This window comes from Sphingopyxis sp. P1IMeth2 (assembly GCF_900185685.1).
Taxonomy (GTDB): domain Bacteria; phylum Pseudomonadota; class Alphaproteobacteria; order Sphingomonadales; family Sphingomonadaceae; genus Sphingopyxis; species Sphingopyxis terrae_A.
Map to the genome: position 1 here is coordinate 170125 of NZ_FYAT01000012.1, position 56701 is coordinate 226825.

The 56701-nt window shown below is 63.5% G+C and carries 53 protein-coding genes, 2 tRNA genes and 2 pseudogenes (1 of these 57 cut by a window edge); 26 read left to right on the forward strand and 31 right to left on the reverse strand.

The features are described from left to right. Nucleotides 1–411: 411 nt before the first annotated feature. From P1IM2_RS18900 to P1IM2_RS07630, 3 genes and pseudogenes are all read right to left on the reverse strand, one after another. Complete coding sequence (locus P1IM2_RS18900; protein ID WP_260833950.1) at nt 412–1143, reverse strand: PEPxxWA-CTERM sorting domain-containing protein; 732 nt, start codon at nt 1141–1143, stop codon at nt 412–414. Nucleotides 1144–1581: 438 nt separating this feature from the next. Next, nucleotides 1582–1887: pseudogene (locus tag P1IM2_RS07625) on the reverse strand (transposase); the annotation flags it as partial. Nucleotides 1888–1892: 5 nt separating this feature from the next. Further along, nucleotides 1893–2669, reverse strand: coding sequence for a sialate O-acetylesterase (locus P1IM2_RS07630; protein ID WP_186402025.1), 777 nt, complete (start codon nt 2667–2669; stop codon nt 1893–1895). Nucleotides 2670–2696: 27 nt separating this feature from the next. Here P1IM2_RS07630 and P1IM2_RS07635 point away from each other — a divergent pair, with 27 nt between their 5' ends. The 3 genes from P1IM2_RS07635 to P1IM2_RS18905 all read left to right on the forward strand — a co-directional run bounded on the left by P1IM2_RS07635 (nt 2697) and on the right by P1IM2_RS18905 (nt 5999). After that, entirely contained in the window at nt 2697–3803 is a 1107-nt protein-coding gene (locus tag P1IM2_RS07635; RefSeq protein WP_186402026.1) for an acyltransferase family protein, read from the forward strand. Nucleotides 3804–4349: 546 nt separating this feature from the next. Continuing rightward, nucleotides 4350–5006 (forward strand): helix-turn-helix domain-containing protein, encoded by a 657-nt coding sequence (locus P1IM2_RS07640; protein ID WP_186402027.1) that lies wholly within the window; start codon nt 4350–4352, stop codon nt 5004–5006. A 279-nt stretch (nt 5007–5285) separates the two neighbouring features. Beyond that, nucleotides 5286–5999, forward strand: a complete 714-nt coding sequence (locus P1IM2_RS18905) for a PEPxxWA-CTERM sorting domain-containing protein (RefSeq protein WP_260833951.1) — start codon at nt 5286–5288, stop codon at nt 5997–5999. Between the two features lie 117 nt (nt 6000–6116). On the opposite strand, the gene P1IM2_RS07650 is transcribed toward P1IM2_RS18905, so the two are convergent. Beyond that, nucleotides 6117–6275, reverse strand: a complete 159-nt coding sequence (locus P1IM2_RS07650; RefSeq protein ID WP_186402028.1) for a hypothetical protein — start codon at nt 6273–6275, stop codon at nt 6117–6119. A 210-nt stretch (nt 6276–6485) separates the two neighbouring features. On the opposite strand from P1IM2_RS07650, the gene P1IM2_RS07655 reads away from it, so the two are divergent. Continuing rightward, a complete protein-coding gene (locus tag P1IM2_RS07655) occupies nt 6486–7046 on the forward strand; it encodes a J domain-containing protein (RefSeq protein ID WP_186402029.1) in 561 nt (186 codons plus the stop codon). 153 nt (nt 7047–7199) lie between these two features. On the opposite strand, the gene P1IM2_RS07660 is transcribed toward P1IM2_RS07655, so the two are convergent. Continuing rightward, complete coding sequence (locus P1IM2_RS07660; protein ID WP_062902567.1) at nt 7200–7574, reverse strand: glycine zipper 2TM domain-containing protein; 375 nt, start codon at nt 7572–7574, stop codon at nt 7200–7202. Nucleotides 7575–7932: 358 nt separating this feature from the next. Here P1IM2_RS07660 and P1IM2_RS07665 point away from each other — a divergent pair, with 358 nt between their 5' ends. From P1IM2_RS07665 to P1IM2_RS07670, 3 genes and pseudogenes are all read left to right on the forward strand, one after another. Then, complete coding sequence (locus P1IM2_RS07665; protein WP_186402030.1) at nt 7933–8199, forward strand: hypothetical protein; 267 nt, start codon at nt 7933–7935, stop codon at nt 8197–8199. A 21-nt stretch (nt 8200–8220) separates the two neighbouring features. Beyond that, nucleotides 8221–8304: pseudogene (locus tag P1IM2_RS18910) on the forward strand (Fic family protein); the annotation flags it as partial. A gap of 57 nt (nt 8305–8361) precedes the next feature. After that, on the forward strand, nt 8362–8748 hold the full coding sequence (locus tag P1IM2_RS07670) for a hypothetical protein (RefSeq protein WP_234178803.1): 387 nt from the start codon (nt 8362–8364) through the stop codon (nt 8746–8748). A 137-nt stretch (nt 8749–8885) separates the two neighbouring features. Here P1IM2_RS07670 and P1IM2_RS07675 read toward each other — a convergent pair whose 3' ends face one another. After that, nucleotides 8886–10115, reverse strand: coding sequence for a site-specific integrase (locus P1IM2_RS07675; protein WP_260833952.1), 1230 nt, complete (start codon nt 10113–10115; stop codon nt 8886–8888). Between the two features lie 152 nt (nt 10116–10267). Beyond that, a tRNA-Tyr gene (locus tag P1IM2_RS07680) sits at nt 10268–10354 on the reverse strand. Nucleotides 10355–10433: 79 nt separating this feature from the next. On the opposite strand from P1IM2_RS07680, the gene rlmB reads away from it, so the two are divergent. Continuing rightward, nucleotides 10434–11201, forward strand: a complete 768-nt coding sequence (gene rlmB, locus P1IM2_RS07685; protein WP_040589946.1) for a 23S rRNA (guanosine(2251)-2'-O)-methyltransferase RlmB — start codon at nt 10434–10436, stop codon at nt 11199–11201. A 96-nt stretch (nt 11202–11297) separates the two neighbouring features. Here the strand turns inward: rlmB and P1IM2_RS07690 are convergent, their stop codons facing one another. Continuing rightward, nucleotides 11298–11615 carry a 2Fe-2S iron-sulfur cluster-binding protein gene (locus P1IM2_RS07690; RefSeq protein WP_003043571.1) on the reverse strand — a complete coding sequence of 106 codons (318 nt, stop codon included), beginning with the start codon at nt 11613–11615 and terminating at the stop codon, nt 11298–11300. A 99-nt stretch (nt 11616–11714) separates the two neighbouring features. Between P1IM2_RS07690 and P1IM2_RS07695 the strand changes: the two genes are divergently transcribed. Further along, nucleotides 11715–12332: a DNA-3-methyladenine glycosylase gene (locus P1IM2_RS07695; RefSeq protein WP_186402031.1), complete on the forward strand. Its 618-nt coding sequence runs from the start codon at nt 11715–11717 to the stop codon at nt 12330–12332. A gap of 121 nt (nt 12333–12453) precedes the next feature. Here the strand turns inward: P1IM2_RS07695 and tig are convergent, their stop codons facing one another. Together tig and P1IM2_RS07705 are read right to left on the reverse strand one after the other, a co-directional pair. Then, nucleotides 12454–14040 (reverse strand): trigger factor, encoded by a 1587-nt coding sequence (gene tig / locus P1IM2_RS07700; RefSeq protein ID WP_186402511.1) that lies wholly within the window; start codon nt 14038–14040, stop codon nt 12454–12456. Between the two features lie 88 nt (nt 14041–14128). Next, nucleotides 14129–14213: transfer RNA gene (locus P1IM2_RS07705), tRNA-Leu, on the reverse strand. A 169-nt stretch (nt 14214–14382) separates the two neighbouring features. On the opposite strand from P1IM2_RS07705, the gene P1IM2_RS07710 reads away from it, so the two are divergent. Next, nucleotides 14383–14592, forward strand: coding sequence for a hypothetical protein (locus P1IM2_RS07710; RefSeq protein ID WP_186402032.1), 210 nt, complete (start codon nt 14383–14385; stop codon nt 14590–14592). A gap of 61 nt (nt 14593–14653) precedes the next feature. Next, on the forward strand, nt 14654–16348 hold the full coding sequence (locus tag P1IM2_RS07715) for an amidohydrolase (RefSeq protein WP_186402033.1): 1695 nt from the start codon (nt 14654–14656) through the stop codon (nt 16346–16348). A 36-nt stretch (nt 16349–16384) separates the two neighbouring features. Here P1IM2_RS07715 and gatB read toward each other — a convergent pair whose 3' ends face one another. The 4 genes from gatB to P1IM2_RS07735 all read right to left on the reverse strand — a co-directional run bounded on the left by gatB (nt 16385) and on the right by P1IM2_RS07735 (nt 21740). Further along, nucleotides 16385–17851 carry an Asp-tRNA(Asn)/Glu-tRNA(Gln) amidotransferase subunit GatB gene (gene gatB / locus P1IM2_RS07720; RefSeq protein WP_062902571.1) on the reverse strand — a complete coding sequence of 489 codons (1467 nt, stop codon included), beginning with the start codon at nt 17849–17851 and terminating at the stop codon, nt 16385–16387. Nucleotides 17852–17948: 97 nt separating this feature from the next. After that, nucleotides 17949–19430: an Asp-tRNA(Asn)/Glu-tRNA(Gln) amidotransferase subunit GatA gene (gene gatA, locus P1IM2_RS07725; protein WP_186402034.1), complete on the reverse strand. Its 1482-nt coding sequence runs from the start codon at nt 19428–19430 to the stop codon at nt 17949–17951. Between the two features lie 127 nt (nt 19431–19557). Beyond that, nucleotides 19558–19860 carry an Asp-tRNA(Asn)/Glu-tRNA(Gln) amidotransferase subunit GatC gene (gene gatC, locus P1IM2_RS07730; RefSeq protein ID WP_058811578.1) on the reverse strand — a complete coding sequence of 101 codons (303 nt, stop codon included), beginning with the start codon at nt 19858–19860 and terminating at the stop codon, nt 19558–19560. 101 nt (nt 19861–19961) lie between these two features. Next, nucleotides 19962–21740 (reverse strand): DUF4153 domain-containing protein, encoded by a 1779-nt coding sequence (locus tag P1IM2_RS07735; protein ID WP_186402035.1) that lies wholly within the window; start codon nt 21738–21740, stop codon nt 19962–19964. Nucleotides 21741–21819: 79 nt separating this feature from the next. Between P1IM2_RS07735 and P1IM2_RS07740 the strand changes: the two genes are divergently transcribed. The 7 genes from P1IM2_RS07740 (at nt 21820) to P1IM2_RS07770 (ending at nt 29227) form a co-directional block, all read left to right on the forward strand. After that, entirely contained in the window at nt 21820–23109 is a 1290-nt protein-coding gene (locus P1IM2_RS07740; protein ID WP_186402036.1) for a DUF3089 domain-containing protein, read from the forward strand. Between the two features lie 58 nt (nt 23110–23167). After that, on the forward strand, nt 23168–23626 hold the full coding sequence (gene ruvX / locus P1IM2_RS07745; protein ID WP_186402037.1) for a Holliday junction resolvase RuvX: 459 nt from the start codon (nt 23168–23170) through the stop codon (nt 23624–23626). Nucleotides 23627–23667: 41 nt separating this feature from the next. Then, entirely contained in the window at nt 23668–24018 is a 351-nt protein-coding gene (locus tag P1IM2_RS07750; protein ID WP_186402038.1) for a DUF1294 domain-containing protein, read from the forward strand. Nucleotides 24019–24031: 13 nt separating this feature from the next. Beyond that, nucleotides 24032–25027, forward strand: a complete 996-nt coding sequence (locus P1IM2_RS07755) for an aspartate carbamoyltransferase catalytic subunit (RefSeq protein WP_186402039.1) — start codon at nt 24032–24034, stop codon at nt 25025–25027. Then, nucleotides 25018–26232 carry a dihydroorotase family protein gene (locus P1IM2_RS07760; RefSeq protein ID WP_186402040.1) on the forward strand — a complete coding sequence of 405 codons (1215 nt, stop codon included), beginning with the start codon at nt 25018–25020 and terminating at the stop codon, nt 26230–26232. The genes P1IM2_RS07755 and P1IM2_RS07760 overlap by 10 nt, the downstream gene beginning before the upstream one ends. 108 nt (nt 26233–26340) lie before the next feature. Continuing rightward, nucleotides 26341–27732: a peptide MFS transporter gene (locus P1IM2_RS07765; RefSeq protein WP_186402041.1), complete on the forward strand. Its 1392-nt coding sequence runs from the start codon at nt 26341–26343 to the stop codon at nt 27730–27732. A gap of 31 nt (nt 27733–27763) precedes the next feature. Beyond that, nucleotides 27764–29227, forward strand: coding sequence for a sulfotransferase (locus P1IM2_RS07770; RefSeq protein WP_186402042.1), 1464 nt, complete (start codon nt 27764–27766; stop codon nt 29225–29227). 20 nt (nt 29228–29247) lie between these two features. Here P1IM2_RS07770 and P1IM2_RS07775 read toward each other — a convergent pair whose 3' ends face one another. The 9 genes from P1IM2_RS07775 to P1IM2_RS07815 all read right to left on the reverse strand — a co-directional run bounded on the left by P1IM2_RS07775 (nt 29248) and on the right by P1IM2_RS07815 (nt 38836). Next, entirely contained in the window at nt 29248–29619 is a 372-nt protein-coding gene (locus P1IM2_RS07775; RefSeq protein WP_186402043.1) for a tRNA-binding protein, read from the reverse strand. A gap of 91 nt (nt 29620–29710) precedes the next feature. Further along, nucleotides 29711–31732: an acetyl/propionyl/methylcrotonyl-CoA carboxylase subunit alpha gene (locus tag P1IM2_RS07780; RefSeq protein WP_186402044.1), complete on the reverse strand. Its 2022-nt coding sequence runs from the start codon at nt 31730–31732 to the stop codon at nt 29711–29713. Next, nucleotides 31732–32124 (reverse strand): lysozyme inhibitor LprI family protein, encoded by a 393-nt coding sequence (locus P1IM2_RS07785; protein ID WP_186402045.1) that lies wholly within the window; start codon nt 32122–32124, stop codon nt 31732–31734. Before P1IM2_RS07785 ends, P1IM2_RS07780 begins: the two co-directional genes overlap by 1 nt. Next, complete coding sequence (gene bioB / locus P1IM2_RS07790) at nt 32121–33131, reverse strand: biotin synthase BioB (protein WP_186402046.1); 1011 nt, start codon at nt 33129–33131, stop codon at nt 32121–32123. Before bioB ends, P1IM2_RS07785 begins: the two co-directional genes overlap by 4 nt. After that, a complete protein-coding gene (locus P1IM2_RS07795) occupies nt 33128–34408 on the reverse strand; it encodes an O-acetylhomoserine aminocarboxypropyltransferase (RefSeq protein WP_062902582.1) in 1281 nt (426 codons plus the stop codon). Before P1IM2_RS07795 ends, bioB begins: the two co-directional genes overlap by 4 nt. After that, nucleotides 34405–36552 (reverse strand): methylmalonyl-CoA mutase, encoded by a 2148-nt coding sequence (gene scpA / locus P1IM2_RS07800; RefSeq protein WP_186402047.1) that lies wholly within the window; start codon nt 36550–36552, stop codon nt 34405–34407. Before scpA ends, P1IM2_RS07795 begins: the two co-directional genes overlap by 4 nt. 111 nt (nt 36553–36663) lie before the next feature. Next, nucleotides 36664–37104, reverse strand: a complete 441-nt coding sequence (gene mce / locus P1IM2_RS07805; protein WP_186402048.1) for a methylmalonyl-CoA epimerase — start codon at nt 37102–37104, stop codon at nt 36664–36666. Continuing rightward, entirely contained in the window at nt 37101–37292 is a 192-nt protein-coding gene (locus P1IM2_RS07810; protein ID WP_186402049.1) for a hypothetical protein, read from the reverse strand. The genes mce and P1IM2_RS07810 overlap by 4 nt, the downstream gene beginning before the upstream one ends. Before the next feature lie 11 nt (nt 37293–37303). Further along, the gene (locus P1IM2_RS07815) at nt 37304–38836 is read right to left on the reverse strand and encodes an acyl-CoA carboxylase subunit beta (protein ID WP_062902586.1); all 1533 of its coding nucleotides are present in this window, start codon (nt 38834–38836) and stop codon (nt 37304–37306) included. A gap of 210 nt (nt 38837–39046) precedes the next feature. Here P1IM2_RS07815 and P1IM2_RS07820 point away from each other — a divergent pair, with 210 nt between their 5' ends. Then, nucleotides 39047–40456 (forward strand): short-chain fatty acyl-CoA regulator family protein, encoded by a 1410-nt coding sequence (locus tag P1IM2_RS07820; protein ID WP_186402050.1) that lies wholly within the window; start codon nt 39047–39049, stop codon nt 40454–40456. Nucleotides 40457–40498: 42 nt separating this feature from the next. On the opposite strand, the gene P1IM2_RS07825 is transcribed toward P1IM2_RS07820, so the two are convergent. The 3 genes from P1IM2_RS07825 to pgi all read right to left on the reverse strand — a co-directional run bounded on the left by P1IM2_RS07825 (nt 40499) and on the right by pgi (nt 44523). Further along, nucleotides 40499–41515: an aldehyde reductase gene (locus tag P1IM2_RS07825; RefSeq protein WP_186402051.1), complete on the reverse strand. Its 1017-nt coding sequence runs from the start codon at nt 41513–41515 to the stop codon at nt 40499–40501. Between the two features lie 57 nt (nt 41516–41572). Continuing rightward, on the reverse strand, nt 41573–42919 hold the full coding sequence (gene gor, locus P1IM2_RS07830) for a glutathione-disulfide reductase (RefSeq protein ID WP_186402052.1): 1347 nt from the start codon (nt 42917–42919) through the stop codon (nt 41573–41575). A gap of 98 nt (nt 42920–43017) precedes the next feature. Further along, nucleotides 43018–44523: a glucose-6-phosphate isomerase gene (gene pgi, locus P1IM2_RS07835; protein WP_186402053.1), complete on the reverse strand. Its 1506-nt coding sequence runs from the start codon at nt 44521–44523 to the stop codon at nt 43018–43020. A 205-nt stretch (nt 44524–44728) separates the two neighbouring features. Between pgi and lepB the strand changes: the two genes are divergently transcribed. Genes lepB through P1IM2_RS07855 form a run of 4 tightly spaced genes read left to right on the forward strand, consistent with a single transcriptional unit; the run spans nt 44729 to nt 47527 of the window. After that, nucleotides 44729–45607 (forward strand): signal peptidase I, encoded by an 879-nt coding sequence (gene lepB / locus P1IM2_RS07840; RefSeq protein WP_186402054.1) that lies wholly within the window; start codon nt 44729–44731, stop codon nt 45605–45607. Next, a complete protein-coding gene (gene rnc, locus P1IM2_RS07845) occupies nt 45604–46287 on the forward strand; it encodes a ribonuclease III (RefSeq protein ID WP_186402055.1) in 684 nt (227 codons plus the stop codon). The genes lepB and rnc overlap by 4 nt, the downstream gene beginning before the upstream one ends. Further along, nucleotides 46284–47177, forward strand: a complete 894-nt coding sequence (gene era, locus P1IM2_RS07850) for a GTPase Era (RefSeq protein ID WP_062902591.1) — start codon at nt 46284–46286, stop codon at nt 47175–47177. The genes rnc and era overlap by 4 nt, the downstream gene beginning before the upstream one ends. Nucleotides 47178–47185: 8 nt before the next feature. Beyond that, nucleotides 47186–47527 carry a hypothetical protein gene (locus tag P1IM2_RS07855; RefSeq protein WP_186402056.1) on the forward strand — a complete coding sequence of 114 codons (342 nt, stop codon included), beginning with the start codon at nt 47186–47188 and terminating at the stop codon, nt 47525–47527. Nucleotides 47528–47560: 33 nt separating this feature from the next. On the opposite strand, the gene topA is transcribed toward P1IM2_RS07855, so the two are convergent. The 5 genes from topA to plsY all read right to left on the reverse strand — a co-directional run bounded on the left by topA (nt 47561) and on the right by plsY (nt 53800). After that, nucleotides 47561–50119: a type I DNA topoisomerase gene (gene topA, locus P1IM2_RS07860; protein WP_186402057.1), complete on the reverse strand. Its 2559-nt coding sequence runs from the start codon at nt 50117–50119 to the stop codon at nt 47561–47563. 102 nt (nt 50120–50221) lie between these two features. Beyond that, nucleotides 50222–51103: a hypothetical protein gene (locus P1IM2_RS07865; RefSeq protein ID WP_260833953.1), complete on the reverse strand. Its 882-nt coding sequence runs from the start codon at nt 51101–51103 to the stop codon at nt 50222–50224. Nucleotides 51104–51337: 234 nt separating this feature from the next. Further along, nucleotides 51338–52906 (reverse strand): VWA domain-containing protein, encoded by a 1569-nt coding sequence (locus P1IM2_RS07870; protein ID WP_186402059.1) that lies wholly within the window; start codon nt 52904–52906, stop codon nt 51338–51340. 88 nt (nt 52907–52994) lie between these two features. Next, a complete protein-coding gene (locus tag P1IM2_RS07875; protein ID WP_234178773.1) occupies nt 52995–53201 on the reverse strand; it encodes a hypothetical protein in 207 nt (68 codons plus the stop codon). Then, nucleotides 53198–53800, reverse strand: a complete 603-nt coding sequence (plsY, locus tag P1IM2_RS07880; protein ID WP_186402061.1) for a glycerol-3-phosphate 1-O-acyltransferase PlsY — start codon at nt 53798–53800, stop codon at nt 53198–53200. The genes P1IM2_RS07875 and plsY overlap by 4 nt, the downstream gene beginning before the upstream one ends. A 126-nt stretch (nt 53801–53926) precedes the next feature. Here plsY and murI point away from each other — a divergent pair, with 126 nt between their 5' ends. From murI to P1IM2_RS07895, 3 genes are all read left to right on the forward strand, one after another. Continuing rightward, nucleotides 53927–54733 (forward strand): glutamate racemase, encoded by an 807-nt coding sequence (gene murI, locus P1IM2_RS07885; RefSeq protein WP_062902598.1) that lies wholly within the window; start codon nt 53927–53929, stop codon nt 54731–54733. A 107-nt stretch (nt 54734–54840) separates the two neighbouring features. Next, on the forward strand, nt 54841–56061 hold the full coding sequence (hemA, locus tag P1IM2_RS07890; protein WP_186402512.1) for a 5-aminolevulinate synthase: 1221 nt from the start codon (nt 54841–54843) through the stop codon (nt 56059–56061). Beyond that, nucleotides 56058–56701, forward strand: the 5' portion of a protein-coding gene (locus P1IM2_RS07895; protein WP_186402062.1) for a nitroreductase family protein. Its footprint extends 46 nt past the window's final position; only the first 644 of its 690 coding nucleotides appear in the window; the start codon lies at nt 56058–56060; its stop codon lies beyond the right edge, outside the window. Before hemA ends, P1IM2_RS07895 begins: the two co-directional genes overlap by 4 nt.

Here is a 56701-nt window from a genome sequence, read left to right on the forward strand (position 1 = left end):
CGCCTGCAAGTCTATAAGTTAATCAGTTACTGCGATAGCGGCGGACCCGCCCAAATCGGTGGCAGTTCAACTGACCTTGCGCGATGCGCCGAGACGAAACCCCGGCCCCTCGCGACCCAGCCTGGCCGAGAATTGCGGCGCACTGCCCAACTGCCTCCGGAATGGCTCTGCAGCGCTGCGGTGACCAGGAGAATTGACCCTGCCCTGGTCCAGCGCCGCGAAGGCTTGACACGTACCGGGGTAGTGGCAAGCGCCGGGCCCTGCAGCGTTTATCGAACTGGCGAATATGCGCCCGACCTGCGTCCCCACGGGAGCGATCAGATCGTGCGCTGCGAAACCGGGACGACAATGCAGCAAAAGGGCCGCCGATCAACGAGATCGACGGCCCTGCTCAATTTCAGGTAAGCTGGATCAGCCGAACGAGACGCGCACATTCGCGTCCTTGCGACGCGACCGCATCGCTCCGCCAATCAGGCCGAAGCCGAGCAGCATGAGCGCCCAGGTCGCCGGCTCGGGAACCGCGGCGGCGAGCTGGCCGACACCGCCGAGACGCACCTGACGCATGTCATGGATGCCCGTCGTCGACGGATTGGCAACAAAGCCGGCGCTGGTGAAGACTTCGCCCGCATCACCGTAAATGCCGAACCAGTTGTTGCCATTGGTGGCAACCGACTTGGTGATCGAGGCCGTCGTGCCGTCGGAGAGAAGGTAGGTGAGAAACACGCTCGTCGCTTCGTTCAGCGCGTTGCCAGGGACGGGCGAGAGATTGAAGATTGCCGATTCGAAGCCATAGCCGCTCTGAATGGTGAAAGTCAGGGCGTTAAGAAGACCGTCAGCCGATTCAACGCGCGCCTGGCCATTGGCACCACCGACCAACGTCGAGTCGGTGCTGCTGGTAAAGGTCAGGCCGACACCGCCCACGCTGCCAGTGACCGTCGAACCGCTGCCGCTGTTCACAAGCACATTGCCGTCGGTGCTGACGCAGTTTGCGCTGGTACAGATGAGGATGGCAGCGTTAGCCGGCGTTGCCGAAAAGGCGAGCGCGCCGAGGAGGGCCGGAGCCACAAGTGATTTGAGTGCGAACTTCATGACAAACGTCCCTTGAGAATTGAGATGCGCGACCCACGCGCCTTCGCTCGTCATCCGAGTCGATTTAGGCGCTCTTAACATTTCTTAGGCGCTGCAACATGATTTTTCCGGGCGCTTCGGCGCGCTGCCTGTCTCAAATTAACACATAATAAGAATCGGCTGAGCCATGCTCATCAGTTTTGCCGTCGGCGGGGGCCGCCGGAGCAGAAGCTGCCGTCCGTCATCTGCTCGAACTGGCGGCTTTGGCGCGGCGCTCGTTGGCGGAACGCGCCGCCGCACGTTCAGACTTGGGAAAAGTCCATTGGGCTTTCCGACGCTGGACCGAGCACGAAAGCGCGAAAGCGCAGCGTCTTGGCTCAGACCGCTACGGCGAGACAATTATTGAGCCGCGGCCACGTCGCCTAACGCTACTTTGGCAGAAGTTTGATTGTCGGGGCGGCGATGCGATATCCGCATTGCGGACAACAAGCGGGTGGGGGCCTGGACAGGTGGTCAAGGATGGCCTGGCGGACTGCCGGTAGGCTGGGTTGCGGTGGCGGGCCTGCGATTCTTTTTTTCCAGTCCCGCCTGAGCGAGGCGGCGGGATTGCAGGAAGGCATATGCGATCATCGTCATGAGGGCATGGCGATGGAGACCGGTCCAGGATCGCCCTTCAAAATGGTCGAGGCCAAGCTCTTCCTTCAGTTGCTGATGGGCTTGTTCGCAAATCCAGCGCGCCTTGATGGCGGCGGTGATATCCTTGACCGGCGTGTCTGCGGGCAGGTTCGAGAGATAATATTTGCGCTCGCCGCTGGAGCGATCAGCTATCGGATTACGCTAAACGCGGTGCGGCCGAGATCTGCGATCGCGGAAGCCCGAAAATGATATTGATCACGGTAGGGTAAGCGATCAGTGTCGATGAGATGGATCAACGGGTGCGTAGCGGCAACCGCTGCTTGAGCCTCCCTGACTCGTTTCAAAAAAGGATAGGATTTCCAGCTATTGGGAAGCCGCGAAATCAGGATATGTGCTGTCGGCCCGAGAGCCGCGCGCAGGTCGGCGCACAGCAAGGTCAATCGAGCATAGCACGCATCCGCGAGGGTTTCGCTTACGCCCTCGCTCTCCCCGTTCACCATAAACGCGACGACATCATCCCATGGCCCTCGGGCAAGGCCCTCTCGGGCATAAGACTGAAGCCAGGCTCGTTGTGCTGACTGCGCTATCCATTGTCCCAGGTTCGAAGCATCCTGTTGGCGCTTCATAATCAGGAGACGGCTTTCGGCATGCGGGTTCGCGCTCGCCCAGGATGCCGCAAATCCTCCCTCCGGGCCCCATGCAGACGGCCCGTCGGGAAGGTTCGAGTGAGAAGGATGATAGGGCACCTGATGGAAAGCGCGGCCGTCCGAATATCCCAGCTGAACCTTGTCGCCTGGAATCGTAAGAATATCTGGCGGGATATCTGCCCGATCAGCTGTCAACGCCGCAGTCGTACAACCATAGGCGATCGCGTTCGACTGGCCAAACAACAATAAAAATGTGCGCCGCGGCGCAGGATTCGTCTCGAATTGTGACATCAATGGTCCAAATAAAGCTTTTGCCATGCAGCACCACGGTCTAGCTGAAGCGCTATGGGGAACTCAACCGGGCAACGCATCCAGACGCTGGACGGGTTTCGTGCTCTCGCGATCCTGCTTGTAACCGCTTTCCACTTTACGATCACTTTCACAGCCCCGCGCGATCCGTTGAGTCATATCCCTGTCACGTCGCCTTTCTCCGGCTTTCTGCCCTTCGAATATGGATGGATCGGCGTCGAACTCTTTTTCGTGATTTCGGGGTTCGTTATCCTGATGACCCTTCGGAAGAGCGCGGGGATTTTGGACTTCGCCCGCCGCCGTATTGCGCGCATCTGGCCTCCGTTAATCGTCGCCGCGACGCTGACTGCGATAATCGTTCGGATAATTGGCCCCCAAGACTGGCACACGATGCCACAGGACTATGTGGCTAGCCTCCTTCTTCTAGACCCGAAGTTCATGGCGATTGCAGCTCCGGATCTGCCCGTTAAATGGGTGGACCCCGTGTATTGGAGCCTCGCGGTAGAAATACGATTCTATGCGGTGGCGGCGGCAATCTACGCGGTCTCGCGCGAGGCGTTTATCCGAAATTGGCTGATCTGGCAGGCAGCGGTTGCTTTCGCGGCCCTGATTATTGGCACTGAGGGCATGGGCGGACTGATTATAACGGTAGTGGGCATGCCCAAATACCTGCCGTATTTCACGTTCGGCATCTGCTGTTATGAAATCTGGTCACAAGGCAGCGAGCGTCGATGGGCCTTGGCTGGCGCGACCCTCCCGGCGCTGCTCGTGCTTGAAGCGTCGTTGTTTCACGCCGACACCCGATCGCCCCTCGTGCTCGTCGTGGCCAATACGGCGATTTTCTCGCTCTTCGTCCTCTTCCTTCGGGGAAGCTCGACGCTTGCGATCTTCTCATCGCGACCGATGCTCCTGATCGGACAGACGTCCTATTCATTTTACCTGATCCACGACTTCATAGGCGTGTCGCTTATCCGGCTGTTTGTTATTGCCGGAGCCCCATTGCTCGTAGCGGTTCCAATCGTTTACGGGATTTGCCTCGCTGCGGCGGTCGCTATGTTCCGATCGATCGAAATGCGTGGGAAGGATCTCGTGATGCGCTGGACCGACCGCTTAACAAGGCCTCAGCTCGTCCGAAACTTGTAATCATTACGCGCGCAGTACGCCGCCCGTCGGGCTGATCATGAGCGAGCGTGAGGCAAGCAACGTCTGATGTTCCCCACCTCAGCTTGAACGTGATGTCGTCAGCGACGACGCTATCGACGCTATCAAATTCATTCTGAAGGACCAGATTCTTCGCTGATGGCTCAGAAATGTTGCTCGCGATCTTCGCAGAATTGTGGTTGCCGACCCGATTTCCGCCCAGATTTACCGGCAGCAATTCCGAATTCAGGAAGCTCGCTCTGGATTGGGCAGGAAAAACCCTGCGCGGTGCCCATGCCTTGGCGGAGCAGTGTTTGGCGATGGGGCGCGATGCCCTTCCCCCTCGCTCGACGGTACACTGCAGCATCCCAGCCACCGCCTGTCGCATTGGCGGCTTCGCACCTTGTCCTATCTGAGGGAGCCTAGATCGCCGCGTGCACCGCCCGTCGGCGCGGTCGCCAATTCTCGCGGCCTCGTCGCCCAACACATCTCCTGCTGAGAGTGGCCGCTAAGGAAGTCTTAACCCAATTTCTCCACTCTATGATCCCAATGGCCGACCATCTTTCCCCCGATCCGAATTTCGCGAGCGAGCGCCGAAGCGCTCGCCGCAATCTCCCGCTCCTTATTGAAGGCCGCCTGAGTGACGGCGAACGGCTCGCGGTTCAGATATACAATATTTCCGAAACCGGCCTGCTTATGGAATGCGACGCCGACCCCAAAGCCGGTGACCGGATCGAGGTGGATTTACCGCATGCCGGGCTGGTTTCAGCCAAGATCGTGTGGACGAGCGGCCTCCTCTTCGGCTGTCAGTTCCGGAAGCCGCTTTCGGCTGCGGCGTTGAGCGCCGTTCAGCTGCGCAGTGCAGCTACGCCGCATCTCGACGCGCTACCCGAAGAACGCCGCACGATTGCCCATTTCGGCGCGCGCTTGCAAAGGCTGCGTGTCCGCAAGGGCCTAAGCCAGGCCGATATCGCGGCGCATCTCGGCGTTAGCGCGCCTTCGATCTCGGGTTGGGAAAAGGGCCGCGCCCGCCCCAAGAATGCGCGCCTCGATGCACTTGCCGAACTGCTCGGCGTATCGCTCGATGAGCTGATCGACGAACCCGAACCGGAGTCCATCCAGACCGTGATCGATCGCAGCCGCGAGGAGATCGCGCGTGCCGTCGGGACAAGTCCGGAAAAGGTGAAGATTAGCGTCGAGCTTTAACCAGGCGCTCGGCTTCCGCGCCTTCCGAAAATCTGTTCGTTGCGTGGTCTGCCGCGTCGGCAGGTACCTAATCCTGCGCGCCTAATCCGCGCGCGCCATTCATCGCGCTACTCTGTTGCCGCTGTGGTCGATCTCTGCGTTCCCATCACCAATCAAGCGCGATGCCCAATAGCGCCCCCCAATGCCCCGTTTTGGCACAGCTGCGCAGCGTGGCGAACTGATTGACTCCCCGCGCAATATTTCTTACTTTTTGTTAATCATCATCAGGGGAAGTTAACGATGCGCATCAAGACTCTGCTTTGCAGCGCGGCCCTCGCCGCAAGCTCCGTGCTTCTTGCCGCGCCCGCCTCGGCCGCAACCTCGCTCGATACGACGCAGCCATTTACCGGTGCGTGGAGCCCGTTCGGCGACCCTGATACCTCGGCCTATGGCCAGACCTTCACCGTCGGCGCTGACAATGTCCTCGACAGCTTCTCGCTGTATCTCACCGGAGGGGTCACAAACCCGGTCGATTTCCGCGCCTATATCTACGGCTGGGACGGATCGAAGGCGACCGGCGCGCAACTGTTCGCCAGCAGCCTGCAATCCTTTACCGGATCGCTCTACGACAATCCGACCGAGTTTCTTTTCTCGACCGGAGGCCTTGGCCTGACGACCGGCGCCCAGTATGTCGCCTTTCTCTTCGCGGATTTCTCCGGCGCTGAGAGCACCGCATCGATGCCCTATTCGGGTAGCTTCGGCAGCGAACAGATGCCGGGGGGCGGCTTTGTCTACTATAATGCCGGCGACAATTTTGGCGCGCTGACCAGCTCGACTTGGAACAAGGCCTCAGGAGACGACGACGTCTGGTTCAAGGCGAGTTTCTCGCAAGGCGACGTGGGCGCTGTTCCCGAGCCGGCAACCTGGGCGCTTTTCCTGTTCGGCTTCTTTGCCGTCGGGGGCTTGATGCGTTCGGCGAAGCGCGAGCAGAAAGTTCGCGTAACCTACGGCTGAAGCCCTAAGGCCGCTAGCGCTGTCGGGTTCCCTGCTGACCTTCGGCAGGGAATATCGGGAAATCATATTGCCGGAAAATCCGGCCGATCTTGATGTGGGGCTATGGCGAGATGGCGCCTAATGCCCCGCATTTTCGATCGCCACATCATGCAGCGTCATCCGCGCCCCCTTGCTTGGGGCCAGCGCTAAATCGGCGGGCGCGATTGCTGGCCGCCAGGTATCCAGATCTGCAAAAATCTCTTCGGTAATCCCGTGCCCGAGTTGGCCGCGCTTCAAAGAAGCGCAAATGCGGTCGCAAGCTTGAACTCTGCAAGCAAAGCATGGGGGTCGTTCGCGCGAGGGGTCGTTGCGCAACGCCTGGCTATCGCCTAGCCAACGCAAGGGCGCGATAGAAAGGCGTAATCCGCCGAACTGTCCGGGCAGAAATCCGGACTATCGATCGCGGTAATGCAGCGATGCATCAGGACGCAGACTTCACCGACTATTATGAAGATATTGCGTGTCGATTGGCGCCGCGACGCCAAGGCACTTGAGACGGCCTATCGCTCACTCGCCAAAATTTATCATCCCGATCATCACGAGACGGCTGATGTCGTCAAATTCAACCAGGTGATCGAAGCCTATCGCAAGCCGCGTGATGCTGAATTGCGTGCAGAATATGATCTACTCCACAAGGCCCATCGTCCCTGGGCTGACGGCGTACAATCGGCGAGCGCCGGCCTTGATATCGACACCCAGGCAGCACTGGACGATGCGGATGCCCAAAGCCGTATCCTGCGCGAGCTGTACAAGCGTCGCCGACAAAATGCGCAGGACGCCGGCGTCGCGCCCTTCTTCCTTCAGGAAATGCTCGGGTGCAGCGACGAGCATTTCGATTTTCATCGATGGTATCTGAAATCCAAGGGACTGATCGAGACAAACGAGCGCGGAACGCTGGCGATTACCATCGATGGGGTCGATCATGTGATCACCACGTCGCGCACGACGGCCGCAGAACAATTACTGATTGCCCAAACGCGCGAGCGCAAGGGTGAACCAAGGCCATAATTGCCGACGTCAGTCCAGCGTCCCCTCCGCATTTCCGAAGCTGCCGACGACGCGACCGCCAGCGAGGCGGGCAGCAACTCTCGATGACTTGCGAACGAGCTTCAGGCCGACCCGTCGGTGTGGCCGGCCGTCCGCTCTGCTTCGCCTATCGGTTCAGCGACACTTCAGCTCCCCGCGGTCAATGGCACGGCCCAGCAGCCCGCCGCCTGCAGCGCCGATGATCGTTCCTACGGTCCGGTCGCGCCCGCTGGCGAGCTCACGTCCCAACAATGCGCCGACCGCAGCGCCGATAATGAGACCGGTTGTTCCGTTGTCCCGTCGGCAATAATAGCGCCCATCCCGGCCGCGCCACACACGATCGCCGCGCGACAGTCTGCGCGGCTCATAATATCGTCCGTTGCTGTCGTAGAGACTGCGCTCCTTGGCACGTTTGCCATGGGCCGGCGCCCAGGGCGGAGGTTCGGCAAGAGAAGGTGTTGCCGGCGCTACCAGGCTACCGAGCAGAACTGCTGCAATAATCTTCTTCATACTTCAGCTCCCAATCGAGCAAGGCGGGTATCTGCCCCGGACGAGCCGGGCTGTGCTTCGTTGAAGCTAGTACCCGACAAACGTAAGACCGAACGCGCACGCCCGACCATTTTGCGATGGTCCTGCAACGGCCAATCCGCCGATAGGTTGCCAGCAGCCGAATGCCTTGTCCCAAGCGGCAGATGGGCACGGCGATACAAGCTGAGGCCGCGTGTTACGGTCTATCGAAAGCAGCCAGGGCCGGTCAGACGTCCCTTGAGGCTTCGCTCTGACATCGATCGTCGATGCTTTGAATGCGCCGGTGGGACGACAATCCTGACGATTTCTGGTAATTTCCTCGCCACGATATCAGCATTGAATGACCATTAGGGTGGGGGCGAAGCGGATGACGGAAAATTTTGGAGCGCTAGTAGGCTGGGCCCATCATGATGCGGGCGACAAGATCATGCTCCGGCTCGAGAGCGTCAAATCGTCAGAAGCCGCAAGAAAGCACGATCCTGATCTTAGCCGTTTTGTGATGACGAAGCAGCAAGCTGCCATTCTTGGCAATTACCTCATTCAGATTTCCGGACTGTCGCCGCATCATCATGGAAGGCGCGGATGGGCCCGGCGCCTTTTCGGCTGATGGCCCCTCGGTCTTAGCGCACTGGCTCGGTCGGGTATTGCTCACCTGTGGTTTGAATCCATTCACCCTTTCAAAGACGGCAACGGACGTCTCGGTCGCGCCATTGCCGAAAAGGCGCTAGCTCAAGGCCTCGACGCGCCGGCGATTACCGCTCTTGCGGAGATGATCCAGCGGCATCGCAAAGATTATTACACGCAACTTCAGCGAGCGAGCGTGCCGAACCGTATAGACGAGTGGCTCGACTGGTTTTTCGATATTGCCCTTGCGGCTCAACAACGCATGCTCGAGCGGGTTCACTTCCTGATTGCAAAAACCAAGCTGCTTGATCGTCTTCGCGGTCGAATCAACGTGCGACAAGAAAAGGCTCTTTTGCGAATGTTCGCGGAAGGGCCGGATGGCTTCAGAGGAGGTCTGAGCGCCGCAAATTATCGTACATTAACAGGTGCGGCCACTGCCACAGCCACGCGAGACCTTGCTGAACTGGTGCTGCTAGGCGCGCTTCGAAAAGATGGGGAATTTAAGCACACGCGATATCGCCTGCGCACTTAAGGCGAGCAGGCGGACAAAGCCGACGCTCCGCCGCGAAGTAGAGCATAATGGCCTACAAAGGCTGCAGTTTGCGCGACCGCCGGCTGCGGTGTGATGCCGCCGACGCGCGCCTAATCGAGGCTGCTTCCATTTGGGACCTACAGCATCGCCTCGGCAGGGCCTCCGGCACAATAGCTTCCCCACGCGTCCATCAGCCTGACGCGCGCGCCGGGCCGGCCCGGCGTACCAAGATAGGTTGTGCGCCGATAAGCCGCCTCCACGGCATCGGGTGTCTTGTGAGCCAGCGCCGCGTCTACCACCGCATCGGCGAAATCATCGTTCGCCGCCCAGTCGGTAAAGGTGGAACGGAAGCCATGGACATGGAAGGGCACCTCCATGTCGCGTAACACCTTTAGCAGGGTCATGTCGGACATCGGCTTTCCGGCCGCGCCCGGGAAAACGACATTTGTATCGGGAAGGCGAAAGGCATTCGCTTTGGCCAGCACCGCGAGAGCCGCGTCGGACAGCGGAACCATATGTGCCTTGCCCCGCTTCATGTGGTCGGCTGGTATTGTCCAGAAGCGCTCCTCAAGATCGAACTCCGCCCACGTCGCGAGCCGAACTTCCTGGCTGCGCACGCCGGTAAGGATGAGCAGTTCGAGCGCCAACCGGCCGAAAGTAGGCTTTCGCCGCAGGGTTGTGATGAAGTCGGGCAACGCGCTGTAAGGCATGGCCTTGCGATTCTCTCGCGATTTCACCTGACGGGGCAACCCTCGCCCGGCTTTCAGGCTTCCACTGCCCGACGGAGCTTCGGTAGGGCGCCAGCCTTTCGCATTCGCATAATCGAGAACAACGCAGATACGGTTGCGGATCTGACGCGCCGTATCGGGAATCTCCTGCCAGATCGGCGACAACACCTCGATAATATCGGCGGCAGTGATTTGCCCGGTCGGAAGATCGCCCAATTTAGGAAAAGCGTAGCTCTCCAGAGCCGCGAACCACTGGCGCGCATAGATGGCGCTTTTCCAGCTGGCGGCATTCTCGCTATGATATTTGCGCGCCGCTTCGCGGAACGTCACCTTGGCGGCGGCTTCGGCCTTCCTCTCCGCCAGCACATCGCGTCCGTCGATCTTGACTGCCTTGCGAATTTCATGGGCTTTCAGCCGTGCCTCTATAAGCGGAAGCAGCTTGGCGCTGCCCAGGCCGATATCATGGCGTTTGCCGTCGCGTTGCAGCCGGAGAAGCCACGAGGCGCCTCCCCGTTTATCGACCTTCAGAAACAGCCCGTCACCGTCCTGATAGGTCCCAGGATTTCCCAATGCTGCCTTGACCGCCAAAGCTGTTAGCTTTTTCATAGGTTTAATCCAATTTTTTCCCCCACACTTCATTTAGGGGTCGAAAAACCTTCCCCCACATTTTCCCCCAACTTTTTTTCGCGCTGCAGTGATATGGCATGGGATGCAGAGGACCGACAAAGGGATAATACCCCAGGTTTTCTGCGGCTTCCAGCGATTTCAGGAGATGCCCTCGGACCGGAGGGTGGTGGACAGGGCTGGATTCGAACCAGCGTACGGGAAACCCGGGCAGATTTACAGTCTGCTGCCTTTAACCACTCGGCCACCTGTCCATGGGGTCCGCGTTGGGAAGCGGTCCAATGGCGAAAGGAGTCTTGCCTGTCAATGGCAGTCATGGGAAAGGCCGCCGCTATGAGACAATTTTCCCGTCATCGCCGCCCACAGGGGCAGACTCCGCGTGGTCAGGGCGTCCGTTTCTGGGGACGCCACGCCGTTCTGGCCGCGCTCGCGAACCCCGAGCGTCGCGTCAAGCGAATCTGGGGGACGCGCGAAGCGCTCGGCCAGCTCGATTTGCCGCCGGTTGTTCCCATCAGTTTTGCCGACGTTGCCGACTTGGCGCGGCTCGTCGCGCGCGATGCCCCGCATCAGGGGCTGGTGATCGAGGTCGATCCGCTCGACGAGATCTATCTCGGCGATCTGTTGCAGGACGAAGTCGATGCGGAGAGCAAGCGGCCGATCGTCGTCCTCGACCAGGTCACCGATCCGCACAATATCGGCGCGGTGCTGCGCTCCGCCGCGGCTTTCGACGCCGCCGCTATCGTCACGCAGGACCGCCACAGCCCGCCCGAAAGCGGCGTGATCGCACGCTCGGCATCGGGCGCGCTCGAAACCGTGCCGTGGGTTCGCGTCGTCAATCTGTCGCGGGCGCTCGAGGAAATCGCCGAAGCGCAATATTGGCGAATCGGCCTGACGGGCGACACCGAAACGACGCTGGGCGACACGCTGGATGGCAGCAAGGTCGCGCTGGTGCTCGGGTCCGAAGGCGACGGCATGCGGCACAATGTCATGGAACATTGCGACGTGCTGGCAAAGCTCCCCATCTCGCCGCGGATGGAGAGCCTCAACATCTCGAATGCTGCGGCGATCGCGCTCTACGCGGTCGCGACGGCTGGAGCCTGAGCCCATGAGCAGTCACCCCGGCGAAGGCCGGGGTCTCAACTTCGCGTTATAGCTGAACCGTGGACGTCCCGGCCTTTGCCGGGATGACGAATGGAATCAATCCTCGGCGGCGATCCGCACCTTCAGCCCGTCGAGCGCGTCGCTGAACGGAATCTGGCACGACAGGCGCGAGGTGTCGTCGCGGTCGCTGGTCGAATCGAGCAGATCATTCTCGTCCTCGCTCATCGCAGGAAGCGCCGCGGCGTCGCCCGCCTCGACATGGACGTGGCAGGTCGCGCACGAACAGCAGCCGCCGCACAGCGCGAGCAGTTCGTCGAAACCGGCGTCGCGGATATTTTCCATCACGGTCAGGCTGGTATCGCCCTCGATTTCATGTTCGGTTCCGTCGCGCGTCACGACAATCAGCTTGGCCATGCTCGTCCCCATAGTTTCGATTCGGCAGGGCTATGTCGTGCGTTGCGTGGCAAATCAAGCGTTGCTAATGACGGCAGCCGGAACAAAAGGAGAATATCAATGGGGCTGTCGCAGGAGCAATTGAACGCCGGGATCGATGCGCTTGCGGCGCGCGAGCCCAATTTCGCGCGCGCGCTGGGCAATGCCGGCTATCCCGAACCGCGCATCCGCGAGCCCGGCTATACGACGTTGCTGCGTACCATCGTCGGCCAGCAGGTCAGCGTCGCAGCGGCAACCTCGATCTGGAACAAGCTGGAAGCGGGCTTCGGGGCGGGTTGCCCCGCCGAGGTGATGGCGGCCGCGGAGTTCGACGCCCTTCGCGCCTGCGGCCTCTCGGCGCAAAAGCAGGACTATGCCAAAAGTCTCGCGCAACTCGTGCTCGATGGCGAGCTCGATTTCGCCGCCCTCCCTGCCGATGATGAAGAGGCGATCGCGCTGCTGACAAAGGTCAAGGGCATCGGACGCTGGTCGGCCGAAATCTATCTGCTCTTTGCCGAGGGGCGTCCCGACATCTGGCCCGCCGGCGACCTGGCGGTCCAGGAGGCCGTGGGCCGCATCCTCCGCCTCGACGCACGCCCGAGCGAGAAGCGCGTCCGCGAAATCGGCGAGGCATGGCGTCCCCACCGCGGCGCCGCCGCAATCTTCAGCTGGCATTGCTACAATATGGATGTGATTTAGCCACGCGGTCGGTCCCCCACCCTCGTCATTCCCGCGAAAGCGGGAACCGGGTAGCCGCGCCAAACAAAAAGGCCGGGCGGAGCATCCTCCACCCGGCCTTCATTGTTTCATCGCCGCAGGATCAATCCTTGGCGGCAGCCTTTTTGGCCGGAGCCTTTTTGGCAGGCCCCTTCTTGGCGGCTGCCGGCTTTTCCTCGGCATCGGCCTTGGCCGCAGCCTTCTTCGCCGGCGCCTTCTTGGCCGGAGCTTCGGCCTTTTCGGCCTTGGCTTCGTCCTTCACCGCGTCCTTCTTGGCAGCGGGCTTTTTCGCGGCCGCCTTTTTGGCGGGCTTGGCGTCATGATCATGGTCGTGGCCACAGCCCGGACCATGGACGTGATCGTCATCGGCTTCGATCGCGGCTTCCAGCTCTTCGCGGGTCACTTCGCGATCGCTGATTTCCGCCTTTTCAAACAGGAAGTCGACGACCTTGTCCTCGTACAGCGGAGCGCGAAGCTGCGCCGCCGCGAGCGCGTCCTGCTGGACATATTCGACGAAGCGCTGGCGGTCTTCGGGGCGATATTGCTGCGCCGCCTGCATGACCAGACGCTGCATCTCCTGCGCGCTGACCTGCACGCCATGCGCCTGGCCGATCTCCGAGAGGAGCAGGCCAAGGCGGACGCGGCGCACCGCGATGCTGCGATATTCGTCGCGATCCTTTTCGAGTTCGGCCTTCGCCGCTTCGGGATCGGCTTCGTGGCTCGCTTCATGTTCGAGCTGCTGCCAGATCTGTCCGAATTCGGCTTCGACCATCGTCGGCGGCACATCGAAATCGTGGCTCGCGGCGAGCTGGTCGAGCAGCTTGCGCTTCATATAGGTGCGCGTCAGGCCATTATGTTCCTGTTCGACCTGGCCCTGCATAAGCTCCTTGAGCTTTTCCAGGCTCTCGAGGCCGAGCGACTTGGCGAACTCGTCGTCGATCGCGGTCTTGGCGGGAACCTTCACTTCCTTCACCTTCACGGCGAATTCGGCGGGCTTGCCCTTCAGATTTTCGACCGGATATTCGTCGGGGAAGCTGACCTTCACGGTCTTTTCGTCACCGACCTTCACGCCGACGAGCTGATCCTCGAAACCGGGGATGAGCTGGCCCGAACCGATTTCGACCGCCATGTCTTCGCCCGTGCCGCCATCGAAGGCGACGCCATCGACGCTGCCGGCGAAGTCGATGATGACCTGATCGCCGGTCGCGGCTTTCTTGATCTTGGGCGCCTCTTCGAAGCGCTTCATCTGCGCGGCGAATTCCTCGATCTTGGCCATCACGGCCGCATCGTCGGCCGCGACGGTCAGGCGCTCGAGCTTCAGCCCGTCGATCGACGGCGCCTCGATTTCGGGCAGCACTTCGAGCGCGACCGTCAACTCGGCGTCCTTGCCGCGTTCATAGCCGTCGTCCAGGCTGACGGCAGGCTGCAGCGCCGGACGAAGCTTTTCCTTCGTCATCAGATCGCGCACGCCGGCATCGATCGCCTTGTTCAGCGCGTCGGCCGACAGCGCTTCGCCGTGCATCTTGCGGATCAGGTTCGGCGGCACCTTGCCGGGGCGGAAGCCGGGCATGCGCACGGTCGGCGCGATCGCCTTGACTTCGTCATCGACGCGCGCGTCGATGTCCTTCGCGGTGATGGTCAGGCGATATTCGCGCTTCAGGCCTTCGTTCAGCGTTTCGACGGTCTTCATTGCCTTGGTCTTATCCTTGCTCAAAATCTCGTATCGCAAACCCGGCCCGAAAGCTGGGTTCTTCTATCCGACCTCGCTCTTACGGAAGTGGTGCGGGCGAAGGGACTCGAACCCCCACATCTTGCGATACTGGTACCTAAAACCAGCGCGTCTACCAATTCCGCCACGCCCGCATGAGCTGTCGGCCGGGTGCACGAATCCATGCGCTGTGCCGCGCACGCCCGTGCGGGCCGGGCGGGGCTATAGCAGACGCGTGGCCGAGGGCAAGGGCGGAAAGCCGCGATATTCCGTGAGCGGAACGATGAACGCGGCTATAGGTTGTTGGAGTCCAAGGAGACGATCATGACCAGCGGCACCAACAGCCTGCCTGACCCCCTTCCCAAGCCCAAGCCCGATATCATCGAGCCGCAGTCGCCGCCCGAAAGACCGGCGCAACCCACGCCACACGAAGACCCCGCGGGGCAGCCGCAGGAAATACCCGGAAGCCCCGGCGGCAGCGATATCGACGAGCCCGGCCGCGGCCCCGATGAAGCGCCGCCGCAGCACATTTAGTTTGCTAAGCGCTTGACCGTTCCCCTTCCCCGCCGCCAAGAAGGCCGCGGGAGAGAGGGCTATGAAAAAGACCATTGGGGCGTTCGCCCTTTTCGCCGCGCTGAACGTGCAGTCAGCGGGCGCGCAGGATCGTCCGACCATCTATCGCGGCGGACCGATTGTCACGATGGACGGCGACACGCCGCATCTGGCCAAGGCCGTCGTCGCCAGCGACGGCAAGATAATTTTCGTCGGCGATGAAAAGGGCGCGCGCCGCGCCGCCGGCAAGGACGCCGTGATCCACGATCTCGCCGGTGCGACGATGCTGCCTGGCTTCGTCGACGCCCATTCGCATTTCGCCGTCGCGCTCCAGATGTCGGGCGGGCTCGACCTGTGGGACAAGTCGCTGCCGCCCGTCACCGACATCGCCAGCCTGCAAGGCGTGGTCCGCGATTTCATAGCGCGGCGCGCCATTCCAAAGGGCGGCTGGGTGGTCGTGTGGCAATATAATGACGAAGCGCTGAAAGAGCGGCGTCATATCACCCGCGCCGAGCTCGACGCGGTATCGCCCGATCACAAGATCGTCGTGCTGCACATCTCGCTCCACGGGCTCGTCGCGAACAGCGCAGCACTCGCCGCGGCGGGGCTGTCGGACGCGAGCCAGCCGCCGCCGGGCGGGCTGATGTTGCGCGACGACGCCGGACGGCTGAACGGCGTGCTGCTCGAAAAGGCGATGTACCAGATGCTGCCCGCGATGCCGCAGCCGACGGCGGAACAGAAGCTCGCGATGCTCGATGCGGCGCAGGCGCGCTATTTCGCCGAAGGCTACACCCATGCGCAGGACGGCGCGACCTCGCCCGCCGACCTGGGCTTTTTCACCAGCGATGCGGCCCGCGCGCGGCTCAAGATCGATCTGGCGCTGCTGCCCATCTATACCGGACTCGACGCGTTGCTCGCGAACCCTGACATCCGCTTCCGCACCTACCAAGGCCATGTGAAGATCGAGGGGGTCAAGTTCATCCTTGACGGCAGCCCGCAGGCACGCACCGCCTATTTCACGCGCGATTACGAACGCGGCAGCCCGAGCGGCGACCACCCGTGGCACGGGCAGCCGATCGTCAGCCAGGAAGAGTTCGACACGCTGGCCCGCAAGGTCTACGACCGCGGCTGGCAGATATTCGTCCACGCCAATGGCGACGCCGCGATCGACATGGCGATCAAGGGCTTCGATGCACTGGGGATCAAGGCCGCCGACGATCGCCGCCCGATTGTCATTCACTCGCAGTTCCAGCGCCCTGACCAATTGCCCGCCTATGCCCGCATCGGTGTCGGCCCGGCCTATTTCTCAAACCACACCTGGTATTGGGGTGACGTCCACCGCAGCAATTTCCCGAAGGAGGTGGTCGATTTCATCAGCCCCTTCCGTGCCGCGCGCGAAGCCGGCCTGATCGCGTCGAACCACAGCGATTTCAGCGTTACGCCGCTCGACACGCGCTTCATGCTCTGGACGTCGATGGCGCGCGTCTCCCCCACCGGCGTCGTCGCCGGCGCCGACCAGCGGCTTGACGCCTATGAAGGATTGCAGGCGCTCACGACCGCTCCCGCGTGGCAGGTTTTCGAGGAGAATCGCAAGGGTCGCATCAAGGCCGGGCTGCTCGCCGACTTCGTGATCCTCGACAAAAATCCGCTGGCGTCGCCGGTCGATGCCATCAAGGACATCAAGGTGCTGGAAACGGTGAAGGAAGGCCGGACGGTGTGGAAGGCGTCCGCCAACTAAGGGTGGCCGCCCTCCCCTCCAACATTGCCAGCGCCTTCAGGAAAGCGCCTTTTTCAGCAGCTCGTTCACGACCTGCGGGTTCGCCTTGCCCTGCATCGCCTTCATCGTCTGACCGACGAAGAAGCCGAACAGCGCTTCCTTGCCCCCCTTATACTGCTCGACCTTGTCGGCATTGGCGGCAAGAACCTTGGCGATTTCGGCCTCGATCGCGCCCGTGTCGCTCGTCTGCTTGAGGCCCTCGCGATCGACGATCGCGGCTGCGCCGTCGCCGGTTTCGAGCATCTTTTCGAAGACCTGTTTCGCAATCGTGCCCGAAATCGTGCCGTCGGCAACCAGGCCGAGCAGTTCGCCCGCCTGCGCCGGGGTCACCGGGCAATCGCCGATGTCCTTGCCGAGACGGTTTAGTGCGCCGAACAGCTCGCTGGTCACCCAGTTCGCCGCCGCCTTGGGCTCGGCGCCGGTTTCGAGCAGTGCGTCGAACCAGCGCGCGTTTTCGACCTCGGCGGTCAACACGTCGGCATTATAGGCCGAAATGCCCAGCCCCAGGTAGCGCGCGCGCTTGGCGTCGGGCAGTTCGGGCAAGCTGGCGCGGCACTCGGCGAGGAAGTCATCGTCGAGTTCGAGCGGCAACAGATCGGGATCGGGGAAATAGCGATAGTCGTGCGCGTCTTCCTTCGACCGCATCGTGCGCGTCGTTCCCGTGTCGGGGTTGAAGAGGCGCGTTTCCTGGTCGACCGTGCCGCCGGCCTCCAGCACCTCGACCTGGCGCTTTGCTTCATATTCGATCGTCTGCATGACGAAGCGCACCGAGTTCACATTCTTCGTCTCGGTGCGCGTGCCGAATTCGTCGCCGGGCTTGCGGACGCTGACGTTGACGTCGGCGCGCATCGAGCCTTCTTCCATATTGCCGTCGCACGATCCGACATAGCGCAGGATCGCACGCAGCTTGCGGACATAGGCCCCGGCCTCGGCGGGCGAGCGCATGTCGGGCTTCGACACGATTTCCATCAGCGCGACGCCCGAACGGTTCAAATCGACGAACGACATCGTCGGATGCTGGTCGTGCATCAGCTTGCCGGCATCCTGCTCGACATGGATGCGTTCGATGCCGATCACCTTGTCGGCGGCGATTCCGGCCTTCTCATCGGCCTCGATATGCAGCGAGCCTTCGCCGACAAGCGGATGATAGAGCTGGGAAATCTGGTATCCCTGCGGCAGATCGGCGTAGAAATAATTCTTGCGGTCGAAGCGCGACCATTTGTTGATCTGCGCATCGATCGCCATGCCGGTGCGCACCGCCTGGCGGATGCACTCGCGGTTCGGCACCGGCAGCATGCCCGGCATCGCGGCGTCGACGAGGCTCACCTGCGTATTGGGTTCGGCCCCGAACGCCGTCGCGGCGCCCGAGAACAGCTTGGCGTTGGAGGTGACCTGCGCATGGACCTCGAGGCCGATCACGACCTCCCACTCGCCGGTTTCGCCCTTGATGCGATAGTCAGACATCTTCGTTCCTTCTTGTATCCCCGCGAAGGCGGGGATCCAGTGCGGGGCAGCGCTAGGCCGCTCTGGGCTCCCGCCTTCGCGGGAGCACACCGCTAAATCACCACCACTTCTCCGCCCGCGCGGTGAAACCCGCGCGTTCCTCGATCGCCAGCCCGGCGTTGAGTACGCCCTGCTCGTCGAACGCCTTGCCGATGATCTGCAAGCCGAGCGGCAGCCCTTCGCGGTTCAGCGCCGCGGGGACCGACATCGCGGGGAGGCCGGCGAGGCTCGCGGGCACCGCGAATACGTCGTTCAAATACATCGACAGCGGATCGGCGGTTTTTTCGCCCAAACCGAACGCCGCCGACGGCGCGGTCGGCGCGAGGATCACGTCGCACGTCTCGAACGCCGCGGTAAAGTCGCGCGAGATCAGCGCCCGCACCTTTTGCGCCTGCGTGTAATAGGCGTCGTAGAAGCCCGCCGAGAGCACATAGGTGCCGATCATGATGCGGCGCTTGACCTCGGGACCGAAACCGTCGGCACGCGTCGCGGCGTACATGTCCTGCAAGCCCGCACCCTGCGGCAGATCGCGCAAACCATAGCGCACGCCGTCATAGCGCGCGAGGTTCGACGAGGCCTCGGCCGGCGCGATGATATAATAGGTCGGCAGCGCATATTTGGTGTGCGGCAGGCTGATCTCGACGACCTCGGCCCCCGCATCCTTCAACATCGCGATGCCGGCGTCCCACATTGCGTCGATCTCGGGATCGATGCCCTCAAGGCGATATTCTTTGGGAATACCGACCTTTTTGCCTTTGAGATCGCTCGACAAGGCCGCTTCCCAATTCGGCACGGGCAGGTCGAGGCTGGTCGCATCCTTCGGATCGAAGCCCGCCATATTTTCGAGCATGATCGCGCAGTCGCGAACATCGCGCGCCATCGGCCCCGCCTGGTCGAGCGAGCTGGCGAAAGCGACGATGCCCCAGCGCGAGCAGCGGCCATAGGTCGGCTTGATGCCCGAAATGCCCACGAAAGCCGCAGGCTGGCGGATCGAGCCGCCGGTGTCGGTGCCGGTCGCCGCAGGGCAGAGCCGCGCCGCTATCGCTGCAGACGAACCGCCCGACGACCCGCCCGGCGCGAGCGCGGCATTACCGCCGTCGTTGCGCTTCCACGGGCTGATCACATTGCCGAAATAGCTCGTCTCGTTCGACGAGCCCATCGCGAACTGGTCGAGGTTGAGCTTGCCGAGCATCCCGCAACCCGCGTCCCACAATTTCTGGCTGACGGTCGATTCATAGCGCGGCACAAAGCCTTCGAGCATATGGCTCGCGGCGGTCGTCTGGACGCCGTTCGTCGCGAACAGATCCTTCATGCCGATCGGCACGCCCGACAGCGGCTTCAGCGTTCCGGCCGCGCGGTCGGCATCCGCCACTTTGGCGGCCTCGACCGCGCGGTCGGGCGTTTCCACGATGAAGGCATTGAGCGCCTTGGCCGCGGCGACGTTCGCGTTGAACGCCTCGGCCACTTCGACGGCCGAAAAATCACCGGCGCGGTGGCCGTCGCGAATTTCTGCAACGGTGAGATTCGTAAGATCTGTCATTTCCCAAACCCGCTCGTGCTGAGCTTGTCGAAGCACCGTTCTTCATTTTTCGAACGGTGAAGAGAAGAACCGCCCGTCTCCCGGACTTGATCCGGGGTCAGGGCAAACGGAAAAAGAGCAAGGCGTATCATTCGATCACCTTCGGCACGCCAAAGAAGCCGTGCTGCGGTTCGGGCGCATTGGCAAGAATATCGTCGCGGCGGCCCCCGCCGGTCAGCGGGTCGGCATCAACCACATCGTCGCGCAGGCGCAGCGTGTTCGGGATGACGGCGGTCATCGGCTCGACGCCGGTCACATCGACCTCGCCCAATTGCTCGACCCAGCCGAGGATACCGTTGAGTTCGCCTTCCATCGCCGCCGCTTCGTCATCGGTGATGGCGATGCGCGCGAGCGACGCAATTTTCCGGACTGTTGCTTGATCGATTGCCATGTCTGTCGCCTTATCGGGAGAAGCAGCGCCGCTAGCACCCTCGCCGCACCGCATCAACTATGATCCTGACCGCCGCGGCGCGGCTAGATCGAGTGACGCCCCTATTCGAAATTGCCGCCCACGGCCTTGCCGCCAACGAAAAGCTGCCGGCGCTGGACCGTGCGCAGCTCGACCGGCGCCTTTACCAGATCGTCGACGGTCAGCGCCGTGTCACCGCGCGATGCGCTGTCGCCCAACGCATAGTTCGGGCTCCAGCGGCCGTTGGCGTCGCGTTCGAGCATCATCACCCGCGCCTGCCCCCGTCCGATCACCGCGACGCGCTGATCCGACAGCCAGTAGAGAATGCAGGGTGCATCGCGGCACCATTGCTGCTCCTCGATCGCTTTTTCGAAATCCGGAATCAGGGTCCGCCCGGCCGGCAGGACGCGAACCTTGTCGGCGAGCGGCGTTGCGCGATAGGCGACTTCCGCCGCATCGCCGTCATCGCCGGGGCCCAAGTCCCAGCGGTTCTTCGCGCTCATGGCGATTTTCGCGCGGTTCGCGCGTGCCTTGTCCGGCGACTTGGCGAGACGCGCCAACGCCTGCCGCCCGCTCGGCCCAAAATCGAACGCCAGCGCCGCCCAGTCGAACTTGTCCGCACCGACCTTGCCGCTTTCCAGTCGTGCAAGCTGATCGCGCGTTGCGATCGCGCCGAAATCGACGATAGGAAGCGCCAGAAAACCTGCAAGCAGGACCAGCCCGATCGCCAATTTCTGTTGCAGCGGCCGCAACAGATCGTCGAAATCATGCCGTCCCCGGACGACCGACCACAGCCCCGATATGCCATAGGCGACGGCGATTACCGCCGCGATCACGCCCCACAGCCGCTCGGGCGTCCAGCCATATTGGAGCACGCGCAGGTGCATCGAATAAAAGGCAATGACCGCGAGCGGCAGAACCACCGCGACCAGCGCCGCCGCCGCGACGTGCAGCAGCAGGTTGCCCGCACGCTCTTCGCGGCCATTGCCGATCGCCGCATTCGCGAGCAACACGGCAAAGGCAGCCGCCGCCATCATCAGCGCCGCAGTCGAAAAACCCGATCGCCACAAGGGTTGCAGGCCCGTCCCGACAAGCGACAGCAAAAAGATCAGCAACGCCGCGGCGAGCACCGGGGCGAGCACCGAAAGCACGATCATCACCAGTCGCTGCAGTGTCGCGACGAGCTTGTCGCGTTCACGCAGCAGCCCCACTGCGCCGCCGAACGCCGCCCCTGCGAGCATCCATCCGAACCATTCTCCCCGCAGCAGTTCGCGGATCAGATCGATGCCGATCAGGTGGAACATTTCGCCGATCAGCACGGTGAGCAGGAAGGAAAGGCCGACGAACGCCAGCGATGCCGCCCCGATCACCGCATCGGTCCAGGCGTGGCTGTGCAGCCTGTCGTAGGGCATCTGCCACAGCTTCCAGAACCGTCCGTCGGGCGCGACGTCACGGCGCGTCTGAAAGAGCGGCGTTGCGACCAGGACCGCCAGCAGCCCCGACCAAAAGGGCCATTCAAAGGGCGAGGCATCGAAATTATAGCCTGCCCCGTTCCACACGATCAGCGCCATGATCGCGCCCCACAGGAGCGCGAAGCCCGCGGCCCAATGCACGCGGCGGATTTCCATGCCGAGCGTGAACACCAGCGTTGCGACCGCGACGAAGGTCGCGAGCGCCATCCGCCAACGGTCAAGCGGATCGCCATAGTCATGGTCAACGCAGGCGTGGAAAAGCAGGCCCGCGGTCGCGCAAAGCGCCGCCATGACCCAGGGGCGCTGAGGCCACGGCGGGTCACTGTCGTCGAGGCGAGTGGAAAGCATGGGCGAATCGGGCGCGGCGCCGCTAGCGATGCTGTCGGTCATGCCCCACATCTGGGCTTGTTTGATGGCGCCGCGCAAGCCAGATAGCACACCCATATCTCCCGCCGCATGGAGCCCCGACTTGGCCCGCAAATTCCTTTATTTCATCGCCGCGATCATTCTGATGATACTCGGTGTCGGCATTGCCTATCAGCTCAATCCCGGCTGGTTCGGCCGCGTTGCCTTCGTTCCGAACACCGAATTCAAACCGCAAGCGGCGGTGGCGGCCAACGCCTATGACGATCCCAAAATGTGGATCGCCCGCCCCGGCCTGCCCGACGACCCGTCGGCCTGGCGTCCGCCCGCCGCCGAAGCGGAGGCCGGAGGCGGCGAAGGCGAGGCAAGTGCCCCTGAACCGAGCGCGCGTCCGCTGATTGCGCCCGCAAAGGCGGCCGAAGCAGCGGGAGCGGCACCGATCGCGCCGCTCGGCGATGCCGCGGTCTTTTTCGTCCACCCGACAAGCTATTACAGCAAGGCGAGCTGGAACGCGCCGCTCGGCGATGCCGACGCCGATTACCGCGCCACGCTGTTCGTGCGCGGCATGGCAAGCGCATTCGGCGATGCGGGCGCCATATGGGCGCCGCGCTATCGCCAGGCGACGCTCGGCGCGTTTCTGGCCGAAGACCGCGTCACGGCGAGCAAGGCGATCGACGCCGCCTACCGCGACGTCGAACAGGCATTCGACGCCTTTCTCGCGGCGATCCCCAAGGACAAGCCGATCATTCTCGCGGGCCATAGCCAGGGCGCGCTGCATCTGACGACGCTGCTGAAGAACCGTATCGCGGGCACGCCGCTCGCGAAGCGTATCGTGGCCGCCTATGTCATCGGCTGGCCCATCAGCCGCGATACCGATATGGCCGCGCTTGGCCTGCCCGCTTGCGACAAGCCCGATCAAAAAGGCTGTATTCTGTCATGGGCAAGCTTTGCCGAGCCCGCCGATACGTCGATGGTCACCGGCGCCTATGACGGCACGATCGGCTTCGACGGGCGGCCGCGCGCCGGCACGCGCATGCTCTGTACCAACCCGCTCACCGGCACGCCCGATGCCGCCGCAGGACCGGAGGCGAACATCGGCACGCTCAAACCGTCCGATGGCTTCCGCAAGGGCGAGCTCATCACCGGCAAGGTTGGCGCCAAATGCGACGACGATCGCGGTTTCCTGATGATCGGGGACGCAGACGCTGCGCAGCATTTCGTCGTTGCGGGCTATGTGCTGCCCGGCAACAATTATCATGTCTATGACATCACCCTGTTCTGGGCGAACGTCCGGGCCGATGCGCTGCGGCGTCTCGCTGCGTTCGAGGGGAAGGCCTCGCCGGTGTCGCCCCCGGCAGCGCCGGTTGCGGCGACGACGCCCACCTCTAAATCCTAACATCGTCATTGCTTCGCTTCGCTCGCAATGACGCGGCTTTAGGGTTAAGGGCAGCCCGATGATTACCACCACCGCCTCCGATTTTTCTGCCGCCCTGCCCCGCGGCGGCCGCCTGATGGGCCTTGATGTCGGAACCAAGACGATCGGTGTTGCGCTGTGCGACGCGGGGTGGGGCTTCGCAACGCCCGACAAGACGATCGTCCGCAAGAAATTCACGGTCGATCTGGAGGCGCTCAAGGCGCTGGTCGCAGCACAGTCCGTGGTCGGCATCGTCGTCGGCCTGCCGCTCAATATGGACGGTAGCGACAGCCCGCGCACCCAAAGCACCCGCGCCTTCGCCCGCAACCTCGCGCCGCTTGCGCTACCTCTGTTGCTCTGGGACGAGCGCTGGTCGACCGCCGCGGTCGAGCGCGCGATGATCGCGGCCGACGTCAGCCGCGCCAAGCGCGCCGAGCGCGTCGACAGCGCGGCCGCCGCCTTCATCCTGCAGGGCGCGATCGACGCGCTGGTGCGCTGACCTTAACATTTCGCGGGTATTTCGCGGTTATACGGCCGAAAATGACCGCCTATATTCTCTATTGGCTTGTCGCCGCCAACCTGATCGCTTTTGCGCTGATGGTAATCGACAAGCAGCGCGCCGACAAAGGACTTTGGCGCATCCGCGAAGCGACGCTACTCGACTGGGCAAGGATCGGCGGCGCGATCGGGGCCGTCGCGGCGTCACGCCTCGTTCGCCACAAGACGCGCAAACAGCCTTTCGCCGACGATATGCATTTTCTGTTCGCGATGGAACTCGTGCTCCTGGCCTTGTGGGCGCTCGGCCTCTTCGATCCGCTCCTGTCCGAGGCGGCAAGCAAAGTCGGTCCCTCCCTGTCTACGGCGCTTGCCTATTTGCGCGCTGCGACCTAAAGGCTCGGCTTTAATGACAAGCGCAACTCCTCGACCCGCCAGCGACTATCCGCCCGGCGGCGATGCCTTTCGCCATCGCCACCTGACCGGCATCGCCCAGCTCACCCCGTGGGAGATTTCCTACATCCTGGATGCCGCCGAAGAGTGGGTCGAACTCAATCGCAGCGGCGCGGCGAAGCATGACGACCGGCTCAAGGGGCTGACGATCATCAACGCCTTTTTCGAAAATTCGACGCGCACGCTCCTATCGTTCGAGATCGCGGGCAAGCGCCTTGGTGCCGACGTCGTGAACATGCACGCCGCGCAGTCGAGCGTGAAGAAGGGTGAGACGCTGATCGACACGGCGATGACGCTGAATGCGATGCGCGCCGACGCGATGGTGATCCGCCATGCGTCGTCGGGCGCGGTGCAGCTGATTGCCGACAAGGTCGATTGCCCGGTGCTCAACGCGGGCGACGGGCGCCACGAACATCCGACGCAGGCGCTGCTCGATGCGCTGACCATCCGCCGCCGGCTCGGACGCGTCGAAGGGCTGACGATCGCGATCTGCGGCGACGTATTGCACAGCCGCGTCGCGCGTTCGAACATCCTGGCGCTCACTCTGCTCGGCAATGAGGTGCGCGTCGTCGCGCCGCCGACGCTGACGCCGCCCGCGATGGAACGGATGCATGTCGCGACCTTCACCGACATGGACGAGGGGCTGAAAGGCGCAGACGCCGTAATGATGCTGCGTTTGCAGAACGAACGCATGGACGGCGCCTATCTGCCGAGCGCGCGCGAATATCACGCGCTCTACGGCCTGACGCCGCAGCGGCTGGACAAGGCGAAGCCCGATGCGATCGTCATGCACCCCGGCCCGATGAACCGCGGGGTCGAGATCGACAGCAATGTCGCCGACGATCCCGCGCGCTCGACGATTACCGAACAGGTCGAAATGGGGGTAGCGGTGCGCATGGCCTGCCTCGACATATTGACGCGCCGCAAGCGGGAGGTGCCGGGATGGAACTGAAGCCCCTTCTGATCGCCAATGCGCTCCTGCTCGGCGGCGAACCGGGCAGCCTGCTGGTTGCGGGCGGCTGCATCGCGGCGCTGAACCCGTCGGAAACGCCGGAGGGCACCGAAACGATCGACGCCAAGGGCCAATGGCTCGCCCCCGGCATCATCGATTTCGGCGTCTTCGCGACCGACAAGCCGGCCTTTCACTTCGGCGGCATCACGCGCGCGGCGCTGATGCCCGACAGCGGCCCGCTCGACGGCGCGGGTCTGGTCGAACGCGCCGCGAAGGGCGGCAAGCCCGACCTATGGGTTCACCCGCTCGCCGCCGCGACCAAGGGCCTCGCCGGCGCCGAACTCGCCGAGATCGGTTTGATGCAGCAGGCGGGCGCGCGCGCGGTCGCCACCGGACGCGCACGCATCGCCGATGCCGGCGTCATGCGCCGCGTTCTGTCCTACGCCGCGTCGCTCGGCCTTACCGTTATCGCTCATTCCGAGGACGAAGGGCTGACCGCCGGCGCGGTTGCGACCGATGGCGAGATGGCGACGCGGCTCGGCCTTGCCTCTGCGCCCGCGATCGCAGAGGCGATGGCGATCGCACGCGACATCATGCTTGTCGAGGAAACCGGCGCGCCGATCCACTTCCGCCAGGTCACCACGGCGCGCGGGCTCGAAATTGTGCGCGCCGCCAAGGCGAAAGGCCTGCCCGTCACCTGCGGCATCACGCCCGCCCACCTGTTCCTGTCGGACACGGCGATCGGCGATTTCCGTACCTTTGCCCGCCTGTCGCCGCCGCTGCGCAGCGAGGATGACCGGCACGCCTGCCTATCCGCCATCGCCGACGGCACGATCGACGTGCTCGCGTCGGGCCACGATCCGCGCGGCCCCGAAGACAAGCGCCTGCCCTTCGCCGAAGCGCTCCCGGGCATGGCGGGCGCCGAGACGTTGCTCGCGATGGGGCTGCAACTGGTGCGCGACGGTCATGTCACCCCGGCGCGCCTGTTCGATCTCCTCGCCGCGACGCCGGCGAAGCTGCTCGGGCTCGACGCGGGGACGCTGACGGTGGGTAGTGATGCCGACCTGATCCTGATCAACGAGGGCGCGCCGTGGCAGGTCGATGCGAAGCGGATGGCCGCCTGGGCGGGCAACACGCCCTTCGACGGCATGCCGGTGCAGGGCCGCGTCACCGCGCTATGGAAGGGCGGCCAGCGGATTCGCTGACCGCTCCACCGCGCCGGGTCGCAGAAGAGCCCGCCGCCGTTCGTCGATTGTGTCTGGAAAGTTTCATTTGCAACATTAGGGTCGCCCGAAATTTCGGGGAGTGACCATATGACGATTGCCGAGGCGACGCCGGATTTCGAAGAGGGCATGGACCGCGCCGACCGCGCCTTTCTGGGCCATCCCAAGGGACTCGGATATCTGGCTTTCGTCGAAGGGTGCGAGCGTTTTTCCTATTATTCGATGCAGACTTTGCTCGTCCTTTACATGGTCAAATATCTGCTGCTGCCCGAACATGCGAGCGGGGTCTTCGGACTGGAATGGTTGCGCGGCTGGTACGGCGGGATCGACGGCCAGCCCTTCGCGTCGAAGATTTTCGGCGATTATACCTCGCTCGTTTATCTGACCCCGATCGCAGGCGGCTTCATTGCCGACCGCTGGCTCGGGCGGCGCGCGACGTTGATCGCCGGCGGCCTGATCATGGCGATCGGTCATTTCCTGATGGCGTTCGAGGGAGCCTTCCTCTTCGCCCTGCTCGCGCTGATCGTCGGCGTGGGACTGTTCAAGGGCAATATCGCGAGCCAGGTCGGCGAACTTTACAAGCCCGACGATCTGCGCCGCGCGATGGCGTTCCAGATCTTTTACATCGCGATCAACGTCAGCGTCATCGCGGCGCCGCTGATTTCGGGTACGCTGGGCGAAAAGGTCGGCTGGCACTGGGGGTTCGGCACCGCGGGCGTGGTGATGGTTATCGGCCTGATCCTCTATATCATGGCGGGACCATGGCTGCCCGCCGACAATCGGCCTGCGAAAGGCGCGGCTGCGAAAGCGAGCGAACCGATGTCGCGGCAGGACTGGCTGCGCGTCGTCGCGGTGCTGACGCTGGTGCCGGTGATGGCGGTCGCGCTGCTCACCAATCAGGAAATCTTCAACGCCTATCTGGTCTGGGCCGATCAGCATTTCCAGCTCACCTTCTTTGGTGAGACGCTGCCGACGAGCTGGATGATCACCATCGACGCGGCGGCGAGCTTCTCGATGCTCGCCGCGGTCGCTGCCTTCTATGTCTGGTACGGCAAGCGCCACCGCGAACCCGACGAGTTGGGCAAGATGATCATCGGCAGCGTCTTCACCATCGCCGGCGGACTCTGCCTCGTCATGGCGGCGGCGACGCAGGGTGACGGCAAGATCGGGCTGTTCTGGCCCGTGATGTTCCATCTGCTCAACAGCGTCGGCTTTGCGCATATCCTGCCCGTCAGCCTCGCGCTGTTCACCAAGCTGGCACCGAAGGCACTCAACGCGACGATCGTCGGCATTTATTACCTCGCTTTCTTCGGCGCGAACAAGATCGTCGGCGAGGTGGGCACATGGTATTCGTCGATGCCGACGACCAGTTTCTGGTTGTTCCACGTCGCAACCGCCGCGGTCGGGCTGGTCGCGTTTATCCTGTTCAAGCTGTTCCTCGCGAAGCGGCTGATGGGTGGACCCGTTAAGCATGTGAGTTGAGCCCGGCATGTCGTCGACCAACCTCACACGCATGCGGACGCTGCTCTCTCAAGGCCGTTTTGCGGAGGCGGAACTTCAGGCACGAGATATTCTGGCAACCTCGAACAATGCGTATGAAGCACACGCATTGCTCGGACAATTCGCAGCGCGTCGTGGCGAAACGGCGTTGGCCCTGTATCACCTTGACCGGGGCACGCCGCCAGGTGAAGCACCTCACCCAGATCTGCTCGCTGCGCGCGGCGCTGCACTTGCCCGCGCCGGGCAATACGAACTGGCGGCGATGCAGTTAACGGCAAGCATAGACGGGAGCAGCGACCCGCTTGGGGTATTGCTCCGCTTAGGTTGGGTATTCGAAAGGCTTGATCGATTCGACGATCTCCGTGCAATTTTGGAGAGGGCCGACAAACTCGCAGCGCAATTGGGGCAGGATATCTCAGTTAGGACTGCGATTCTGAAGATGCGCACGGACGAATGGGAAACGGCGCTCGACATACTCGACCGAGCAAGTTCGATTTCCGGATCCGACAGGTTGGCACGCGGTCGACTGCGGGATCGCGCGGGCCGTTACGACGATGCGTGGGGAGATTTTGTCGCCGGCAAAGCGGAGATCGCGGCCTCAGAGAAGTTATCATATCCTGCTGCTCGCCTGACGGCACATCACGATCGAGTCATCGATATATTTTCAGCAGACTTTATCAATGCATTGCCCCGCGCACCGAAGAATGATCGCTTGCCTCAGCCGATCTTCGTCACGGGGCCGCCGCGGTCGGGCACGACGCTTTTCGAACAGCTGATAAGCGCTGATCAAATGGTCAGTGCGCGTGGCGAACTTCCCTTCGCGTTCCATCTCGTTCAACATATTTCTACGCAGTTCGGCAGCTATCCCGATGGCTTGGCGTCGCTCGGAAATGTTACGAAAGATCGCTTGGCTGTCGCGCTTCGCGACCTCTATTCAGGACTAGCCTCCGCCGACGCAGATACGGCTCAGGCGCCACACTTCGTGGATAAAATGCCGTTCAACGAACAGTTTTTGCCTCTTCTCACGATGGCGTTTCCGGAATCGCCGTTCATAGTGATGACTCGCCATCCCCTCGACGTTGTCGTTTCAATGATGTCGCATCATCTGACGCATGGATATAATTGCGCACTCAACCCGCTCAATGCAGCACATCATCTCGCGGCTATCGATAGACTTACCGCACATTGGGAAGCTGCCGGGTGCCTGCTGTATCGTCAGTCATATGAGCAACTGGTCGCCGATCCAGTAACGGCCGGAGAGCGGCTCAGCGTTGCAACCGGCCTCAGCTTTCCCGCGGCCAATTCCGTCGAAGTTACTTCAACGCCCGCAACGCCCGCAACGCCCAGCTATGCGCGCGCGCGCGGCCCGGTTAGCAAAGATGCGGTGTTTCGCTGGCGAAACTATGGACATCATCTAAGTGCTGCGATGCCGATTATTGCGCCTCTGGTCGCCCGCCATGGATACGATCTTGATTGAACATATTGTGTTAAGCTCATTCAGAACAGCCGAGCTCCATCGGGTACCACACGATCGGGAGCAAAGAGGATCACCTCGCCCGCCGCGTCGGCGAAACCCAGCGTCAGCACTTCGGACATGAACTTGCCGATCTGGCGCGGAGGAAAGTTGACGACCGCCGCAACCTGCCGACCCGGCAAATCCTCGAGCGCGTAGCGCGCGACGATCTGCGCGCTGCTCTTCTTGACGCCGATCGCGGGGCCAAAATCGATCTTCAGCTTGAACGCCGGCTTGCGCGCTTCGGGAAAAGGCTCGGCCGCGACGATCGTGCCGACGCGGATATCGACGCGCAGGAAATCGTCGAAGGCGATGGGCTCCGCAGCGGGGGCTGCGGCGTCGTGATTCAGGTGCATTCCAACTCTCCGTCATTCCCCCCCAGGCGGGAATCCAGCTTCCTCACTGCCTTAGCTGGATTCCCGCCTGCGCGGGAATGACGAAAGTGGATTATTCCATCTCCAAAATCACCGCATCGACCGCCAGGCTATCGCCTTGCGCTGCGTTGACCGTCTTCACGACACCCGATTTTTCGGCGCGCAAGATATTCTCCATCTTCATCGCCTCGACGGTCGCCAGCGGCTGACCCGCCTCGACTTTGTCCCCTTCGCCGACATGCAGCGCGACGAGCAGGCCGGGCATCGGGCAGATGAGGAATTTCGACAGATCGGGCGGGATCTTTTCGATCATGTGGCTCGCCAGCGGCGCGACGTGCCAAGGCAGCACGCGCACGTCGTGTATTGCGCCGCGCGTCGTCATGCGCCAGCCCGTACGCGTCTTCGCGACCTTCACCGCCAGTTCGCCGTCTCCGATCTCGGCAATCACCAACCGGTCGCCTGGCGTATATTCGAGCGCGATGTCGATCTTGTCACCGTCGACCTTGATATGCTTGTGGCCGAGTTTGACCTTGTGGCTCGTGCCGTCGATCGTCACCTGCCATTTCGCGGGCGGGTCGAGCCGGTCGCCGAGCTGACCGTCGGTGCGCCGCGCGCGATCGGCCTCGGCGCTCGCCATGAAGCCCGCGATCGCCGCGAGCGCGCGGGTCACCGCTTCGTCGGTCGGCGCGCCGTGGAAGCCCTCGGGATATTCCTCGGCAATGAAGCCCGTGGTCAGCTCGCCCGAGCGGAAGCGCGGATGCTGCATGATTGCCGAGACAAAATCGATATTGTGGCCAAGCCCCTCGAGCTCGAAGCGGTCGAGCGCCGCGACCTGCAGATCGGCTGCCTCGTCGCGCGTCTCGCCCCAGGTGATCAGCTTGGCGATCATCGGGTCGTAGAAAATCGACACTTCGCCGCCATCGTAAACGCCGTCGTCGACGCGCACGCCGTCGACACCCCGGCGGCCGTTTTCCTCGCCATCGTCGGTCCAGCCAGGCACCGGCGGTTTATAGCGCGTCAGGCGCCCGGTCGAGGGCAGGAAACCGCGATAGGGATCTTCGGCATAAACCCGGTTCTCGATCGCCCAGCCGTCGATCTTGATGTCGTCCTGCGTCATTTCGAGCTTCTCGCCCGCCGCGACGCGGATCATCTGTTCGACCAGATCGATGCCGGTAATCGCTTCGGTCACGGGATGCTCGACCTGAAGCCGGGTGTTCATTTCCAGGAAGTAGAAGCTCTCGCCCGTCGGGTCGGCGCCCGACACGATCAGTTCGACCGTCCCCGCGCTGTAATAGCCCACCGCCTTCGACAGCGCGACGCACTGCTCGCCCATTGCCTTGCGCATCTTTTCGGTGACGAAGGGCGACGGCGCTTCCTCGACGACCTTCTGGTGGCGGCGCTGGATGCTGCATTCGCGCTCGTTGAGGTAGAGGATGTTGCCGTGCTGATCGCCGAGAATCTGGATTTCGATATGGCGCGGATTGAGGATGAATTTCTCGATAAACACGCGGTCGTCGCCGAAGCTGTTCAGCCCCTCACGCTTGACGCTCTCGAAGCCTTCGCGGACGTCCTTTTCGTCATAGGCGAGGCGCATGCCCTTGCCGCCGCCGCCGGCGCTGGCCTTCATCATCACCGGATAGCCGATCTCGTTACTGATCTCGACGGCATGTTCGGTGTCGCGGATTTCACCAACAAAGCCGGGGACGACGTTGACGCCCGCTTCCTTTGCAAGCTTCTTCGACTCGATCATGTCGCCCATCGCCGCGATCGCGTTCACCGGCGGGCCGATGAAGACGATATTTTCCTTGGCCAGCGCCTCGGCGAAGCTGGTGCGTTCCGACAGGAAGCCGTAGCCCGGATGCACCGCCTCGGCGCCGGTCGCCTTGCATGCGGCGATGATCTTGTCGGCGATCAGATAGGATTCGGACGCAGGCGACGGCCCGATATGCACCGCCTCGTCGGCCATCTGCACGAAGGGCGCGCGCGCGTCGGCGTCCGAATAGACGGCGACCGTCGATATGCCCATGCGCCGCGCGGTCTTGATGACGCGGCAGGCAATTTCGCCGCGATTGGCGATCAGGATTTTCTTGAACATCAATATTCCTCGACAAGTGCCTTGAGTTCGGCGGTCCGCGCCTTGGTCAATCGTTCCATGCATCCGCTGTGGAGCATCGGTGCCATGCTACCGCCGCGCGCGGCGAAGCTTTCGGAGAGGCACTGCTGATCGCGATAGGTCAGCCACGCGCGCTGCGCGGCGAGCAGCGTGTCATAATGCTTCGGTTGGCTGTCATAGCGGCGATCGATCATCTTGTCGCGCGTTCGCATCTCGGCCACGGTCAGCTTCCACTGCGCATTGAGCGTAGCATCGGCGACCTCATAGGCCTTTCCGGCACAATGGTTCATCTCGACCTGATATCGTTGATTGTCGCAATCGACGGGAGGATCCTCCGCGACTGCTACCGCCAAATAGAAAAGGGCGAGGATCACTCCGCGGCCTCCGTCAGCATCCCTTGGCGCATCGGCTCTTCGCTTTCCATCGGCCGCAGCCCCAGCTTTGCGAAGAGCGCCGCGTCGGCATTGTCGCCCGCGTTCGCGGTCGTCAGCAGCTTGTCGCCGGTGAAGATGCTGTTCGCGCCCGCCATGAAGCAGAGCGCCTGCGTCGCCTCCGACATGCTCTCGCGTCCCGCCGACAGGCGGACCATCGATTTCGGCATCGTGATACGCGCGACCGCGATCGTGCGGACGAATTCGATATCGTCAATCTTCGCGAGCGGGGTGCCCTCGAGCATGTCGCCGAGCACGGTGCCCTTCACCGGCACCAGCGCGTTGACCGGCACGCTTTCGGGATGGCGTTCGAGCGTTGCGAGCGCGTGGATGAAACCGACGCGGTCGGCGCGCGTCTCGCCCAGCCCGACAATCCCGCCCGAGCAGACGTTGATCCCGGCATTGCGGACTTCCTCCAGCGTGTCGAGCCGGTCCTGAAAGGTCCGCGTGGAGATGATATTCTCGTAATTCTCCGGGCTCGTGTCGATATTGTGGTTGTAATAGTCGAGCCCCGCGACCGCGAGCGTCTGCGCCTGTTCCTTGGTCAGCATGCCCAGGGTCATGCAGGTTTCCATGCCCATCGCGCGCACGCCCTCGACCATCTCGACGATGCTCGCCATGTCGCGGTCCTTGGGGTTGCGCCAGGCGGCGCCCATGCAGAAGCGCTTCGACCCGGCATCCTTCGCCTGCGCCGCAGCTTGCAGCACCGCGCGCACATCCATCAGCTTGGTGGCCTTGAGCCCGCTGTCGGCATGTTTTGATTGCGAGCAATAGCCGCAATCCTCGACGCAGCCGCCGGTCTTGATGCTCAAGAGCGTGCAAAGCTGCACCTCGCCGCGCGCGTGATGGCGGCGATGGACGCCCTGCGCCTCCCACATCAATTCGTCGAACGGCAGGTCGAACAGTGCGGCGATTTCCTCGCGCGTCCAGTCGGTACGGGTTTCGGTCACGCTTCGGTCTCCAATGCCTGTGCCAGGTCAGCGATGATGTCGTCGATATGTTCGATCCCCACCGACACGCGGACGACGTCGGGCCCGGCGCCCGCTTCGACCAGTTCGGCCTCCGAAAGCTGGCTGTGCGTCGTCGATGCCGGATGGATGATCAGCGAGCGGGTGTCGCCCAGATTGGCGAGATGGCTGAACAGCTTGACCGCGGAGACGAGCTTGACGCCAGCATCGTAGCCGCCCTGGAGGCCGAAGGTGAACACGGCGCCGCCGCGCCCGCCGAGATATTTGTGCGCGAGGTCGTGATAGGGGCTGCCCCGCAGCCCGGCATAGGAGACCCAGCTCACTGCCGGATGATCCTGCAACCATTTGGCGAGCGCGAGCGCGTTGCTGCAATGCCGGTCCATGCGCAGCGCGAGCGTCTCCATGCCGGTGAGCGCAAGAAAGGCGTTCATCGGCGCGAGCGCGGGGCCAAGGTCGCGCAGGCCGAGCGTCCGCGCGGCGAGGATGAAGGCGAGCGGCCCGAACGCCTCGGTGAAGGTCAGCCCGTGATAGGAGGCATTGGGTTCGCTCAGCGCGGGATATTTGCCGCCCTTTGACCAGTCGAACGTCCCGGCATCGACGATCAGGCCGCCGATCGCATTGCCATGACCGTTCAGGAATTTGGTCGCCGAGTGGACGACGATGTCGGCGCCATGCTCGATCGGGCGGCAGAGCATCGGGGTCGCCATCGTGTTGTCGACGATCAGCGGTACGCCGGCATCGTGGGCGACCTTTGCAATCGCCGCGATATCCTGCACGACCCCGCCCGGATTGGCGAGGCTTTCGATGAAGACCGCGCGCGTCCTGTCGTTGATCGCGGCCGCAACATTCGCCGGATCGTCGGCATCGACGAAATGCGTCGTCCACGCCATCTTGCGAAAGCTCTGCCCCAGCTGGTTGAGGGAGCCGCCATAGAGCTTTTTCGCCGCAACGATCTCACACCCCGGCTCCATGATCGTATGGAAGGCCAGAAACTGCGCAGCATGGCCCGACGCCACCGCGAGCGCCGCCTGCCCGCCCTCCAGCGCCGCGATCTTGCCTTCGAGCGCGCCGTTCGTCGGGTTCATGATCCGGGTGTAGATATTCCCGAATTCCTGCAGGTTGAACAATCGCGACGCATGATCGACATCGTCGAACACATAGGATGCGGTCTGGTAGATCGGCGTGATCCGCGCCTTGGTCGTCGGATCGGGCGCGGTGCCGGCGTGAACGCTCAGCGTTTCGGGTTTATGGTTGCTCATGCAGCATCCTCCAGCGGGGGCATATTGTGGCCGAGCAGGCGCAGGACGTCGGCGGCGCATTCCACCACATTGCTACCCGGGCCATAGATGCCCTGCACGCCCGCGTCGCGCAGATAGTCGTAGTCCTGCGGCGGAATGACGCCGCCCGCGATCACCTTGATATCGCCGCGCCCCGCCTCGCGCAGCCCCTTGATGAGTTCGGGGATCAGCGTCTTGTGCCCGGCGGCAAGGCTCGACGCGCCGACCGCATCGACCCCGCTTTCGAGCGCGAGCACGACCGTTTCCTCGGGCGTCTGGAACAAGGGGCCCGACACCACGTCGAAGCCCATGTCGCTGAACGCCGAGGCGATGACATTGGCGCCGCGGTCGTGTCCGTCCTGCCCCATCTTGGCGACGAGCAGCTTGGGCGCGCGGCCCAGACGGCGTTCGACCGCCTTCACCCCGTCGACGACCTGCGCCCAGCGGTTGTCGCCCTGATAGGGCGCGGCATAGACGCCTTTCACCGGCTTCGGCACCGTGCCGTAGCGCCCGAAGCTGACCTCCATCGCGTCCGAAATTTCGCCCAGCGTCGCGCGCGCGCGCGCCGCATCGACCGCGTGCGCGAGCAGATTGGTCTCGATCGACTGCGGAGCCGCCGCCGCGCGGCGCAGCGCGGTGAGCGCGGCCTGGCAAGCGACCTCGTCGCGGCTCGCCTTGACGCGGTTGATCCGTGCGACCTGCGCCTCGCGGACCTTGGTGTTGTCGACCTCGAGCGTTTCGAGCAGATCCTCGTCCTTCAGGCGATATTTGTTCACGCCGACGATGACATCGTCGCCGCGGTCCACCCTCGCCTGTCGGGCGGCGGCGGCTTCCTCGATCATCGCCTTGGGCCAGCCGGCGGCGACCGCCTTGGCCATGCCGCCTTCGCTTTCGACCCGGTCGATAATCTCCTGCGCCTTGTCGACGAGCTGCTGCGTCAGCGCCTCGATATAATAGCTGCCGCCGAGCGGATCGACGACGTTGCACATGCCCGTTTCTTCCTGGATCACGATTTGGGTGTTGCGCGCGATGCGGGCCGAAAAGTCGGTGGGCAGCGCGATCGCCTCGTCGAGCGCATTGGTGTGCAGCGACTGGGTGCCGCCCAGCATCGCCGCCATCGCCTCGATCGTCGTGCGCATGACATTGTTGTAGGGGTCTTGCTCGGTCAGGCTGACCCCCGACGTCTGGCAATGGGTGCGCAGCATCTTGCTGCGCTCGTCCTTCGCGCCCAACTTCGTCATCGCGCGGTGCCACAGCACGCGCGCGGCGCGCAGCTTGGCGATCTCCATGAAGAAATTCATGCCGATCGCGAAGAAGAAGGACAGGCGACCGGCAAACTTGTCGATGTCGAGGCCGCTCGCCACGCCATATTTAACATATTCGATGCCGTCGGCGATGGTGAAGGCCAGTTCCTGCACCTGCGTCGCCCCCGCCTCCTGCATATGATAACCGGAGATCGAGATGCTGTTGAACTTGGGCATTTCTCGCGACGTGTAGCCGAAGATGTCGCTGATGATCCGCATCGAGGGTTCGGGCGGATAGATATAGGTATTGCGGACCATGAACTCCTTGAGGATGTCGTTCTGGATGGTCCCGTCGAGCAGCTTGCGCTCGACCCCCTGCTCCTCGCCCGCGACGATGAAAAAGGCAAGGATCGGGATGACCGCGCCGTTCATCGTCATGCTGACGGACATCTGGTCGAGCGGGATGCCGTCGAAAAGGATCTTCATATCCTCGACGCTGTCGATCGCCACCCCCGCCTTGCCGACGTCACCGACGACGCGCGGATGGTCGCTGTCATAGCCTCGGTGCGTCGCAAGGTCGAAGGCGACGCTGAGACCCTTCTGCCCCGCGGCGAGGTTGCGGCGATAGAAGGCGTTCGATTCCTCGGCGGTCGAGAAGCCCGCATATTGCCGGATCGTCCACGGCCGCCCCGCATACATCGACGCCCGCACGCCGCGCGTGAAGGGCGCGAAACCGGGCAGGCCGGGATCGGTCTGGACGTCCTCGGCCGTGTAGAGCGGCTTGACATCGATCCCCTCCGGCGTGTGCCAGGTGAGGTCTTTACCCTTTACTTCCTTGTCGGCGGCGGCGGCCCATTGGTCGAGGGTCGGTTTGTCGGTCATATGCGTATCTCTACTCTCTTTTCGTCATGCCGGACTTGATCCGGCATCCGTTCCTCGCAGGGACGCAAGAATCGACCCCGGATCAAGTCCGGGGTGACGAGGAAAAATGGGTCAGTGCGCCCCCTTCGGCGTCTCCATGATCTCGGTCAGCACGCCGCCCATGTCCTTGGGGTGCAGGAAGAAGATCAACGTCCCGTGCGCGCCAATCCGCGGCTCGCCCAGCACGCGCTTGCCCATCGCCTCGAATTCGGCCTTGGCGGCGTGAATGTCGGGGACTTCGTAGCACATGTGATGCTGCCCGCCCGCCGGGTTCTTTTCGAGGAACCCCGCGATCGAGGTATTGCCCGGCAGCGGCTCGATCAGTTCGATCTGGGTCCCGTCGAGCGCCCCGCCCGCGCCGGGCGTATCGACGAAGCACACTTTGACGCCCTGATCGGGCAGGTCGAACGGCTCATGGATATTCGTCGCGCCCATCACGTCGCGATAAAAGACGATGCTGTCGGCGATCGACGGCGTCGCGACGCCGATATGGTTGAGGCGGCCGAGTTTCATCGGGAACTCCATCCAAGATAAATCAGAGCGGCGATAACGAGACCATAAACTGTCAATCCGCCGTAACGCCGAGCCGCTGCGGGCTTTCCCGAAAACAGCGCGGTCGCGAGAGAAGGTCTCTCATTGAAGTTGAGCCAGCCATCCACCAGCAGGAAGCCGACGACGAGGATCCAAAGCGCGGTGTTCATCGCAGCATTCCCTACAGCGGAATATTGTCATGCTTCTTCCACGGATTTTCGAGCTGCTTGTTTCGCAGCTTCCTTAACCCCAGCGCAATCCGCTTGCGCGTCGAGTGCGGATAGATCACCTCGTCGATATAGCCGCGCTGCGCCGCGACAAACGGATTGGCGAAGCGGTCCTCATATTCCTTCGTGCGTTCGGCGATCTTTTCGGGGTCGCCGATGTCGCTGCGGAAGATGATCTCGACCGCGCCCTTCGCGCCCATCACCGCAATCTCGGCAGTCGGCCAGGCATAGTTCAAATCGCCGCGCAGATGCTTCGACGCCATCACGTCGTACGCACCGCCATAGGCCTTGCGTGTGATGACCGTGATCTTGGGCACCGTCGCCTCGGCATAGGCGAAGAGAAGCTTCGCGCCGTGCTTGATAATGCCATTATATTCCTGCGCGGTACCGGGCAGGAAGCCCGGGACGTCGACGAAGGTAACGATCGGAATTTCGAACGCGTCGCAGAAACGGACGAAACGCGCCGCCTTCTTCGACGAATTGATGTCGAGCACGCCCGCAAGCACCAGCGGCTGGTTCGCGACGATGCCGATCGTGCGACCCTCGATGCGACCGAAGCCGCAGATGATGTTCGCGGCGTGCGCGGGCTGCACCTCGAAGAAATCGCCCTCGTCGACTGTCTTTCGGATCAGTTCGTGCATGTCGTAAGGTTGGTTCGCATTGGGCGGGATCAGCGTGTCGAGGCTCATTTCGGCGCGATCGTAGGGATCGCTCGTCGGGCGCACCGGCACGCCGCTGCGGTTGTTTTCGGGCAGATAATCGAAGAAGTCGCGCGCCGCGAGCAGCGCCTCGATGTCGTTCTCGAACGCCAGATCGGCGACCGAGCTTTTCGTCGTGTGGGTGATCGCGCCGCCGAGCTCTTCTTGCGTCACCACTTCGTTGGTCACCGTCTTCACCACATCAGGGCCGGTGACGAACATGTAGCTACTATCCTTCACCATGAAGATGAAGTCGGTCATCGCCGGGCTGTACACTGCGCCGCCCGCGCATGGTCCCATGATCAGGCTGATCTGCGGCACGACGCCCGACGCCAGCACATTTTTCTGGAACACGTCGGCATAGCCCCCGAGGCTGGCGACGCCCTCCTGGATACGCGCGCCGCCGCTGTCATTGAGGCCGATGACCGGCGCACCGACCAGCATCGCCTTTTCCATCACCTTGCAGATTTTTTCGGCGTGACGCTTGGACAGCGAGCCGCCGAAGACGGTGAAATCCTGGCTGAAGACATAGACGAGGCGGCCGTTGATCGTTCCCGATCCGGTAACAACGCCGTCGCCCGGAATCTTCTGATCCTGCATGCCGAAATCGACGCAGTCATGCTCGACATAGGTATCGAGTTCCTCGAACGAGTCTTCGTCGAGCAGTACCAGCAACCGCTCACGCGCGGTCAGCTTGCCCTTGGCATGCTGCGCATCGATGCGCTTCTGCCCACCTCCCAAAGCGGCAGCGGCGCGGCGACGTTCCATTTCGGCAATATTGGCGGACACTCGGCTTCTCCGGTTTTCTGAAGCCTGCCATCTGCGCCCGCGGCGCCCGCTATGCAAATGCGAATTTGCAAAGTTGCAAAGTGATAGTTTGCAAAGTAGAATTACCAGCTTCCGTTCGCCCTGAGCCTGTCGAAGGGCCGTCCTTGCCTTGGAGGAAGAAAAACCGGTGCTTCGACAAGCTCAGCACGAACGGAACAAGAGGGGGCGCCTATGACCCGCCAACGCATCTTTGCCGGTACGCGCCTGCGCCAGCTCCGCCTTGAGCGAGGCGTGAGCCAGGCCGATTTCGCCGAAGCGATCGGCATCTCTGCCTCTTACCTCAGCCAGATCGAGCATGACGACAGGCCGTTGACCCCTGCCCTGCTCGACCGGCTGCAAAGGCTTTTCCCGCTCGAATGGGAGGAGGTCGCCGCCGATGCCGGTGACCGCCGTGCCGGGGCGTTGCGCGAGGCGGCGGCCGATCCGCTGTTCGCCGCCGCACCGCTGGCGCCCGAGCAGCTTGAGCGCGCCGCGCTGCAGCAACCGCAGCTCGCCGACCAGTTCGTCGCGCTCCACGCCGCCTATCGCCGCGCGGGCCAGCGGCTCCAGATCATCGACGAAGCGATGACCGGCGGCACCGCCGAGGGCAGCCGTCTGCCGTGGGAGGAGGTACGCGACTGGTTCCACGACGCGGGCAATTATGTCGATAGCATCGACCGCGCCGCCGAGACGCTGGCGGGCCAGCTGCGCGGCCGCGATCCGTCGCCCGCGATCGAGACGATCGAACGACGGCTGCGCGAGGCGCTGGGCATTTCGATCGTCTATCGCCAGCACCAGGTGCTGCGCGATTTCGACGCGACGATGCGCCACCTGATCATCGATCCGTCGCAGCCCGCCGAAACGCGCCGCTTTCAACTTGCGCACCAGCTGGCGGCGCTGGCGCTCGCGCGCGAGATTGCTGCGGTGATCGAGGCGTCGCCGCTGCGCACCGCGGCGGCGCGCCAGTTGCTCCACGTCGGCCTCGCCAATTATGCCGCGGGCGCGGTTTTGATGCCCTATGCCGCCTTTCGCGCCAGCGCCCGCGCGGTGCGGCATGACATCGACCGGCTGCGGCTCGACTATGGCGTCAGCTTTGAACAGGCGTGCCATCGCCTCTCGACGCTCCAGCGCCCCGGCGCGCGGGGCATCCCGATGTTCTTCTGTCGCGTCGACATGGCGGGCAACATTACCAAGCGGCACAGCGCCACTCGCCTGCAATTCGCGCGCTTCGGCGGCGCCTGCCCGCTGTGGATCGTCCACGAGGCGGCGGCGATCCCCGACCGCATATTGTTCCAGCTCGCCGAGACAGCCGATGGGCTGCGCTATGTGTCGATGGCGAAGGGGCTCGTGAAACCGTCGGGCAGCTATGCGCGCTCGCCGCGCCGCTATGCCGTGGCGCTGGGGTGCGAGGCGCAATATGCCGCCGATTTCGTCTATGCTGACGGGGTCGATGTGACCGCGCCGCACGCCGCGACGCGTATCGGATCATCGTGCCGCATTTGCCCGCGCGACGACTGCGACCAGCGCGCCTTTCCGCCGAGCGACCGGCCGATCCTGGTCGACCCCGACCGCCGCGACGTGGTGCCCTACCGCATCGGTTAGCGAAATGTCATTGCAAGCGGAGCGAAGTAATGACGAAGACGCTCACACCTTCACGATTCCTCGCTCGATCAGGCTGTGCGCCGTCGCCAGCACCGCCTCCTCGGGCGTCCGCATCGTCCAGCCGAGCGTCTCCATCGCGTGACGGCTATCGCCGCCGCGAACATTGCCCAGCTCGGCGACGAGTTGCTTGAGTTCGGGGCGGAAGATCGCGAAGCCTTTGAGCAGCCAGTCGGGCATCCGCCGCGTCGGCACCTTGCGCGCCTGCTCGTCCAGGTTCGCGGTCAGGATGTTGGCGACGTCGATCATCTTCAGGAACGGTCCCGAACAGACATAGCGCTCGTCCCGGATGCCCGGCGCGGTGAGCGCGCGATAATGAAGGTCGGCAACGTCGCGCACGTCGATGATACCGAAGCCGACGTCGGGACACATCGGCACCTTGCCCTCGAGCAATTGTTTCACGACCTCGATCGACGTCGACAGATCGTCGGACAGCAACGGCCCGAACACCGCTGCTGGATTGACCGAGGCGAATTCCATGTCGCCGCCCTCGGCCGCCACCCAATCGCGCGCCGCGCGCTCGGCGACGGTTTTCGAGCGCGGATAGGGCATGACCGCCGGATTATCGAGGTTCGTCCAATCGGTTTCGCTGTAGATGCCGCCACCGTCGCCATGCCCATAGGCGATCGCCGCCATCGACGAGGTCAGAACGAAGCGCCGCACCCCCGCTGCCCTCGCGAAACGCAGCGCGCGCAACGCGCCTTCGCGCGCCGGAACCACCAGTTCATCGGCATGCTGGGGAACCCCCATCGGAAAGGGCGAAGCGACATGCGCGACATGGCTGCATCCGGCGATAGCCTCCGCCCAGCCGAGATCATGCTCCAGATCGGCCGCGAAGAACTGAAGCCGGTCGTTGTCGACCGCCAGCGAGCTGCGCACTTCGGCCTCGCGCTTCAGGCTGCGCACCGTCGTGTGAACCGTCCAGCCATTGTCGATCAACTGCCGGATCAGGAAGCCGGCGATATAGCCGCTGCCGCCTGTTACCAAGATCGTGCCCGTCATCTGCACCTCTCCTCGCCGCATTTGCGAAGAATAGCAGACAGGCCGCGCGGTCGCCGCTTATTTCAGCAGCACCAGTTCCTCGGCCATGCTGGGGTGCAGGGCAACCGTGGCGTCGAAGTCGGCTTTCGTCAGCCCCGCCTTCACGGCGACGGCGGCGGCCTGCAAAATTTCGGGCGCGTCGGGACCGATCATGTGAAGGCCGACGACCTGGTCGGTCGCCGCATTGACGACCATCTTGTACAGCGCCCGTTCGTTGCGGCCGGCAAGGACATTCTTCATCGCCCGGAAATCGCTGGTGTAGATGCGCACAGCGCCCAGCTTGTTGCGTGCCTCTGCCTCGGTCATCCCGACCGCGCCGATCGGCGGATGGCTGAACACCGCGCTCGGGACATTGGCATAATCGACGGTCGTCGGCTTGCCGCCGAAGACGCTGTCGGCGAACGCCTGCCCCTCGCGGATCGCCACCGGCGTCAGCTGGATGCGATTGGTCACGTCGCCGACGGCGTAGATGCTCGCCACCGACGACTGGTTATTGTCATCGACCTTGACCGCGCCAACCTTGTCGAGCTCGACACCCGCCGCTTCCAGACCCAAGCCCTTTGTGTTCGGTACCCGTCCGGTCGCGACGAGCACGGCATCGGCCGCGATCGGATCGCAATTGTCGAGATGGACCATCAGCGATCCGTCGTCCTGCTTCTCGATCGACTTGAACGGCGCATTGAAACGGAATTCGATCCCCTTGGTCATCGAAATCTGGAGCAGGCGGTCGCGGATCTGCTCGTCATAGCCGCGCAGGATCGCGTCGCCGCGGTTGACGATCGTCACCTTGCTGCCGAATTCGTTGAAGATACCCGCAAATTCGTTGGCGATATAGCCGCCGCCGGCGATCACCACACGCTTCGGCAGGCTGTCGAGATGAAACACCTCGTTCGAGGTGATCGCATGCTCGCTGCCCGGAAATTCGGGGACGAACGGCCAGCCGCCGGTCGCCACCAGGATGCGTTCGGCGGTGAGTTCGATCCCGTCGGCGAGCCGCACCTTTTGCGGACCGACGATTGTCGCGCGCGTTTTGAGCAGCGTAACCTTGTGATTGTCGAGCGTCTGACCGTAGAGACCTTCGAGACGCGTGACTTCGCTGAGCACATTGTCGCGCAGCCGCTGCCAGTCGAAATGGCAATCGGGAACGTCCCAACCGAAATGCCGCGCGTCCTTCAGATCTTCGGCAAAATGCGCGCCGTAGACGAGCAGCTTCTTGGGCACGCAGCCGCGAATGACGCAGGTGCCGCCAACGCGATACTCTTCGGCGACCGCGACCCGCGCGCCGTGCGACGCCGCGACCCGGCTCGCGCGAACGCCGCCCGACCCGGCGCCGATGACAAACAGGTCATAGTCGAAATCGCTCATGAAACACCCCTGGCAATCGTCGCTGACATTCGCGGCGAGGACCTATGTGGTTACGCCGCGCCGTCTTGCCAATCGAATATTTGGATTAGCCTGATCGCCTAGTCCCCCAGCGCGGCCTGCATCAGCGCTTCGGTGGCCGGATCGAATTGCACCGTTCCTTCGGCAAGGCCCTTCGCCATTTCCTTGCCTAGCTCGACCCCGAACTGATCGAAGGGATTGATGCCGAGCAGCACGGCGTTGGCGAAAACGCGATGTTCGTAGAAGGCGATCAGCGCACCCAGACTATGCGGCGTCACCTGTTCGAGCAGGATCGTCGTCGATGGACGGTTGCCGGGATAGGCGCGCGCGCCGTCCTCGCTCGCACGGCCGGTCATCAACGCCGCGCCCTGCGCGATGCAGTTCGCGACCAGCGTCTCGTGGTGGGCATCGTCAAGGATATGATCGGGCTCGCGCGCGACGACGAATTCAACCGGGGTCAGATGCGTGCCCTGATGCAGAAGCTGGAATACCGCGTGCTGGGCGTCGGTGCCGACGCCGCCCCAGGTGATCGGCGCGCTCTGCTGTGCGAGCGGCGCGCCGTCGAGCGTCACGCGCTTGCCGTTCGATTCCATTTCGAGCTGTTGCAGATAGGCGGGCAACAGCCGCAACCGTTCGTCATAGGCAAAAACTGCGCGGGTCTGGCAGCCCAGCCGGTTGGCGTAAATCTGGTCGGCGAAAGCGGCGAGCAGGCAGATATTGTCGGCGCCGTCGGCGAGCCGGAAATGGCGGTCCATCTCCGCCGCGCCTTCGAGCATGTCCTGAAAAGCGTCCCAGCCGAGCGCCAGCGCCGCCGGAAAGCCGATCGACGACCAGAGCGAATAGCGCCCGCCGACGGTTTCGCTGAACGGCAGGATGCGCGTTTCGTCGATACCCCATTCGACCGCGCGTTCGGGATTGGCGGTCAGCGCAATGAAACGGCCGACCGGATCATCGACGCCCGCTTCCTCCAGCCATTGAAGCGCCGAGGCCGCGTTGAGCAGCGTCTCGGTCGTCGTGAAGGTCTTCGACGCGACCGCGACAAGCGTATAGGCTGGATCGAATTTGGCGAAGACTTCGGCGAGCGCGGCCCCATCGACATTCGAGACGATGGCGACGTCGTAGCGCGAGCCATGCCGCCCCAGCGCATCTATCAACAGGTCGGGGCCAAGCGCCGAGCCGCCGATGCCGATGTGGAGCAAATGGCGGATTTCGCCGAACGCATCGGCCTCGATCGCGTCGATCAGCATCCGCATCCGCTGATGCAATGCCTGCGCGACATGGACGGACTCGGGCGCCCCTTCGCCGCGCTCGGCGCTGTGCTCTGCAGCACGGTCTTCGGTCGGGTTGGCGATGCCGCCCGCGAAAAGCGTCTTGCGGCGGCCGGCAAAATCCTGCGCTTCGGCAAGCGTCGAAAGGATCGCCAGCGCCTCGCCATCGAGATGCGTCTTTGCGAAGTCGAAGCGAATGTCAGCGACGTTGCGAACGAGCATCTGAAGCCGCGCCTCCGGATCGGCGGCGATCAGGTCGGCGATTGTTTGCGGTTGCCACGCGGAGAGCGCCTGCCACGCTTCGGAGGAGGTGGTCATCGAAAACTTCCTTCTAAGGTCCGTTCGTGTCGGGCAAAGTCGAGACACCCCAAGGCGCGAACGGCCGATGGGCATCTCGACTACGCTCGATGCGAACGGGGATGGAGATGTTCGCCCGTTTCATAAGCGCGCCACCGCTCGTACGCCAGCGTCATCCGCCGATATTTACTTGACGCGCAGACCTATTCACCGTCAATGCGCCCCCATGACCGACGCCAGCATCCCCGCCGAAAATCCCGCCCCCGCGACGCCCGAACCCGCACCCGTATCCGCCAAGGAAGAGGCGGTCGACACGATCCGTTTTCTCGCGCTGCTCGCGATCGCGGTGCTGATCTTTCGCAGCTTCTTTCTGTCGCCCTTCAACATTCCGTCGGAATCGATGCAGCCGCGCCTGCTGATCGGCGACTATCTGCTCGTGAACAAGATGGCTTACGGCTATTCGAAATACAGCCTGCCGTTCAGCGTGCCGCTGATCCCCGGCCGTATTTTCGCGCGTACGCCCGATCGCGGCGACGTTGTCGTGTTCAAGGCGCCGCCGGTCAACGACAACGACTATATCAAGCGCGTGATCGGCTTGCCCGGCGACACGATCCAGGTTAAGGACGGCATCGTCTGGCTGAACGGCAAGCCGCTGAAGCGCGAACCGATGGCCGATTTCGTCATTCCGGTGACGCAGAATATGATCGACGCCTCGCGCGCCAACGGCACCCTGCCCTGCTATTCGCCCGAGTTCGAAGAGATCGGCGCGAACGGCCAGCGTCAGTGCCGCTACAAGCGCTTCAAGGAAACGCTGCCCAGCGGCAAGAGCTACGCCATCCTCGATATCACCTCGATCCCCGAGGATAATACAGCGCCCGTTACGGTGCCCCCCGGCCATCTGTTCCTGATGGGCGATAATCGCGACCGCAGTGCCGACAGCCGCTTCCCCGCCGTCGAAGGTCAGGGCATTGGCCTGGTGCCCGAGGAAAATCTGGTCGGCCATGCGCTGGTGACGATGTTCTCGACCGACGGGTCGGCAAGCTGGCTCAACCCGATCAGCTGGTTCACCGCCGCCCGCTGGAGCCGCGCCGGGGAAGGCTTTTGAACGAAGGTGTATCCGCGGAAACGCTTGCCGCCATTACCGGCGCAACGCCCCGCGACCTTGGCCTCTACCGCGAGGCGCTGACCCACGGCAGCAGCGGTGCGGGTGATTATCAGCGGCTGGAATTTCTCGGCGACCGCGTGCTCGGCTTGGTCATTGCGTCCGAATTGTTCGCCCGCTTTCCGAAGGCTGCCGAGGGTGAGTTATCGTCGCGACTGCACGCGCTCGCGTCGGGCGAAACCTGCGCACGGATTGCGCAGGCGCTCGAACTTACCGCGCATGTCCGCTTCGGCGCGCAGGCGATCGGCGATGGCGGGCGGTATAGCGACAATATCGCCGCTGACGTGCTCGAAGCGCTGATCGGCGCGCTGTGGCTCGACCTTGGCCAGGACGCCGCGCGGGCATTCATCGTCCGCAATTGGGGCAGCATGATCGAAGGCCAGGTCGCCGCGCCCAAACATCCCAAAGCGGCGCTTCAGGAATGGGCGCTCGCGCGCAAGCGCAAGCCCCCCGAATATCGCCTCGTCCGCCGCGACGGCCCCGACCACGCCCCGCGCTTCCGCGTCGCCGTCGCGATCGGCAAGCTCGCCGAGGCCGAAGGCGACGGCCCGTCCAAGCAGGCTGCCGAGAAGGCGGCCGCCACCGCCCTGCTTGAAATCTTGACCCAGGAAGACGTGAAATGACCCAGCGCTGCGGTTTCGTGGCGGTCGTCGGCGCACCGAACGCCGGCAAATCGACCCTCGTCAACGCCCTTGTCGGCCAGAAGGTCGCCATCGTCAGCCCCAAGGCGCAGACGACGCGCACCCGCCTGATGGGCGTCGCGATGGACGGCGACACGCAGATCATCCTGATCGACACGCCGGGCATCTTCGCGCCCACCCGCCGGCTCGACCGCGCGATGGTCGCTGCGGCGTGGGGCAGCCTCGAGGAAGCCGAGGCCATCCTTGTCATGGTTGACGCCGCGGCCAAGCTGACGGGCCGCGTCGAACGCGTGCTGGAAGGAGTCGCGAACCGGCCCGAGAAGAAATATCTGGTGCTGAACAAGGTCGACCTGACCAAGAAGGACAAGCTGCTCACCATCGCGACCGAGCTCAACGCCCGGCTCGCCTTCGACGAAACCTTCTTCATCGCGGCGAGCAGCGGCGACGGCGTGCCCGAGCTCAAGGCGCATCTCGCCGCGCTGATGCCCGAGGGGCCGTGGCATTTCCCCGAGGACGAGGTCAGCGACGCGCCCGAACGGATGCTCGCGGCCGAGATCACGCGCGAGCAGCTCTATCGCCAGCTCCATGAGGAATTGCCCTATCAGTCGACGGTCGAGACCGAATTGTTCAAGACCCGCCCCGACGGCAGCGCCGAAATCCACCAGCAGATTTTTGTCGCGCGCGACAACCAGCGCGCCATCGTGCTTGGCAAGGGCGGCTCCCGAATCAAGGAAATTGGCGCAAAGGCCCGCGCCGAACTTGCCGAACTGATGGGCCGCAAGGTCCATCTTTTCCTGCACGTTAAGGTCAAGGAAAATTGGGACGAAGACCGCGGCGTCTATCGCGACATGGGCCTCGACTGGGTCGATTGAACGGCGAAATGGCGCACGATCCCTTCAACACCCCCGGCGACCGGTTCCGAGCGGTCTTCCGCTATTGGCAGGCCTATCTGCTCATCGCGGTGCTGATCGCGCTCGTCATCGAGCGCGATCGTTTCGCGAGCAGCGGCAAGGATCATCTGGTCGCCGGCGAGGTCATGCGGATTGAAACGCCGCCCGGCAAGCCGGAGGAGGCCGTCGTGCGCGTCAACAGCCTGCAGCAGGCGACCATCGCGCTTCCCGCCAACGCGCATTGCCATAGCGGATCGAAAATCCGCCTCGTTCGACACGACGACGTCGCCCAGCACGACTTCCGCGCCGCCGACCAGCCCTGCGCGGGATAGGCGATGGAGCTTGAGCCGGTCGCCCAAGCAACATCACGCGTCCTTCGCGGCCTTCTTCTTTGCCGGCGCCTTCTTTGCGGCCGGCTTTTTGGCCGCAGCCTTCTTCGCGGGCGTCTTCTTCTTGCCCTTCGCCGGTCCCTTCGCGGCGCGGGCGTCGATCAGGGCGACAGCTTCCTCGACAGTCAGCGCGTCGGGCTCGACCGTCTTGGGCAGCGTGGCGTTGGTCGTGCCGTCGGTCACATAAGGCCCGAAACGTCCGGCCATCAGCTTCATTTCGCCGCCGCTCGTCGGGTGCGGGCCGAAAGTCTTCAATGGCTCGGCCTTGGCGCGCGCGCCGCGGCCGCCGCCATTCGCCGCATCGGCGATACGCGCCACCGCCGCGTTCATGCCGATGTCGAAGATTTCGGCGGTGCCGGTCAGCTTCGCATATTTGCCGTCATGGAGCAGATAGGGACCATAGCGCCCCAGTCCCGCGACGATCGGCTTGCCACTTTCGGGATGCGTCCCGACGTCGCGCGGCAGGCTCAGGAGCCGCAGCGCATAGTCCAGATCGAAATCCTCGGCCGGAATGTCCTTCGGGATCGACGAGCGCTTCGCCTCCTTGCCATCGCCGAGCTGGATATAAGGTCCGAACCGGCCGCTGCGCTTCGTCACCTCGAGCCCGCTTTCGGGATCGGTACCCAGCGTTTCGGGGCCGCTGTCGGCGCCGTCGCTGCCGCCCGGCTGCGCGAATTTTCGCGTGAATTTGCACTCAGGATAGTTACTGCACGCGATGAACGGACCGAAGCGCCCGCCGCGCAGCGCGAGCCGCCCGGTGCCACAATTCGGGCAGACGCGCGGATCGCTGCCGTCGCCCTTGTCGGGGAAGAGATAGGGGCCGAGAAACTCGTCGAGCGCCGCGGTAATTTCCGACGGCTTCTGCTCCATCACCTCGCCGGTGCGCGGCTTGAAGTCGCGCCAGAAGCGTTCGAGTACCGCCTGCCACTGGGCGCGGCCGCCCGACACGTCGTCGAGCTCTTCTTCGAGGCCCGCGGTGAAATCATATTCGACATAGCGGCCGAAGAAGCGTTCGAGGAAAGCGGTGAGCAATCGCCCGCTCTCTTCCGGCAGGAAGCGGTTCTTTTCGACGCGCACATAGGCGCGGTCCTTGAGCACCTGAAGGATCGAGGCATAGGTCGACGGGCGCCCGATGCCGAGTTCCTCCATCTTCTTGACCAGGCTCGCTTCCGAATAGCGCGGCGGCGGCTGCGTCTCGTGGGCTTCGACCTCGACGCCGGTCTTGGCGGGTGCATCGCCCTTTGCCATCGCGGGAAGCAAGCGCGCATCCTCATCGTCGGCGCTGTCGTCGCGGCTTTCGTCATAGAGCGCCAGGAAGCCGGGGAATTTCACAACCTGACCTGTCGCGCGGAGCATTGTCTTGCCGGTGCCGTCGCTCAGATCGATGCTCGTGCGTTCGAGCCGCGCCGAGGCCATCTGGCTCGCCAGCGCACGCTTCCAGATCAGATCGTAGAGGCGCGCATGATCGCCGCCGCCGACCTTGTCCTTGCCAAAATCGGTCGGACGGATCGCCTCGTGCGCTTCCTGCGCGTTCTTCGCCTTGGTCTGATACTGGCGCGGCTGATCGGGAACATAGCCCCCGTCGTAGCGGTCAGCAATCGCCCGCCGCGCGGCGCTTATCGCGCTGCCGTCCATCTGAACGCCGTCGGTACGCATGTAGGTGATCGCGCCGTCCTCGTAGAGATCCTGCGCAACCCGCATCGTGTGGCTGGCCGAGAAACCGAGCTTGCGCGCGGCTTCCTGTTGCAGGGTCGAGGTCGTGAAGGGCGGCGGCGGATTGCGCGTCAGCGGCTTGGTTTCGACGCTGTCGACGGTGAAATGGCCCGCCTTCACATCGGCTTCGGCGGCGCGCGCATCGGCCTCGTTGGTGATCGTCAAGCGCTCGATCTTGTCGCCGCGCCAGCGCGCGAGCCGCGCCTTGAACGGCGTGCCGCCCATTTCGAACTGGCCGGTGATCGACCAATATTGCTGCGCAACAAAGGCTTCGATTTCGCGTTCGCGTTCGACGACGAGGCGCAGCGCCACCGACTGGACGCGGCCCGCGGATTTGGCACCGGGCAGCTTGCGCCACAGCACCGGCGAGAGGGTGAAACCGACGAGATAATCGAGCGCGCGGCGCGCGCGGTACGCGTCGATCAGATCGTCGTCGAGACCGCGCGGATGCGCCATCGCATCGGTCACCGCCTGCTTGGTGATCGCGTTGAAGGTCACGCGGTCAACCTTTTGCGGCAGCGCCTTTTTCTGGCGCAGCAATTCCTGCACGTGCCAGCTGATCGCCTCGCCCTCGCGATCGGGGTCGGTCGCGAGAATCAGACGGTCGGCCTGCTTCGCGGCATCCTGAATATCCTTCAGCCGCTTCGCCTTGTCCGGATAGAGCTGCCACTCCATCGAAAAACCGTCATCCGGATCGACAGAGCCGTCCTTGGGCGGCAGGTCGCGGACGTGGCCATAGCTGGCCAGCACCTTGAAATCACGGCCGAGATATTTCTCGATCGTCTTCGCCTTGGCGGGCGATTCCACAATCACCAATTGCATCGAAAATTCGTTTCCCCGAAAACTCTTACGTACGTACGCGCGAGGGTGGCGGGCGCCGATCCCTTCCGTCAAGAGGGGAAATAGAGCGCCCGCCGTCGGGGATCAACGCAATGCGCCAAGTCTTCCGAGCAGCAATTCGTTTGCCAGGCTCGCTGCTTTCGCCGCGCCCTCCTCATAATTTCCTGGCTTTGCAGTGAACTGGAATTTACGCGTTTTGCCGAACATCGGCAGGCCGATGTTCGCCGCCGCTGCAAGGCCGCCTGCAACATTGGCAGCCGATTGCACGGCCTTTTCTGTACCGGTCGACGCATCGCTCTTGTCGATGAACTCGCCTTCGACGCCAATTGGGGCCTTGACCGTTATGACAGCCTGCTTGCCCGAGGGCGCAATAAGCGTCATTCGCGAATAATCCGCGCTGACAGACAGGCCGCTGTTTACATTGACCCCGCCGCCGAAGCTGAAAAAGCCCGGGCGCTTCTGATCCGAAAAGTCGATAAGATAGACGACATCAATCACGCCAACACCTGTTTGCCTGGCATAGTTTGACAGGGCCATATTCGCCTGCCCTGCCAACATATTGATCCCCATGCTGCTCATTCCGGAACCCGTAAAGTCCCCCGGGATCATCAACAGCGACGGGAGCGCACTCGGCTTGTAATAGGTTGCCTTGCCCTTGCTACCCTTCTCGAGCGCAATATTGACATCGAGCGGCGCTTCCAGCGACTTGGTCTTTGCAAGCGCCGCATGATCGAACAGGTCGGCGGCGGATTGAACGACATAACCGCGCGCACCCAGCTGCGACACGAAATCGGCATAGGCGGCATCGGTGATGGCCTGCATCATCTCAGGCGTGACGCCGACCAGTTCGCTCTTGGCCTTTGTGGTGCCGCCAAAGGCACCCATCAGACCACCCGTCTTCTTGATCTGGTCCGTAGACTCAAAGATGAAGCCGACATTGAAGGCACCGATCGTTACCGTCGTCACGCCCCTTGCATTGGCCGGCCCCGAAATCTTGACGGGTTCCTGATCCTTCGCAGCGACGACGACAGGCTGAAACAGCATCGCCGCAAGGGCGATGGCCGACAGCAATTTTTTCATGAAAACAAACCTCCGACCTCCCGCGGCCGGAATCGGACCAGCGACGGGAGATTTCCCGACGCAACCCACACCCCTGCATCGGTCAGATGCAGGAGGGTGTCAATGGCTGACGTCCAAGCGTCAGTTGCTGTCCCATTTGAAGTCGGCAGGCAGTACGCATTTGCCGCCGTCATATTGCCCCACGCTGCGGATCACCTCGTCCTTGTCGGGTTCGATGCGGCGGCCACTGATCTGGCTGTCGATCACCCGGCGCACCAGCGCGTCGAGCCGGGTCACGAGATAGCAGTCGATCGCCGGCGGTGCGTGCGGATTGCCCACGCCGCTGTCGTCGGTCAGGAAGAGGTAGCGCGACTGCGTTGCTGCGGCCATTGCGCGCATCGCATATTCGGCCTCGTCCGCAACGCCCGAAGCGGCGACCGGGGTGATATGGATCCGCTTGGCGCGAGCCGCTTCGGCGGCGGCCCAGGTGCGCCCGAACTTGTCGTCGTGCGGCGGCGCATCGGCGACGAGCAGCAGCGATTTGACCGCATCAGGACGCCAGGATTGCCCCACCGCGCGGATCATCGCCTGATCCATCGCTTCGGGATAGTCGCCGCCGCCGTTCGCGTCCTGCTGCGCCAGCACGCCTTGCGCGCGGCCGATATCGCGGTCGAAGCCGATAGTGCGCGTCACATAATCATCGCCGAGGTCGCGGTAGAAGACAAAGCCGACACGGATGTCGAGATCGCGGTGCCGCGTCGTGATCGCATTGATGATCGAACGCAGTTCGGACTGAAGATAGCGGATCTCGTCGCCCATGCTGCCGGTCGTGTCGATCACCAGCATCAGATCGAGCTTGGTGGCCTTCGCCGCCATCTGGTTAGCGGTCAGGCCGACAAGCTGGCCGCCCGGCGCATCGGCGACGAGCACCGGACGCGCGTCGGCAATCGTCCGTCCGCCCTGGCGCGCCGACACCGTAATGCGCTCGCTCAACCGGTCGAGCCCCGGAAAGAAGACTGCGCCGCCGTCGGCCTGCGTCGCCATGGTGATGCTGTTGCCGTCGCTGCACGTCACCACGACATCGGCGAAGGGAATGGGCTGCCCGTTGCGGTCGTTCACCTTCACGGTGACCACGCGCATCGTATCGACGCGCGGAAGATCGCGGATCTGCTGGCCCAGATTGCTGCGACCGACATAGGCCGCGTAAAGTTCCGGATTGAGCAGATCGTCATGCTCGCCGGCGGTCAGGATGCCCGACTGCGGCTGCGGCTGCGGATAGGGACGCGGCGGCATCACGGCGCCCGGCGCGCGATCGAAATCGGCCGACGATCCCTTTTCCATGGCGACGGGCTCGGCTGCACCGGCGCTGGCGTCACTGCGCGAGCCGGTGACGACGACGTCGCTCGCCGGCGGCGATGCCGCTTCGGCAGCCGGCGCCATCATCGGCGGTGGTGGCGGCGCAGGCGGCGGCGGTGGCGGCGGCGCGGCCATCACCGGTGCCACACTGTCATAGCGTCCACCCTTGCCGCCCGCGGCGGGAACGGGCCGCGGCCGCGTTTCGGGATCGAGCTGCGGCAGCGGCTCGGCATTGCGGCAAAAGCCGTCATTCCAGCCGGGCGCCGCCGCTTGCGCCGCCATGATCGGCAAGGGCGCCGGGCCGGAGGCCAGCAGCGCCGTTAATGTCACACCTGTCAGAAACCTGTTCCGCATCACCCAACTCCCCGCATGTGATACAATATCATCAGCCTGTCGCCGCGCCGCTGAACCGTGGCTGAACCGCGCCGAGACGTTGCGGACCCTAAAGCAGCGCCCCCCGCGGGCCCATATGCCGCGCCAGCCCCCCGGCGCGTTCGAGTTCGAGCAGGACCGGTTGCACCGACGCGGCGGGATGTCCCGGCTGGCGAACGATCGCGTCGGTCGCCACCGGCGGCGGGCCGAGCCGGCTGGTCACGACATGCGGCGTGCGGATCAGCCGGATCCGCGCCGACCGCTCTGGGTGCGTCACGCAGCGCCCTTCTTTGCGCCGACGCGCGGTTCGGTTCCGGCGCGCAGCCGCGCGATATTCTCCCGGTGGCGCCACAGCACGATCACCGCCAGCCCGGCGAGGCCGACTGCATAGACCGGATAGCCGAAGGCAAGCGCCGCGACCGGCGCCGCGACCGCTCCCGCCATCCCGCCGAGCGACGAAATGCGCAGCAGCAACACAGTCCCCAGCCACACAGCTGCGAACACCAGCCCGACCGGCCAGGCGAGCGCCAGCGCGAGGCCGAGCAGTGTCGCAACCCCCTTGCCGCCGCGAAACTTCAGCCAGACTGGATAGCAATGACCGATCATCGCCGCCGCACCCGCGATCATCGCAGCATGATCGCCGAGCTGGGGAACGAAATGACGCGCGAGCAGCACCGCGACCGCGCCCTTCGCGCCGTCGAGGATCAGCGTCGCCGCGGCGAGTTCCTTGCGTCCGGTGCGCAGCACGTTGGTCGCGCCGATATTGCCCGATCCGATCTGCCGCAGATCGCCGGCGCCGAACGCGCGCGTCAGCAGGACGCCGAACGGAATCGAGCCGAGCAGATAGCCGGCGGCGGTCAACAATAAGATGGTCATGGCGCTCCCGGGCGTTGGTTCGGGAATATTGTGGCGATGTTGCAGCGGGCAATCAATGGATTCGATGAATCTGGACGCCGCAAAGGACCGGATTGACGCCGGGCGGGCGCATGCTAACCGGCTCGCATGCAGACTCCCGCGCCCGACGCGCCTATTCTCTTTTTCGACAGCGGCCTTGGCGGACTGACCGTCCTCGGACCGACGCGTGCGCTGCTGCCGACCGCGCCGATAGTCTATGCCGCCGACTACGCCGGCCTGCCCTATGGCAAGAAAAGCGACGCCGAACTCGCGGCACGCGTGCCGGCGCTGCTCGGCCGGTTGGTCGAACGCTACCATCCCCGGCTCGCCGTTATCGCCTGCAACACCGCCTCGACCATCGCGCTCGCGCATGTTCGCGCAGCACTCGATCTGCCGATCGTGGGAACCGTGCCCGCGATCAAGCCGGCGTCCGAACTGACGCGCAGCGGCGTGATCGGCGTGCTGGGGACCGAGGCGACGGTGCGGCAGCCCTATGTCGATGACCTCAGCGCCAAATTCGCGCGCGACAAAATCGTGCTCCGCCACGGCAGCCCCGAACTCGTCACCGCTGCCGAGAGCAAGCTGCGCGGCGAACCGGTCGATCCCGCCGCGATTGCACGCGCGCTCGCCGGGCTGACCGATCAGGCGGGCGGCGGTGCCATCGACGTCATCGTCCTGGCCTGCACCCACTTCCCGCTGCTGCAGGACGAATTGCAGGCGGCGGCCGGACCCGGCGTCACGCTCATCGACGGCGCTGCAGGGATCGCGCGGCGGATCGCGCACCTCACCCAAGGGCAGGCGTGGCCCCAGACGGCGGCGCCCGGCATCGCGGTCTTCACGCGCAGCGACGATCGCCTGCCCCCGCCGCTGGCCGCGCTGGCGCCTTATGGCATCGGGCGAATTGAGACAATTTGACCCAGATCTGCGAATCGTTCGCACTGGATTTCACGGAAAATCGCGCGTATTGCCGCCCGGTTATCGCGCCGGCGGGGGCCGCGCACCCGAAACTGCGGGGCATGCAAGTGAACTACGAAGATATTTTCGCCCGGGCCATCGACCGCCTTCACGAAGAAGGCCGTTACCGCGTGTTTATCGATATTCTGCGCAACAAGGGGGCCTTCCCCAACGCGCGCTGCTTTGCGGGGCATAACGGGCCGAAGCCGATCACCGTCTGGTGTTCGAACGACTATCTCGCGATGGGCCAGCACCCGAAGGTCATCGCCGCGATGGAAGAGGCGCTGCACGACGTCGGCGCCGGATCGGGCGGCACGCGCAACATCGGCGGCAACACCCACTATCACATCGATCTCGAAGCCGAACTCGCCGATTTGCACGGCAAGGAAGGCGCGCTGCTCTTCACCTCGGGCTATATCTCGAACGAAGCGACGCTCGGCACGCTCGGCAAGCTGCTCCCGAACTGCATCATCTATTCGGACGAACTCAATCACGCCTCGATGATTGCGGGTATCCGCAATTCGGGCTGCGAAAAGCGCGTTTGGCGCCACAACGACCTCGCGCATCTCGAAGAACTGCTCGCCGCCGACGATCCCGACGCGGCGAAGCTGATCGCGTTCGAAGGCGTCTATTCGATGGACGGCGACGTCGCCCCGATCCACGCGATCTGCGACCTTGCCGACAAATATAACGCCCTCACCTATTGCGACGAGGTCCATGCAGTCGGCATGTACGGCCCGCGCGGCGGCGGTATCACCGAACGCGACGAAGCCGCGCACCGCGTAACCATCATCGAAGGCACGCTGGGCAAGGCATTCGGCGTGATGGGCGGCTATATCGCTGCCGACAAGAATATCGTCGATGTGATCCGCAGCTACGCGCCGGGCTTCATCTTCACAACCAGCCTGTCGCCGGTGCTCGTTGCCGGCGTGCTCGCCAGCGTCCGTCACCTCAAGGGGTCGAGCGAGGAACGCGATGCGCAGCAGGCCGCCGCAGCTTACCTTAAGCGATGCTTCCGCGATGCCGGCCTGCCGGTCATGGATTCGGTGACGCACATCGTCCCGCTGATGGTCGGCGATCCGGTGCGCGCAAAGAAGATCAGCGACATATTGCTCGCCGAATATGGCGTCTATGTGCAGCCGATCAATTTCCCGACCGTGCCGCGCGGCACCGAACGCCTGCGCTTCACGCCCGGCCCGGCGCATGACGAAGCGATGATGCGCGAGCTGACGCAGGCGCTGGTCGAAATCTGGGGCCGGCTCGAACTCGAATTCAAAATCGCCGCGTGACGCAAGTCGAAGCGTATGACGCGGTCGTTCGCGGCCGCCGCTCGATCCGCGGCTTTCTCGACAAGCCCGTTCCGCGCGAACTGATCGCCGAAATCCTCGGCGTCGCGATGCGCGCGCCCTCGTCGTTCAACAACCAGTGCTGGAATTTCTCGGTCGTCACCGGCGACGCGCTCGCCGAAATCCGCCGGGGCAACACCGAAGGTATTCTTGCCGGCAAGCCGGACAGCCGAGAGTTTCGGCGTTTCGACGGCATCGCCGAGGAGCATCGCTTCCGGCAGATCGAAATCGCCAAGCAGCTCTTCGGAGCGATGGGGATCGCGCGCGACGACAAGGACGCGCGGCAGGATTGGGTGCTGCGCGGCTTTCGCCAATTCGACGCGCCGGTCAGCATCGTCGTCACCTATGACCGGGTGCTGCTCGGCAGCGATATCGCGCCTTTCGATTGCGGCGCCGTGACCAATGCGCTGGTCAACGCCGCCTGGTCGCGTGGGCTGGGGTGTGTCATCAACAGCCAGGGGATAATGCAAAGCCCGGTCGTGCGCGAACATGCGCAAATCCCCGACGATCAGGTCATCATGATCTGCGTCGCCATGGGCTGGCCCGACGAGGCGTTTCCCGCCAATGCCGTGGTATCGAACCG

Coding starts and splice junctions, on each gene's coding strand:
- P1IM2_RS18900 (WP_260833950.1), bottom strand. CDS start 1,143: ATGACGAGCGAAGGCGCGTGGGTCGCGCATCTCAATTCTCAAGGGACG.
- P1IM2_RS07665 (WP_186402030.1), top strand. CDS start 7,933: ATGACCATTAGGGTGGGGGCGAAGCGGATGACGGAAAATTTTGGAGCG.
- P1IM2_RS07660 (WP_062902567.1), bottom strand. CDS start 7,574: ATGAAGAAGATTATTGCAGCAGTTCTGCTCGGTAGCCTGGTAGCGCCG.
- topA (WP_186402057.1), bottom strand. CDS start 50,119: ATGCAATTGGTGATTGTGGAATCGCCCGCCAAGGCGAAGACGATCGAG.
- gatA (WP_186402034.1), bottom strand. CDS start 19,430: ATGACAGATCTTACGAATCTCACCGTTGCAGAAATTCGCGACGGCCAC.
- P1IM2_RS07760 (WP_186402040.1), top strand. CDS start 25,018: ATGGAACTGAAGCCCCTTCTGATCGCCAATGCGCTCCTGCTCGGCGGC.
- P1IM2_RS07810 (WP_186402049.1), bottom strand. CDS start 37,292: ATGAACACCGCGCTTTGGATCCTCGTCGTCGGCTTCCTGCTGGTGGAT.
- P1IM2_RS07630 (WP_186402025.1), bottom strand. CDS start 2,669: ATGGCAAAAGCTTTATTTGGACCATTGATGTCACAATTCGAGACGAAT.
- P1IM2_RS07655 (WP_186402029.1), top strand. CDS start 6,486: ATGAAGATATTGCGTGTCGATTGGCGCCGCGACGCCAAGGCACTTGAG.
- P1IM2_RS07765 (WP_186402041.1), top strand. CDS start 26,341: ATGACGATTGCCGAGGCGACGCCGGATTTCGAAGAGGGCATGGACCGC.
- gor (WP_186402052.1), bottom strand. CDS start 42,919: ATGAGCGATTTCGACTATGACCTGTTTGTCATCGGCGCCGGGTCGGGC.
- rlmB (WP_040589946.1), top strand. CDS start 10,434: ATGAGACAATTTTCCCGTCATCGCCGCCCACAGGGGCAGACTCCGCGT.
- plsY (WP_186402061.1), bottom strand. CDS start 53,800: ATGACCATCTTATTGTTGACCGCCGCCGGCTATCTGCTCGGCTCGATT.
- P1IM2_RS07710 (WP_186402032.1), top strand. CDS start 14,383: ATGACCAGCGGCACCAACAGCCTGCCTGACCCCCTTCCCAAGCCCAAG.
- P1IM2_RS07870 (WP_186402059.1), bottom strand. CDS start 52,906: ATGCGGAACAGGTTTCTGACAGGTGTGACATTAACGGCGCTGCTGGCC.
- P1IM2_RS07670 (WP_234178803.1), top strand. CDS start 8,362: ATGATCCAGCGGCATCGCAAAGATTATTACACGCAACTTCAGCGAGCG.
- P1IM2_RS07825 (WP_186402051.1), bottom strand. CDS start 41,515: ATGACGGGCACGATCTTGGTAACAGGCGGCAGCGGCTATATCGCCGGC.
- murI (WP_062902598.1), top strand. CDS start 53,927: ATGCAGACTCCCGCGCCCGACGCGCCTATTCTCTTTTTCGACAGCGGC.
- gatC (WP_058811578.1), bottom strand. CDS start 19,860: ATGGCAATCGATCAAGCAACAGTCCGGAAAATTGCGTCGCTCGCGCGC.
- era (WP_062902591.1), top strand. CDS start 46,284: ATGACCCAGCGCTGCGGTTTCGTGGCGGTCGTCGGCGCACCGAACGCC.
- P1IM2_RS07755 (WP_186402039.1), top strand. CDS start 24,032: ATGACAAGCGCAACTCCTCGACCCGCCAGCGACTATCCGCCCGGCGGC.
- pgi (WP_186402053.1), bottom strand. CDS start 44,523: ATGACCACCTCCTCCGAAGCGTGGCAGGCGCTCTCCGCGTGGCAACCG.
- P1IM2_RS07640 (WP_186402027.1), top strand. CDS start 4,350: ATGGCCGACCATCTTTCCCCCGATCCGAATTTCGCGAGCGAGCGCCGA.
- P1IM2_RS07770 (WP_186402042.1), top strand. CDS start 27,764: ATGCGGACGCTGCTCTCTCAAGGCCGTTTTGCGGAGGCGGAACTTCAG.
- P1IM2_RS07695 (WP_186402031.1), top strand. CDS start 11,715: ATGGGGCTGTCGCAGGAGCAATTGAACGCCGGGATCGATGCGCTTGCG.
- lepB (WP_186402054.1), top strand. CDS start 44,729: ATGACCGACGCCAGCATCCCCGCCGAAAATCCCGCCCCCGCGACGCCC.
- P1IM2_RS07635 (WP_186402026.1), top strand. CDS start 2,697: ATGGGGAACTCAACCGGGCAACGCATCCAGACGCTGGACGGGTTTCGT.
- P1IM2_RS07735 (WP_186402035.1), bottom strand. CDS start 21,740: ATGACCGACAGCATCGCTAGCGGCGCCGCGCCCGATTCGCCCATGCTT.
- P1IM2_RS07795 (WP_062902582.1), bottom strand. CDS start 34,408: ATGAGCAACCATAAACCCGAAACGCTGAGCGTTCACGCCGGCACCGCG.
- P1IM2_RS07775 (WP_186402043.1), bottom strand. CDS start 29,619: ATGCACCTGAATCACGACGCCGCAGCCCCCGCTGCGGAGCCCATCGCC.
- P1IM2_RS07690 (WP_003043571.1), bottom strand. CDS start 11,615: ATGGCCAAGCTGATTGTCGTGACGCGCGACGGAACCGAACATGAAATC.
- tig (WP_186402511.1), bottom strand. CDS start 14,040: ATGAAGACCGTCGAAACGCTGAACGAAGGCCTGAAGCGCGAATATCGC.
- P1IM2_RS07780 (WP_186402044.1), bottom strand. CDS start 31,732: ATGTTCAAGAAAATCCTGATCGCCAATCGCGGCGAAATTGCCTGCCGC.
- ruvX (WP_186402037.1), top strand. CDS start 23,168: ATGATTACCACCACCGCCTCCGATTTTTCTGCCGCCCTGCCCCGCGGC.
- P1IM2_RS07855 (WP_186402056.1), top strand. CDS start 47,186: ATGGCGCACGATCCCTTCAACACCCCCGGCGACCGGTTCCGAGCGGTC.
- P1IM2_RS07750 (WP_186402038.1), top strand. CDS start 23,668: ATGACCGCCTATATTCTCTATTGGCTTGTCGCCGCCAACCTGATCGCT.
- P1IM2_RS07675 (WP_260833952.1), bottom strand. CDS start 10,115: ATGAAGTGTGGGGGAAAAAATTGGATTAAACCTATGAAAAAGCTAACA.
- scpA (WP_186402047.1), bottom strand. CDS start 36,552: ATGACCGACAAACCGACCCTCGACCAATGGGCCGCCGCCGCCGACAAG.
- gatB (WP_062902571.1), bottom strand. CDS start 17,851: ATGTCTGACTATCGCATCAAGGGCGAAACCGGCGAGTGGGAGGTCGTG.
- P1IM2_RS07715 (WP_186402033.1), top strand. CDS start 14,654: ATGAAAAAGACCATTGGGGCGTTCGCCCTTTTCGCCGCGCTGAACGTG.
- mce (WP_186402048.1), bottom strand. CDS start 37,104: ATGAAACTCGGCCGCCTCAACCATATCGGCGTCGCGACGCCGTCGATC.
- P1IM2_RS18905 (WP_260833951.1), top strand. CDS start 5,286: ATGCGCATCAAGACTCTGCTTTGCAGCGCGGCCCTCGCCGCAAGCTCC.
- P1IM2_RS07820 (WP_186402050.1), top strand. CDS start 39,047: ATGACCCGCCAACGCATCTTTGCCGGTACGCGCCTGCGCCAGCTCCGC.